This window comes from Desulfobulbus rhabdoformis (genome assembly GCF_016919065.1).
GTDB classification, from domain to species: domain Bacteria; phylum Desulfobacterota; class Desulfobulbia; order Desulfobulbales; family Desulfobulbaceae; genus Desulfobulbus; species Desulfobulbus rhabdoformis.
Window position 1 is genome coordinate 1 of record NZ_JAFFQA010000046.1, and the last position, 40,713, is coordinate 40,713.

The following is a 40,713-nucleotide window of genomic DNA, read 5'->3' on the forward strand; positions in this document are numbered from 1 at the left end:
CGGCGATCCGACCGTGGCAGACGCCATCCTGGACCGGTTGGTCCACACTGCTCACAAAATACAACTAAAAGGAGAATCAATGAGAAAAAAGAAGGCAAACTTGACCTGAATGGCGACAACAAGGTAATGGATTAATAACCGCGTCGCTTCGCTCCGATCACCCGACCGAGATCACTGGAACAGGTGGCCGGGATCGAATGGAATCAGTGACCGGCTTCGACTGGAATGACTGGCCGGATTCCCTGGAATACGCAAGCATCAAAAAATACAAGCTAAATCCCAGAAACAACTAGAAAATTTCTCGCAGTGAAGATGCCACAATCACAGGCAGCTCATAAAAACAAATAAAACATTTAATTACAAAAGGTTACACGCAACCCCATAGCCTCCGACATCTGCCACTTCTCAAAACATCAATTTTTCACATTCTCTATTTTGTCGATTTTAAAACATTTTTTGCCCATCAAGGACATTTTTGCATATAGCGGCAATTCCATCGGGTTCTGCCTGTCAGTCAATAGGTTTTTCCTGTGCCCCTGTTAAAGACCTCAGGAGAATGCATATCCAAATAATTTCATATGCCCAGTTCCAAAACAGACAAACAAGCCATTTGCGATTGACGGAAGGCGACAAAGACGACAGTTTTCCAGGAAAAAGGATATTTTGGGTCATTTTGCGACTGGTATTTTTCGTGTAACCGGCTTATCTTATGAAGCATTCTCATTTCAGCGATAGAGTAGAGTAATCAATCTTAGATTTTGGAGTAAAAGTCCCATGCATATCAAACAGGTGAAGGACGACATCTACCGTCTTTCCGTCAATATTGAGGATAAAGATTATCTCTTTGAGGGTATCTGGCCCATCCCCCACGGCATTTCCATCAACGGCTACCTGATCAAAGGCGAAAAAAACGTCATGATCGACCTGACCCAGGATATTTTTAATTTCCCGCAGGAGTTCACCAACCAGTTGGGTGGCGCAACCCTGAGCATTGAAGATATTGATATTCTGGTTGTGAATCACATGGAACCGGATCATTCGGGCTGGTTGCGCGAATTCTGCAAGAAAAACAGCAAGGCTGTGATCTACTGCACCAAGAAAGCGATTCCACTTTTGCAGGCCTTTGCCGATGTGGCTGCTGACCGTGCAATCGCTATTACTGATGGCCAGATCCTGGAAGTGGGTGATTACGAGCTGCAGTTCTTTGAGACGCCCAACATTCACTGGCCCGAAACCATGATGACCTATGAACGTAAGCGCAATATACTTTTTGCCTGCGATGCCTTTGGCTCATACGGCAGCATTGATGAGAACGCCATTTTCGATGACCAGCTCTCCTCCGAGAAACATAAATTCTTTGAAGAAGAGGCCCTGCGCTACTACGCCAATATCGTGGCGACCTTCTCCCCCTTTGTGCTGAAAGGGCTGACCAAACTCGGTGGCCTGGATATCAAGGTGATCTGCCCCTCGCACGGTATTATCTGGCGCGACGATCCCTCCGTTATCATTGAGCATTACAAACGCTACGCCGAGTATGCCAAAGGACCGGCCGAGCGCGAGGTGACCGTGGTCTGGAGTTCCATGTACGGCAACACCAAACAGGTGCTGAACATGGTGATCGAGACCATTCGCAAGCGCAATATTCCGGTGCATGTGTTCCAGGTCCCCGGTGACGAAATAGGCTACATCCTGGCAAGCGCCTGGAAATCAGCAGGTCTGATTTTTGGCATGCCCACCTATGAGTACAAAATGTTCCCGCCCATGGCCCATGTGGTTGAGGAGCTCCAGGTGAAAAAGGTCACGAATAAAAAAGTCTTCCGTTTCGGCTCCTACGGCTGGGTCGGTGGTGCACAGAAAGACTTTGAGAAGAAGACCGAAAAATCCGGCTGGGATAAACTGGGATCCTACGAGTGGCAGGGTGCCCCCACCGAAGAAGATCAGGCTGCCATGCAAAAAGCGCTTGAAGAGTTCTGCGATGCGCTGATTGAGTTTACCAAGTAAGTTCTGGCGCCTTACAGTGACAAAAAAAAAGGGTGTGTGAGAAGTTTCTCACACACCCTTTTTTTCGGCGTATACTTTTTCTTTTTCATGATCTAATAACGATATCTGCATGAAATGATAGTGAGATAATCATCATCGGCAGCGTAAACCAAGCGATTTGTATCATCAATCCTTCGAGACCAAAACCCAGATAGATTTTCTCTCAGTGGTTCAGGTTTCCCTATACCCTCGAATGGCTGCCTCATTGTGTCATTGATGAGTTTGTTGATTCTTTTCAGTGTTTTTTTGTCTTGTGTTTGCCAATAGATATAGTCCTTCCATGCTTCTCCGGTCCAGGCTAATTTTCTATCCATCTATTAAATCTCTTGCCTGAACCTTCCCATTTTTAAATTGTTGAATAGATTTTGTTAAATGTGCAGCATTGGCTGGCGACCTGAGGAGGTAAAAAGTCTCCATGAAACTATTAAAAGTTTCCAGCGACATGACAACCGCGTCCTCTGAATCACGACGTGTAATGATCGTATAATCAGCATCGTCTACCACCTGATTCAAAACAGTCTTTAAATTATTTCGAGCTTCGCTAAAATTGACAACTCTCATGATATTCTCCATACTTGTTCTCTTTATAGCACAAATATAACAACTGGCCTTAAACTTGTCCATTATTCTGTACAGGTATGCTAGTTTTTTGAAATCGAACGCCGTAATCAGCAACTGACAGGGCAATGCGGAATTTCAACGTACGAGCCTGTCCCACCCTGACAATCTGTTGGATTTAATTGTTGGGCTTGTTTGTTTAACACGCCTCTAATAAAGTCATTTTTGAAGCGAGTGTATGATTGTCGATCGCCTGGATAACGCTCCCGGAGATCCTTTTTTAGCTCTTCATAACGCTTTCGTAGATTTGGGTCATTTCGGAGGAGATCTCGGTACTGGAGATAGTTCCGCTATTGCTCGTCATCAAGTGCGACGACGTGAAGATGGATAGTTCGAATATTTGGTTCAGATTCCCATACAAAAAGATGTCCGCCATCGTCTGCTCCATCACCACGATAGAGATAGCCAATTTTTGTGAACCTCCCTATTAACTCTGGAATTATGTCTAGCGTGGCCACACCTACGGCGAGATCAAGAATGGGTTTTGCGGGCAGTTCGGGAACTGCCGTGCTGCCAATATGCTGTACATCTGCAATGAGTTCGCCGCCAGCATCGCGGATCTGAAAACAGACCTTGGCAGCCATATCGGCCCAATCCGGGTGATGGGCAACCAATTGTACAGTATGCCGTTTCAATCCAATCATCTTACTAGCCTACTCGCCGCTAATCAGCCGCTCGACTTTTTGCGTCGACCGAATTAGCTTTTCTAGAGCTTCAGCAATTCCCGATGTCCCTTCAGAGCCTGATTTTATGGGATGCGAGGGAATCAGGTTTCGTACCCTATTTGAGAACATGCTTGGTTGCAAAGCTGGCGATGGTCGCAATTTCAAACTTGGGGTTCTTTTGAGGAAGTTGGAGAATATACGCTCCAATACAGATTTGATTACACTGGAAAAGAGGAGAAAACAACGGAGATAATCGGGGAGGAAGAAACTGCTAGCTGAAAAGCATTGCAGAGCAAGGCTCCAGGGGCACAAAAAAAGTGCAGGGGCTGATTAGCGCGTGCCGCTGTTCAGCCCCACACTATTGCGGGTTCAGGCCAGCCGCTTTTCCTGGAAAAGGTGCTGACTGACTAAAGAAAGCAGAATCGCAAAGAGAATCGCGGCTGCCCCCAAAACCACATTGTAGTAGACCGGAGCCACCAGTGCGATCCGAATCATCAGCGTGGAGAGCGCGTAGCCCGAGTTACGAAACATCATCTTGGCTGAAGGATTAAAACACTGAGAGACCAGAACGATAAGGATATCAGTCAGAATAAGCTGCGTGTAAAAGTTATGAATAAAATCAGAGTGTTCAATACCGATTATACTCTGATAAACGGAATAGCTCCCCATACTGACAAAGCTGACAAGCAGTAACAATGAGATAGCCTTTTTAGACGCCACAAAGCTGTACAAGTCCATATGATGGCCATCATCTTCCACTGAGCGTTTCTGTACCTTGTAATAGACACCAAGCAGGGCAAAGATGAGCAGAGCGCCGAATCCACTGGAGAGAATGTGAAGGATTTTATCGATATTCCCCTCATACCCCAAAGGCTCTGGAAAATAAGAGAGCTCTTTAAACGCATTCCTAATCAAGATGAGCGATAGTATCTCAAACTGCTTACCGAGCGACCTGGAAAAGGAACAGGGCAGGACAAAAATCAGCGAGATAACCTCCAGCACCAGAATGACGGTAAAGGCCGCATGGACGGCATAAAAGTGATTTCCGGGAACCAGGGCAGCCAACTCCTGGGGCAGCAGCCCCTGGCGCTTGAGCTCTATGACAGCCAGACTGGAGACAAAGAGAAAAACCAGGAGCACGGAAATCTTGCGGTGCACTTTCTCGTGTTCGTAAATGGTCTGTAAGGGATCAAAAATATAGGTGATGCGTGCAAATAGATTGTTCATAACAGGACAGCTTGGGGAAAAATTTAACTCAACGTCAACAGGCTCGATACCGGCCGCTTTTACTGCGAACAGAAGCTTATTGCAAGTGGAAATTAAAATTAAATAATAATTTTTATCACATACTCCGCTTTCTATTCACCAACAATTATAGCATCCTCATTCCGATGAATCTGCTGCTTATTGACGCCATTGGTCCATTTTTCCGTATGCTGCCCAAAGGCCGTAAGAACTGGTCTAAAATTCCTTTTTCCTCCCTCTCCCTTGAACCCCAGGCAAGGCGGCGACAACACTTTGACCAGATTGCGGAGGATCTTCGTCTCTTTGCCAGGCGGGTGAAGCAGGCAGGGTACAACGCGGTCAGTCTTGACGATGTCCCGCATCTGGCTGATCACCCCTGGTATGAGCCTGAAATTCGTGAACGCATAGCCATCTTTCGACAAGAGTTCCGGCGGCTGTTTACCCTGCTCAAAACCGAAGGCCTGTCCCTTTACCTGACCATGGATGTGCTCACGCTTACCCCAAGGCTCAAGCGCAAGCTCTGTGGTGACGAGCGACGAATCAACACCTTTCTGCATGAACTGCTGCAGGGATTTCTCTCTGATTTCCCTGAGGTGAACGGCGTTATTCTGCGGATTGGCGAAAGTGATGGCCGGGACGTCAAGTACCAGTTTCGCAGTGAGCTGCATATTCGCACCCCTGACCAGCTCAATCGCCTTCTGGAAACCCTGTTGCCACTCTTTGAACGTGAAGAACGCCAACTCATCCTTCGCACCTGGACCGTTGGCGCCTACCCGGTGGGCGACTGCATCTGGCACCCTGACACCCTGGCCCGCAGCCTGGATGGCATCGCCAGTCCGGCCTTTATCCTCTCAATGAAATATGGGGAGTCGGATTTTTTCCGCTACCTGCCACTCAATCCCCACTTCTTCAACACCAGGGTACAAAAAATAATTGAGCTGCAGGCACGGCGCGAATACGAAGGTTGCGGAGAATATCCGTCCTTTATTGGTGGGGATTACGAAGCCTATGCCCGGGAGCTGGAGCAGGCGGAGAACATCGTCGGCATGTCGGTCTGGTGCCAGACAGGGGGTTGGGTTCCCTTTCGTCGTTTGGCCTATCTGGAGGAAGAGGCCCTGTGGACAGAGATCAACGCCTTTGTCAGTGTGCAGATCTTTGGCCATGGTCTAGGCGCCAAAGAGGCGGTGTCGCGGTTCTGTCTCTTCAAGGGCATACAACAAAATGACGCGCTCTGGGAGTTGTTACAGCTTTCCGAGGAGGTCGTCAAAGAACTGCTTTACATCCCGGAGTATGCGCAAAAACAATTCTTTTTTCGTCGAGTGCGTATTCCCCCTCTGCTTTCAGTCTATTGGAATACCATCTTTATCAACCACTCCATGCGCAAGTTAATGCGTCATTTTGTCAGCGATGGCAGGGCCTGCATTGCCCAGGGACAAGCTGCACTGCACAAGATCGAGCGCATGCGGCTGTTGGCCGGGGAGGCCGGACTGCCGGTTGCGGATATTGAGTACATGCAAGAGACCTTCGCCCTCTTGGCGCTGGCACGGGAATATTACTTCCTCCCCTACTCCGAGGAACTCCGTATCCGGCTGAAAAAGGCAAAGAAACGTTACAAAAAACGCTATCCTTCCGGAACACGTTCCCGCTACAAGGTCAAACTCAGCTTTAAGCCCTTTCGGCTGCGCAGGCGGTATTTAGGCTGGTTCCTGGCCCTGCTCCTGCGCAGGCAGCCCGGATACCGCTTGATCGACCACCTCCTGGTGCTGCACCTGCTTGGCATCAGCTACCGGCTCTTGCATGTCTCTCACCCCAAGCTCATTCCCAAATTTGCCCGCAAACGCGCCATGGGGCTGGAAACCATCTTCAAATAATGCTGAATCCCTGATGGCTGCTGTTTGTTCACCACTGCAGGGTAAAGCCTCAGGAACGGGGCTGAAAAAAACGCAGCCGATTGGCGTTGGTGACCACGGTGACCGAGGAAAGCGCCATGGCGGCACTGGCAAACATCGGTTCCAACTGCCAGCCCAACACGGGATACAACAGCCCCGCTGCCAGGGGAATGCCAATAACATTGTAGATAAAGGCACCAAAGAGATTCTGACGTATGTTACGCAGTGTTGCCGTTGAAATGGCAATGGCATCCGCAACCAGCATGAGCGAATCACCGGTCAGAGTGATATCCGCATGTTCAATGGCCACATCCGTACCACTTCCCAGGGCAAATCCCGTATCGGCCTGGGCCAAGGCCGGGGCATCGTTCACCCCATCTCCAACCATCCCCACTCGATATCCCTTGGCCTGCAACTCCTGAATAACGGCCAGTTTCTCCTCGGGCAGAATCTCACTGTGCACTTCCGCAATCCCCACCTCACGGGCCACCGCATTGGCGGTTGCCGCGTTATCCCCGCTGCACATGACAACGGTGATATTTTGCTTTTGGAGGGCTGCAATGGCCTTGACCGAGTCAGGACGAAGGGGATCACGCAGAATCAAGAGTCCCAGGACCTCTCCAGGGCGTCCAAGCCAGATCGGGGTCCCACCCTTATCAGCGGCCTCCGCCGCCTGCTGTGCCAGCTCTCCCGGCAGAGTTAGCCCCTGCTCCTGCATATAGTGATGGTTGCCTAAAAAGTAGCGCTGCTCCCCAAAGTCCGCCTCTACCCCCCGACCAGGGACAGCGGAAAAGTTCTCTGCTGCAAGCAACTCTCCCTCCCTTTCGTGCAAGGATTGAATCACCGCTTCGGCCAGGGGATGCTCGGACCCGCTCTCTAGACTTGCCGCCCACTGCACAACCTGATCCTCGCCTATCCCCACAGCCGGAATAATGTTCGTGACAGCGGGTTTCCCCTCCGTGAGAGTGCCGGTCTTATCGACTACCACATGCGAAAGCTTTGAGGCACTCTGCAGGCCATCAGAGTTGCGAATCAGCACATTACACTGGGCTGCCCGACTGGTCCCCACCATGATGGCAATGGGTGTTGCCAGTCCCAGCGCACAAGGACAGGCAATGACAAGGACTGCGATTGCTGCGGTCAGACCATGGGCAACGGGCAAGGTCTCCCCAAAAATCCACCAGGCGACAAAGGTGAGGCAACTAATCCCTATAACCACCGGTACAAAGATGCCAGCAATGGTATCCACCAGCCGACCAATGGGTGGCTTGCTCATCTGTGCCTTCTTGACCATGGCAATGATGCGTGCCAGGGTAGTATCCTCTCCGAGCCTTCTCACCGCAAGGACAAAGGCCCCGGAACGGTTCATGGTGCCTCCGGTGACCGGATCGCCCTCTTTACGATGCACAGCTATTGGCTCGCCCGTGAGCATGGACTCGTCGATCGTGGACTGCCCGGCAACAATCTCCCCATCAATGGGCACCTTCTCGCCCGGTCTCACCTGCACCCGGTCCCCAAGTCGCAAGAGAGAAACGGGTATCTCTACCTGAGCGGAATCCCGGACGACTCGTGCATTGCGGGCGCGCAATCCAACCAGAGCACCAATGGCCTCACTGGTGGTCCGTTTTGCCCGGGTCTCCAGAGCATGACCTAACTGCAAAAAGGCCAGAATCATCACCGAGGCGTCCAGATAAAGGTGGTCCGCTGCGCCGGGAATAAAATCGGGCTTGGCTATCACCAGCACGGAAGAGAGCCAGGCTGCCCCCGTGCCCATGGCCACCAGGGTATCCATATTGGCTGCGCCATGACGGGCCTGTTTCCAGGCACCGATAAAATAATTCCGGCCGCTGAAGACCATGGTTCCCAGGCAGACCAGGGCAAGCAGAGCCCAGAGCAGACGATTCTGCTGAAGATGGGGAAAGACGCCTCCCATATGTCCGGCCATGATGCCAAACCCCACAACCGCAGCCACGGCTGCCCGCTGCCAGGAACGACGAATTTCACGCCGGGTTTCTTCCGCCTGGGTCAGTCCGGGGTCGGTATAGATTTCCTCAACAGTGACCTGATAGCCGGCTTCAGACAGCAGCCTCACCACATCTGCCGGATGCAGACTGGTGCCCACTTGCAACCGTTCCTCCTCCTGTTCGATATGCGCCTGAGCATCTCTGCTCAGCAGAATCTCCTTGACCTGTGCCAGTTCTTCGGCATCCGGCCAGGGGCTGAATCTGAGGTAGAATTCCTCTCCTGCCTGCGTTTGGCGAAGACTCGCCTCATAGCCGGCATCAGTGATCGTTTGCACCACCGTCTCGGGATCGCCGCCCTGTACCTGAGCCAGATTTTCAATCAGATTCACTGATGCCAGAGAGACACCGGGCACCCTGCGAATGGCCTGCTCCACCCGGGTGACACAGGCAGCACAGTGCATCCCGGCCACCTCGATTTCATACCCCGCATTTTTGGGAGCGGGCTTTTGGGACACCAGCGTCGCACCATAACCGGCATCGACAACTGCCCTCACCACAGTTTCAGGCTCTCCACCGCGTACCCCGGCGCGTTTCTCCACCAGATTGACCTCTGCCGACTCCACGCCATCAACTCCGAGAATAGCCTTTTCCACTCGGGCAACACAACTGGCGCAGTGCATGTCTTCAACCTGTAGCTCATACTCTCTGCCAGCCGCTTGCGTTGCAGAACTCTTTTGATCCGTCACCTCAGCCAAAGGACAAGCCTCAGCAGTTTGCACCTGCTGCCTGGCCGGATACCCGGCATCAACCACCGCCTGTATAATCTGTTCAGGATCGCCGCCCTGGACTCTCAAGGTGCCCGCCTCAAGATCGACACGGGCATCCTGTACACCGGTAACCGAACCGGCCGCAGCCTCGACCCGCCCCTGACAGTGGACACAAGTCATATCGTCAACAATAAATGTATGGGATTCCTTATCAACAACTGGAGGAAAAGGGGTAAACGAAGTCATAGGTATCTGAATCGAAGAAGGGGAAACGTTTTGCACAGGCGACACCATCGTCTGCTCTGCTTTTTACGAGAAACTGTAAGCACGGTTCTCTTTTTAGGGAGTCTTAAAAAAAGATTCTGCATCCTTGAATATCTGTCGTCAAGGTATTTTCCCGATCAGGGATGTTCCCTCACGGACGAGACATCAGGCGAGATAGGGCTGAAAGAGGTGGCGGATTTCCTCAAGCTTGTCTTCGATCACAAAGGGCATGATACGGGCAAACATATCCAGGAGAATAATTGCATTGGCGGAGGAATCGCCTGTATTTGCGCCCCGCAGCCGATCAATGAGGGCCATATTGACGATTTGGAGGTCTCGGTAGATCTTTTCCAGACCTTCCAGGGAATAATCGACCGGCTGGCCTTCGCGAGCACGAAAATACTGGGCCAAAAGATACATTGAGGTGGAACGATAGATGGTTTCCTCCTCGCTTGCCAAGGGCAGGTGAAACCGGGCCATGGGTTTAAAAAAAGCGGTATGCGGGCAGCCACTCACCGCCATGACCACCCCCATAAAAGAGCTGAGTGCCCTCTGGGCCGTGGTCTGCTGAGAGACCACCCGCTCATCACTGGTCACCTCCAGGAAGATGGCATCATGCGAGAGAATAGAGGAAAAACGGTCCACCACCCCGGCAATTGTTCTGGCCAGGGGGCACCATCTATACTGATCCGTATTGAGTGTACAATGGTTGCAGCGACAGTGCTCGATCCGAATCCAATCAGGAAAGGATTCACAGGATTCCTCAACCAGTTCGGTCGTCTTGGCATCAATACGCAAACTGATCGATTCAAACAGGCCATCGCCTTTGAAGGTATAGATCAGTTGTATGCTTTCCATCCGTTCTCCTCTGATTGTTTTTCTGGGGGTGCGGCCCCAGATCCTTCTCCGTTTCCGTTTACAGGGGCAGGATATGTACCTCCTCCCGCAAGGGATAATTTCCCTCGATAAGTAATCCATGGCGGCCATCAATGGCTATTGGGGTGCCAAAGGTGATACGGGTGCCGTTGATGTCGGCATATTCCTCGGTCTCATTGACCTGCATGTCGCGGCAGCCCACCACACAGGTCTTTTCCAGGCGGGTCGCCATGACCGAGGCATGCGAAGTCTGCCCACCGCGCGAGGTGACCAACCCATCGGCCAGTGAGATTTCACGAATATCCTCAGGCACGGTATCACGCCGAATGAGGATAAGATGGGTGTCGGGTTCCTGCTTGCGCAAGAGGTTGATATTTCTTTCGGTAAAAACCGCCTTCCCCGACATGGCTGAACCGGAGACACCGATCCCCTTTGCAAGAATAGATTTATGGGCAAGATCGGAGTCGACAAAAACGGTGAGATGCTCCTTCTTCTTGATCGTGATCATATCACGGGTCTGCAGCATATAGAGCTGATCCGCCTCAGGTCCTTCAAAGGTAAACTCGATCTCCTGCGGATTCCATTCTTTATCGTAGACCAGCTCTCGGCTAATTTCCAGCAACCGCTTGTAAATCTGTGGAAAACGCAATTCAAGACTCTTGTTCTCATCACGCCCGTCGAGTTCTGCCTGCTCAACGGAGATGGGATGACTGGTCACAAGCCCGGAGACGATATCCTCTCCCTGGTCGCCGATGGCATAATCCCCCCAAAGCGCCACCCGCCGGACTTTACGATAAGGGTGCGCGGTAAACAAAACGCCGCTGCCTGCCTGCAGGCTCACGTTGCCAAAGACCATGGATTGGACAATAACCGCTGTTCCCCAGTCATCGGAGACGCCCATCAAGTGACGATACTCTTCCGCCTTTGGTGTATGCCAGGAGTCAAAAACCATATCCACAGCGCCCACCAACTGCTCCCAGGGATCCTCGGGTATACCGACCCCACGGCTCAACACCGCCTGCCGGTAGTCCAGCGCCAGCTCCCGCATCTGCTCCGGGGTAAAATCACGCTTGTAGTGGATATCGTGCCGTTCCTTGTGCACGTTCATCAGCTCCTGAAAATCCTCGCGCTCCATGCCGTTGGCCATACCCCAGGATTGCTGAAAACGCCGAAAATTATCCCAGGCAAAATAGTTGGCCGCAGGATGCTTGACCACAAACTCCTCCAGCAGATCGACGTTGGCCCCTACATTATGGATCGTCGACATCACGCCGGGCATGGAAATGGCTGCGCCACTGCGCACCGAGAGGAGCAAGGGCCGATCCGGTGAGCCAAAGACACGCCCGGTCAGTTGCTCAAGACCGGTCACCGCCGCCCGTACCCGCCGCATATACTCATCACGGGCTCGGTCGAATTTTCGAATGGCACGATAACAGCGAAAAACCTCGGTGGTGATGGTAAAAGCCGGAGGAACCGGCATCTTGTCTCGGGTGAGCAAGACCAGGTTAAACCCTTTGTTTCCCAGGTGAATCAGATCGTGGGTGCGCAGATTCTCGTCATGAAGGCTACTGATCGCCTTTTTGGGATTGTAGGTCATGAGCAGGTCCAGGGTGGACTCATCGAGAATATCCTTCTGCGCCTCCAGGGTAGCGATAACCTGGCCGATAAAATTATCCAGATGCTGCAGACCAAAGGTGGTGGAGATCAGGTCCCGAAAAAACATCTCTGAGATGCGCAGGACCGTTTCCGGCATATTCTTCTCATTCCAGGAGCTGTGATACTTGATCAGCAGGTTGTCCTTCCCCAGTTGAGGCACGATAATCGAGAGGTTATTCTGGTGAATATTGGTGTAGTAGGCATAGATGATATCTTTGACCCCCTCGGAGAGACCGCGCATGATATCCAAATGCTGGGTATAGGAGAAACGCCGGATGCCAATGGAGGTTGCCAGCAGGCTTATGTAGGTATCCAGCCGTCGGCTGGAGATGCCGTCCACCTGCAGCGCCCGGCTAAATAGGCGCAAACATTTCAGAATACGAATAAAGGTTGCCTGGGTAATAAAGTTGAGATTCACCGTGGCAAAGAGCTTTTCCAGATAGATATTGGCCAGACTCTCGAGGCGGAAGGTGAGTCCCAGAGCATCGAACTTGCGCTCTGAATACCGGCCATAGACCGAAGGAATATCCACGGCAATATGCCGTTTATAATAGATCTCTTCTTTGGGCTCGAATTTCTCCGGGCTCAAAATGACTCCCTGCAGATGCTCCAGCTCATCAAAGAGTGCCTCCAGGCAGCGAATGGGGTCATCTTCTTCCAGAACCTCCAACAGCTTGGCCAGCTCAGGGAAGCCATTGCCAATAGCATGGCGGAGCTGCAGGTGAATCTCGGGTAGGCTCAGGTTATACTTCTGATGGAGCAGCTTATACATGCGCACCAGCAGAGAAAACCGCCGCCGTTCCACTTCAGAGAGATCAGTCTGACGGTCCAAAAATTCCTGCCGCTCGTTTTCGGGCCAGTCAAGGATCTGCACCATGCGGTTAAAGCGCAACTCCTGTTTGATGCGCCCGGCCAGTTGATGCTGATCATCGACAAAGGGGCCGGTCGTTTGCACCTGTTGCAGCACCTCCTCGGGGAGGTAATCCCGCAGGTAGGCCTTGTCCAGGGTTATCCAGAAGGTGAAGATGGCCTCGATAAAACCGACGATCAAATTGCTGGACTCCACATGGGACTGTTTCCGGAGAAAATGAATGAGCACATCCTTTCGCTTATGGATCTCGTCAAGCTCGGTGGAGACATCGCGAAGCTCACCCTCGGCGCCAATCTCATTGAAAAAGACCGGCATCAACTTGGTAAACTGCTTGGCCAGGTTATAAATGGGGCCGATGGGATGGTTGAGCAGGTCGGTGATATCTCGCTGAAAGAGATCGGTGTCGCGAACGCAGGTTCCGGAGAGATGCAGGTTAATGATCAGAGCGGAGAACAGGGTCGAACACCATTTGGGTTCCTGGGCTATCAGGTGCAGCCAGACACGGATATTGGTGAGATGGGCAGGGTTGGCGATGGGCTGCCAGTCTTCATCCACGCCGCGGACGCTGGCGTACTGAAAACCAAAACGCACGGTCTCCCACAAAAAGGCCTCAACCAGACGTGAATTGCCCCGTTTGAAGACCTCGTTACCAATCACCTGAATACACTGCAGGGAGGTATGCGGGTAGCGCCGAACATTGGCCTTGAGCAGGTGAAAGGTGGTGACAAAAAACTGCTCGATCTCTTCAAAGCTTTGCTTACGAATGAGCTGGACCAGAGAGCGGTTGATCTCTCGCAGGGTCTCCTCATGAATAAGAGTGAGCCCCTTGGTCTCCATGGTGCGGAAAAGAAAAAGCAGCTTCCGATTTTCAATGAAATGGGCGGTCTGATCATCGAAGCTCTCCACCACGACCATCTTTGATGGGATTTCTTTATACAGCCGAACCAGATCCATATGATTGGGCAGGGTGAGAATCTTCTCCAATGCTCCCTGGTAGTCGCTCTCAAAATCTATCGAGGCAAGCATCTGCAGACATTCCTGAATGCGCGCATGCGAGATCCCCTGCAAGAGAGTTTTCCCTTTCCATTTATGACAATACTCCCCACATTTTTTTTCAAACCAGGGCAAGGGATCATCCTCGGAAAGCCAGTACTCGTAATTGCGAACGAGGATGGCGCGCATCAAAAGAGAAAGTGCCTGGACATCATAGGTGATCTCGGGCTGCTGCCTTCGTAAAGCGATAACCTTTTGCGCCATCTTCCGTACCGGGTGATGCCCCTGAACCATGGAGAGCATAACCTGGGGCTCACGCTCATCCAGGTCTGCAAGGCGAGAAAAAAATTCGGAAAAGGCTCCTTCAAAACGGAAGAGGGTCGGGCTGTCCATGGTGAGGATAAGCTTGTCGGCGTAGGCAAGCATGGCCTCCAGAATCCGCTGGAGAAGCCAGTCATTGCGGCTTGAGTCCTTGAGTGCGTCAAAAAAGATCGACATAAACAGGGAAAAAGCCTCCGGCCCCTGCTCATGGTCGCGGTAGTGGTTGCAGTTTTTGAGTACATAGGCCCGCAACTCGGGGATGATCAGCTTCCAGTTGCGGTAGGGATGCCCTATTTCATAGAGGAGTGCGTCAAGCTTGCCTAAAATCCCCTGAAAACGGCTAACCACATCCCGAAGCAACTCGTACGCGGGGTTAATAACAGCGGGTGCAGCGGTTTCACGCAGGTTTGCTTTGAGGGCATCAGAGACCAGGGGCAAGGGACAGGAGTCGTTGGACATGGGCGACCTCCTCCATGGAGAGAAAAAAGTAAGGCCTTTTGGGCACACTCCCGGCAGCACAGAAGAGAACAGGTTGTGGAGCGTGATAGACCGTGAGTATTGAGGATAGTTTGTATTGTAGTGTGGTTAGCTGCGAAAGTCAGCAGGAGATTTTTGCCGCCACGGTATATCAGCCCAGAAGAGAGTAAAGACTCTGATAGACCAGCGGTAAAAAAATGGCGGGTAGGAGATTTCCGACCCGAATTTTGACAATCCCAAGCATATTGAGCCCGATCGCCACGATCAACAACCCTCCGATCGAACTCATCTGAGTAACGGCTACGGGGGAAAGAAATGGTTTGAGCATACCCGCGGTAAGGGTCAGGCTGCCCTGATACACAACCACAGATATGCTGGAAAGGAGCACACCTATCCCCATGGTCGAAGCAAAAACCACCGAGATTACACCATCAATAATCGACTTGGCAAACAGGGTCTGATGTTGGCCGGTCAGACCGCTTTCCAGCGAGCCGACAATGGCCATGGAGCCCACACAGTAGACCAGACTCGCCGTGACAAAGCCCCGGGCCAGGGAGCGGGTATCGCCGGTTTTCGCGCCCACCTTTTTTTCAATCCACCGCCCCATGGCCTCCAGACGTCCTTCAATCTGAAGCCATTCGCCCATCAGGCCACCAACGACCATGGAAAGAATCACCACCAGAAGGTTTTCGGCAAGGAGCCCATTTTTCCAGCCAATGAGAATGACAGAGAGCCCTACCCCCTGGATGATGGTCTGTTTATACTGCTCTCCAATACCTTTGCTGCAAACTAGCCCCAATAGGCTCCCCAGGATAATAGCCAGTCCATTGACGATGGTTCCTAACATCAACTCACTCCGATTGACAGGAATCTTGCATCATAGGCTTTTGGGGCAAGGGGGTTGAGCGCCCATAGACCGCGTCACGAATTTCCAGCGGGAAACGGCCCGAGACCCCTTCAAGAGCGGTGTTGGTCAAGGCAACAACCACCAGCTTCTGCTCGGGATCAACAAACCAGGAGTGCCCCCAAACCCCACCCCAACTCCAGGTACCAGCAGACTGAGGGGTCTTGGCGCGTTCGGGGTCACGCAGGACAGCTCCGCCATAGCCAAAGCCCCAGCCTGGTCCAGCAAGGACATAAAACGTTCCCGTATGATTGGTCATGAGGGACTGAGCCACTGCTGGGGGGAGGAGGTTGCCTCCGCCAGTTCGAATAACTTCAAGCAGATGCGCCATATCTGAAGCGGTCCCGCTCATACCGCTTCCTGCCAAAGAAGACATGCTCCGATTAAGAATCCTTCCCGGTGAAAAAACGATACCATTGTTTTCACCAAAACGAACGATATGGGGCTCCCCCATGCGAACAGGAGGAGTACCATCGCCGTATGGTGTGGTGAGACGGGCGGGATCAATTGGGTAAAATCCGGTATCGCGCATACCGGCCGGTAAGGTTCCCCACTGGCGGACCGCGTCTTCTAACGACATGCCCGTTGCCTGCTTCAAAACGACCCCAAGTACATCAATCGCCAGGGAGTACCCCCAGCCTTTGCCGGGGATATAGGCCAAGCCAGCTGCACGTATTCGATTCAGCTCTTCCTCTTCAGCTGTAATTTTCGAACTTCCTGGTTCCGAGGTGATGCGTACACTCTGCTTTGCAAAATCCGAAGAAAGTCCAGCGGTATGGGTCAAGAGCTGATGCAGAGTTATGCAGGGCATCGAGCCATCTCGCAACTTGGGTTTGAAGTCCGGAATATATCGAGTCACCGGATCATTCAGACTCAGCTTGCCCGCTTCCACCAATCGCAGCAGGGCCACCGTGACAATAGGCTTGGAGAGCGAGGCAAAACGAAAAATATGGTCTTTACGCATCGGGATTCCTGCCTCCCGATCCGCATATCCTGCGGCCTGATGAAAGACAGTTTTGCCGTTTTCCAAAACAATCACTACAGCTCCCACTATACGTTGTGAGCTAACAGCCTGCTGGAGCACCCGGTCGATACGCAAGGCAAGGCGAGTGTCGTTTTCGTTCTCTCCGGCAACGGCAGGAGCTGGCGTGAACAACGCACACAAGACGAGTGTGATTCCCCAGAAAAAAATAAAATGTCTGAACATGGGATATGAACTCCGATACAGAGAACAAAGAAAAATCTGTTGGAACATTGAAAGCATCAACCTGCGACGGTTGAGTCCAGACTGGCTGGACGAACATTAATTATTTTGCAACCAATGAGCTGCAAAAATCTTGCATCAGACCAAGAATTGCGGGTCTAATACATAGGCTCCGACCTTGCCAACTCTTTTTGGGAGAAAAAATTATGCATTCCCCCTTCCCCAGTTTCACCCTGGATTTACCTGCCTGGGCAGCACACGAACTGACCCAACTCCCCTCACATATTCAAGCTGTCGAAGATCGCATGCGGGCGGTACTCAATTTTGCTCGCCTCAACACCGAACACCAGAGCGGTGGTCCCTTTGCCGCCGGTGTTTTTGAACGTGATTCTGGCAAACTCATAATCATCGGGGTAAATCGAGTTCTCCCGCTCAACTGCTCCTCAGCCCATGCAGAGATCACAGCCCTCACTCTGGCGCAACAGATGCTAGGCACCTATGACCTTGGTGGTCCGGAAATGCCAGCCCATCAGTTGGTGGTCAACTGGAGCCCCTGTGCGATGTGCTTTGGTGCGGTACTCTGGTCGGGTATTCGTTCCCTGGTGATTGCAGGGGCCGATCAGGAGATGATGGATATTACCGGATTTGATGAGGGACCATTACCGGAAAACTGGCGAGAGGAACTCCGCAAACGCGGGATTAGCTTTGAAGAAGGGGTGCTGCGCGAGGAGGCCTTAGACGGATTTAGAGCTTTTACGGCGACCAATCCCGAGGTTTATAATGGGCGGCAAGGAGACTAATCCCCTATTCAAAGCTGCGTGTATTGTTCGATGGGCAGTGGAGCAAGCGCGATCTTCTGCCGCAACCGCTCCAGGTTCTGCATGGCAATCATGGCATCCTTGCGCGGTGTTTTGCGGGTCCGCTTGAGAAATCCGTGAAGGAGCACCAGATCATTCTCTTCGTTTTTTGCAAAGAGCACTCGGGCAGACTCTTTGCCACAGTCCACCCGCAGTTTATAAATGGTGCCCTTATAGCCCCAAATACGGGGATTGAGGATCTTGAGACTGTTGCTGGAATAGACCTCGCCCAATTCAGCAAAGCCCTGCATCTTTTTACAGATTGCACTCGCAAGTTTCTCTGACACCTGATCCAGAAAGGATTCAAACTCTGTCTGTTTCGCGGGTGTTTGAATACCTAAAAGTTTCACTTGAGTCCTTGATGCATTTATAGGGAGCAGCTATTGAAGTTGGGGTTCGTCCCTCACCACCAACCTACCATACTCCTGGCGCGAGGGGTAGGTTGGTGGTGAGGGACGAACCCCAACAGAACATCAAACAAAAAAAAATCCCCCGCTGGCGATAACCAACGGGGGATTTTTCCTCGTCACAAGGAATAGGCACAAGGAGAAATATTACCCTAGAAGCAGGGAGTCTTCTACTGGGTAAAAAAAATATGACGAGGAACTCATGCAGCCTGAGCATAGGTAATGGGAGTCAACGGAACTTCCTCACCTAATTTTTCAGCCAGAATCTGCAGCACATCTTGAATGCGCCCCTGAAGAAGGGGCGTCAACTCCATGCCCGCATCCAAACTCTCGGGAACCACGGCAATAAAATGGACCCGCTGGGGGACTTTGCCACGAATTCGGCAGATATCGAGAATATCGAGCATGCCGATCTGATGGGGAGACATGCGGGTCTGAATATCACCGGAGCGCACATCCACATCGGTAAAATAGTGGACCGATCCGGGCTCATCCTCCAAATCGACCACATCAATCACCCAGAGCTCATCATGCTCTTCAATGAACGGGGCCAGCAGAATCCCGCCGGTACCGCCATCAATCACCTCGACATTTTTAGGCAGCTGGTAGTGCTCTTCCAGATACTGGATACAATGAATGCCAAAGCCTTCATCGCCTAAAAGCAGGTTACCCAGCCCCATGATGCCGATTGATTTTTCTTGCTGCTCCATAACTGTTTCCTCCTAGTTAGGAAGGCCCTCCTCGTTTCCTGCTGCCAGGGACGTGGAGGGCCGGACCAATGGAATTAGAGAACCTTCACAGAGGACAATTTCTTACCTTTGGGGTTCAGCATGTGCACCGCACAGGCCATACAGGGGTCAAAGGAGTGAATGGTACGCAGTACCTCGAGCGGTTTTTCCGGATCGGCAACCGGGTTGCCCACCAGACAGCGCTCGTAGTAACCGGGCTCGTCGTTGGTGCCACGGGGGCAGGCCAGCCAGGTAGAAGGCACAACGGCCTGATAGTTGCGGATCTTGCCGTTCTCGATAACGATCCAGTGCGACAGTGTTCCACGGGGTGCCTCGTGGATACCAACACCGCGCTGCTCGCCTTCGGGGAAAACGGGCTCGTTGAAAGTGCTGCAATCACCGGTCTCGATGTTGGTGATCAGCATGTTCCACTGCTCGGCCATGTTGTCCTGAACGACGGCGGCACGAATGGCGCGGGAGATATGACGGCCCATGGTAGAAGGCAGAATATCCATATCGTACGGGGTTTTACCGATGCCGGACATGGTCTCCAGCATCTGCTTGGTGTATTTAACCGCAGGTGCATGTTTGGCCAGATTCATTGCCAGGACAGAGGCCACCGGGCCAACCTCGGCCGGCTCGTTGATAAAGGAAGGTGATTTAACCCAGGAGTACTTGCCATCGAGATCGGCATCGCCGAATTTCGGCTCGGTGGACTCGACATAGGGATGCATGGTCCAGTCGCCTTGATAAAACGAATGTTTAACCGACTCTTTAACGTTGTCCTCAAAGTACGGGTCACGTGCGGAGCTAATCTGACGGAAAGAAGCCATGTCACCGGCCTTGATGTAACCACCGGGCATAGCGAACTTGAGTCCTTTCTCATCGATCGGCATCTCAGGAACGGAGAGGTAGTTGCCGTTGCCCTTACCGTAGGTGCACCACTCAGGATACATGGCACCGATGGTGGCCACATCCACCATGTAGACCTGCTCAACGAAGTCACGAACCTCATCCATCTGGGTCTTGAGGTAGTAGAGACGCTCCATGGTCAGGGTGGCCGGGCTGTCGAGATTGATGGGGTTGGCAACACCACCAACAGCCAGGTTCTGAATGTGTGGAGTTTTGGAACCAAGCACGGTCACAACCTTGTTGATCTTGCGCTGGTACTCCAGGGCCTGGAAGTAATGAACGGCTGCGATCAGGTTGACATCGGGGTGGAGCTGCATGGCCGGATGTCCCCAATACCCACTGGAGAACGGACCGAGCTGGCCGGACTCGATGAATTTTTTGAGTTTATCCTGCACCTGCTTGAACTCCTGGTAGCTGTTGTGCTTCCAGGGAGAGAGTTTCTGGGCAAGAGCGGCAGCATTGCGCGGATCAGCCTTGAGGGCGGCAGAGGCGATATCGATCCAGTCAACGGCGGAGAGTACATAGAAGTGGATGATGTTGTCTGCCAGACAGTGGGCACCAACGATCATGTTCCGGATGTACTGGGCATTGACCGGGATATCCATCTTCAGTGCATGCTCAACCGAACGAACGGATGCCATGGCGTGGACTGTGGTGCAGACACCACAGATACGCTGGGCGATCAACCAGGCCTCACGCGGATCCTTGCCTTTAAGGATGGTTTCAATACCGCGCCACATCGTACCGGTTGACCAGGCGTCTACCACCTGACCGTTATCCACTGCGCATTCAATGCGCAGATGCCCCTCAATACGGGTAATAGGATCAATGACAATTTGCTTGGACATAATATTCTAACTCCTTAATGGTTCGACTCAGCGGGTGCGTGCACACTGAAGACCGGAAAAATTTTGACAAAGAGGGTGTACATCGCGATCTCAAAGGCGATCAGTCCGTAGGTGATCATCTGCTCACCGACGGAAGGAAAGTATTTCCAGCCGTTGCCCGGATCAAACCCGATGATATAGGTATTGAAACGGTAGAGAGAGCCACCAACGAGAACACAGGTCGCTGCGATGAACAGCAGTCGCGGATTGTTCCGGTAATTCGGGTAGGCCAGGATAACCAGTCCGATGATCAACAGCAGGTTTTCCAAAAGGAACATGTTACCCAGGAAGGAACCGGAGAAGGCATCAACCATATGGCCGCGCATAAAAACGTTCTGGAAACGGATAACCAGATAAAAGCCGAGCACGTAGGTCATAATACGCGCGATCTTGGAGAGCATGGAGGTCTCATCGCCCAGTTCATACACACGAGAGGAGATGGTTGCCTCGAAGACCACCATGGAAAAGCCCATGATAATGGCGGTCAACAAAAAGAGCAGCGGCAGGGTCGAGGTGTGCCACAGGGGATTCAGTTTGTAGCCAGCCATCAGCATCATGGTTCCCAGGGACGACTGATGCATGGTCGGCAGCAATACGCCCAGCGCGATGATGGCAAAGATTACCTTATTGAGTTTCTTACCAAAGTTTTTCAGGCCCCATTTCTCGACAAAGGCAGGAGTAAACTCGAGCCAGAGCACAAAGATATAGGTACCGATGCACATGGCCACCTCAAACATGACCGAGTGAAAATTCATCTGCCAGGGCAGGTAGAGATTATAGGCGTTGAGGTAACGGCCGATATCGAGAAAGACTGAAACACCGGCCAGGGTATAACCAAACATGGAGGCCAGCAGCGCCGGACGCACCAGGGGATGATACTCCCCCTTGTTGATGATATAGACCAAGAGCGCCATAACATAACCGCCGCAGGCAAAGGCGGTACCGACAACAACGTCGTAGGCGATCCAGATACCCCAGGGGTAGCCGTCATTGAGATTGGTGACGGATCCGATTCCAAAAATCAGTCGTTTCACCGCAAAATAGGCGGCAATGACGACAATAAATATACAGAGACAGAACGTGGGCGTGAAAATGCGCCCGCCCAACGCTTTTGGTTCATGACTCATGCGTCTTCTCCTTGATCGTGCGTGGATGCAGACTGCTCAGCCTCTTCACTGTTTTTATTTTTCTTCGCCATGAAGATGAGGCCGGCGAGAACAACCAGCGGGTAGACCATACCTTTATAGATGGCGTACTGAATACCACTGGCCATGGAAACAAAGGATTCCTTGGGAAAGCTGGGCAGACCGAATTTCTCGAAGGGTACCGCAGACATATACATGACCTGGGTTCCACCGAGTTCATCCTGGCCGTAGACGTGACGCTCATATTTGGGCGCCTCGAATTCATGCCACTTCCCGGAATCAATCGAGGAGACCGGAAACTTGTAGCGTTTGCCCGGCTTCATCTGCAACCTTCTTCGTGTTTCCTCTCGCAGCTTGGCCACCGGCCCAAAAAGCGAGGCGCCGGTTGGGCAGACGGAACAGCAGGCAGAGATGCCGCCTTGAGCGATCAGGTGCGAGCAGAGCTGACACTTAACGATTTCCGGATAGAAATCATCCCACTCAAACTTCGGTATGTTGTAGGGACAGGCCACCTGACAGTACCGACAGCCAATGCAGGCATCTTTGTCGTAAGTGACAATACCGGTCTCTTTATCCTTGGCCAGGGCACTCACCGGACAGGCGGTCACACAGGAAGGATCGACACAGTGGAGGCACTGGCGCTTGATAAAGGCGTAGCCGTCTTCTTCCTGGTCTTTATGCTCACCGGTTCCGCTGGAATAGCGCTTGATAATATTAAGTGTGGAGGCGGAGAGATCCTGGGGTTTATCCCAGAGCTGTTGGTCGCCGTGCATCTCCGGCTTTTTATTGTTGGCCTCCTTACAAGCCGACATACAGGCATTACAGCCCACGCACAGGGTTGAATCGTAAAGAATACCCAGTGCATCCGGGGGAAGCGCCTCGACCATGCGGGCGTCAACCACCTTACCGTCAAGGGTCAGGAGCGCCAGGCCACCAGCAGCTCCTTTGAGAAAATCACGCCTTTTCATCTTCATGCTGAGACCCCTTCCCAAGTTTTGCAGCAAACACAGCCCCAGCACCGAGTGCGGCGCCCCCCAGACCAGCCATCAAGCCCACGGAACCGGGAGTTTTTGCATCAGGCCGCTCAACATTGATCGGCGCATGCTCGGCAGCCGGGGTCTGATGAAGGACCGGGCTGGTGGAAAATTGCGGCATGTTGAAGCCGACGCCTTTCTGGGCGCAGCCAAAACAGGGATGTCCGGTAGCAACGGGCCAGCAACCGGAACCGGCGTCGCCAAACTGAGAAGTGGAGCAATTGGCATAAGTAACCGGTCCCTTACATCCGAGGTAGTAGAGGCAGTATCCCTGACGATGGCCTTCATCACCAAAGGCACGGGCAAAACGACCGTTGTCAAAATGGGGACGACGCTCACAATGCTCATGAATAAGGCGGCCATAGGCGAATTTGGGCCGATTTTCGCTGTCCAGGGCGGGCAGCTTATTGAATGTCAGGTAATGGATGATGGTTGAAAGCAGGTTGTAGGGGTTGGGGGGGCAACCGGGAATAGAGACGACCGGTTTTTCTTTGAGGACCTGATCAACACCAACACACTGGGTCGGATTGGGATCCATGGCAGCGACGCCACCCCAGGAGGCACAGGAGCCGACCGCGATGACGGCCCCAGCCTTGGGTCCGATTTCACGGACAACATCAACAAAGTTTTTTCCACCGACACGGCAGTAAATACCGCCGTCTTTCAAAGGAACGGCACCCTCGATGACAAGGATAAACTTGCCGTAATTGGCCTCAACGGCATGCTCCAGAGCTTCTTCCGCCTGGTGACCGGCACCTGCAGACAGGGTCTCATGAAAGTCAAGGGAAACCAGGTCCAGCATCAATTTCTCAAGTGAGGGGTGCTCGGATCGCAGTAAGGACATGGAACAACCGGTACACTCTGAACCGTGCAGCCAGATAACCGGCGGTCTGTTCGGGCTGGTAATGGCATGGGCAATTTTAGGGGTCACAGCCTCTGGAAGGGCCAGACCTGCTGCCACAGCCGAACAAAATTTCATGAAATCCCTACGGGAGACTCCACCCAAACGTTGTTGAACTTGGTCGAACTCTTTCTGTTTCATACACTTTCTCCTGATTAGCGGCACGGTCGACACCGCAATTCACTGGGGTGCCCACTGCGATATTGCTTCCGAATTACTTACAGGTATGCTCAACGTCGGTTCCCGACGGGTTGCTGAGACACTCTGCAAGCGTCTTGCGCTCCTGCTTCGAGACGTCTGCCCCGAGTTTCACCATGGCGTCAATTGTCTCGAACCACTGCTTTTTACCCTTAGACACTTTCGCACAACTTGTTGAAGCGGAATGACACTGAATACACTTGGCATTGAGTATTTTTTTGCACGATTCATTCGACTGACACCCCGCAAGCGCCCACAGCAACACAACACCAATCAGTATCTTTTTCTCTGAGCACGAAGGCAACTGGCATGATTTGCTCGGAATAATCGTACTTTTCTTCATAAATGCGCCTACTTTCAAATTGCACTTTTCCCTCTGGTCGCAGAGCAAAGCATAGATCCACCTGGCCGAAAGCTCATAACACATTTCGCACATTTTACACATTATTTTTGCACTGAACGAATCACTCCTGCTGATCAATCGCATATATCAGACTGCTACCAACAGGGTCACCGCAGTCAAAAAAAGGACGCAAAGCATGCCCATACCCCCTTGTTTTTATCTGAAAAATTAAAAACAGAAAGGCACGCAACTCCGTAAATACAACAACGAGAAGACCATGTTTCCGACAACGAGAAGCGATCTAAAAAAAATATCTCCAGACAAAATGGTGATTTTGCACAACGCACAAACAGCACAGAATCCTTCTCCTAGCGTGTGAGCCTTGATTAAACAGGACGGAAAGAGAGCCCAACCTCACATCATTCTGTTTTAACGTCATTTTTAAACAAAAAAGCCTCTTCAAAGACTGCCACGAAATGGGTATCAAAAAATCTTAGGGAGAATCTCGACCAACAGAATGCCGTGCGTTTGCACAATAGAGAGGAGAGAAGAAAAAACAGACGTGCCTGCCTCAGCTGCTTCAACGAGCAAACACAAAAAGAGGAAAGAAAAAGCCCCAAAGACCAAAAAAGGCCTTTGGGGCAAAGGATTGGGGAGGTGAAGCTCCCCCAACTTATAGGAACGGCCTTAGTTTTCTTTAAAAAACTTCAGCAAGGCGTGCAGTGTGGTCAGGGGGTGCGGCGGACAGCCCGGTATATACAAATCAACCGGAATAATGCTGTTCAAGTCGCCCACCACCGCATCACTGCCGTAGAAAGGCCCACCGGAGATGGAGCAGCAACCACTGGCAATGACGATTTTTGGAGAAGGCACCGCATCATAGGTATCGAGCAGGGCCTGCTTCATATTCAAGGAAATGGGCCCGGTCACATGAATACCGTCTGCATGCCTGGGCGAGGCCACAAAATCAATACCAAAGCGAGAGAGATCAAAAAACGGCGTATTCAAAACGTTGGTATCGGCCTCGCAGCTGTTACAGCCTGCAGCCGAAACCTGGCGCAGCTGCAGGGAGCGACCAAAGAGCTTTTTAAACTCCTGCTTGGCATGAGCCGCAAGATCAGGCAAATTTCCCTGAGTGATCAGGTCTTCTCTGTTGGCGGCCCCCAGACCAAAATCCTCACTGAAACGGACAAATTTTCCTTCGCCGTCCACCTCGCAGTGGCCGCAAAAGGTACATTTACCGATATCAATGGTTTTTGCCTCGACATCAATGGCCTCCTGGGGGCAGATATCCGCACACTGCTGGACAATCTCCGTGGGGCAGTCCGGATCGACAATCGGCACCCCACGATAGCGGTGGTAGAGATTGATCGGCTCCTTGGGGTAGCTGGAGGTCTTACAGCCCTGTTCAATTCTATTCTGGATTACTTTGAGCATGTCGGCATCCTCCGAAATTACAGGTCAAATCCGCAATAGGATAGGTTATAGCTTTTATTACACAGCGGAAAATCAGAGATCCCCTGGTTCCGAAGTGACATGGCCAACCCGGTCCAGTTATGAAAGGAGGGATCCTTGATCTTATACCGATCAACCTTCCCCTCACTATCTGTCAGCACTGCGTGGGAGAGTTCACCGCGCCAGCCCTCATTCACTGTCACCACAAAGGCGTCCGCCGCCAGGTTCACTTGCCGTGCCTGCACAGCCTGCTCCTCCTCTTCCAGGGCCTCATGCTTGGCCAAGAGGAGATTGATCAATCCGAGTGAATGCATCACCTCTTCTCGCCGTACCCAGGCACGGCTGTTGACATCGCCATCGGTCACCTTGTTGGCGTTAGCGGGCAGATCCTGATAGCACTCGGTGGGGAAGGCTATTCGAGCATCATAGGCCAGCCCGCAGGCCCTTCCGGCATAGCCGACCAGCCCCAGATCCGTTGCCATCTCCTTGGTGACCGTGCCGGTATGCTCAAATCGGGCCACCACCGTATGGGCAGTAAAGAGCAGATCACAGACATGCTCAATCTCGGGTGTGATTTCTTCAAGCTTATCTCGGAGTAACTGCCGCTGCTCCTGGCCCATGATATGGGCAACCCCACCGGGACGCACCAGACCCTTGCCGAATCGATTGCCGCAGAGCACTTGGAGAAGATTCAAAAACTCGCCCCTGATCCGACCAAAATAGGAGGCAGGCGGGTTAAAGGCCACATCGCCACTCAGAGCACCAAGATCACCTATATGGTTGGCCAAACGCTCAAGCTCCAGGGCAATGCAACGGGTGATACTGGCCCCTGGCAACACCTGCATCCCTGCCAGAGCTTCAATCGCCTGGCAGAGGCAGAGGTTATGCCCAATTGCGGTATCACCGGCAATGGCCTCACAGATGATGGGCATGCGCTTCATCGGCATGGAGGGCAGCATCTGCTCAACCCCCCGGTGTTGGTAGCCCAGCTGAATCTCCAGGTGCAACACCTCTTCACCGGCACACTGAAAACGAAAATGGCCCGGTTCGATAATACCCGCATGCACCGGCCCGACGCCCACCTCGTGGATCGCCTCGCCATCCACCCGGAAATACTCGTAATTACCGGGAATATCCACGCTGTAGTCGTTGCCGAATACATCGTCGGCACCAGTCGCGTTGGCGTGATAGCGTACCATCTTCAGCCAGGGATGCCCCTCGGGGCGTACCCCGTACTGCTCGGCGATCTCCCGCTCAAAAAGGTGAAACTTCTCACTGGCTTTCGCGGTCAACGAGGGAAAACTCTCCCTCACCTCTGTACTGATGACATACAACTCAGTGTTGCGAAGCACTGCGAGTACCAGGGTTTTCTCCGCCTCCTGGTAGGCAAACATCTGCACCACAAAACCATCGTTTGCAACAAACTCGGTCAAGGCAGCGGAGAACTCCGCAAAGTCCACCCGTGGAATCGATGCCCGGGGCACGGCCTGACCGTTTGTAATTTTGAGCATCTTATCCATGGAAACCACCAATTGCTTGAATTGAATGAAGAATGGTTGTGTAGATGGATTCAGGCATCCATACACAGAGCGTCACCGAGGCGAGCAAAAGCACATAGGCAGGCGCAAGGCGAACAAATTTCTCCCCTGTTCCACTGGGTGCATCCCCCTCGTTAAACGACATGCCCATAACCACTCGACCGGCACCGGCAACCACCAGAACAAGAGCCAGCACAAAGATGGCCACACTGAGATACCAGTGGCCACGCACAGCGGCTACGATGATCAGAAACTCACTGACGAACAAACCAAAAGGGGGCAGACCGGCAATACCGACAAAGCCCGCCAGGAAGGAAACAAAGGTCTTGGGCATGGAGCGAATCAGCCCCTGGACCTGCTCAACCCGTTTGGTGCCAAAGGCCAGCAGGATATTTCCGGCGCTCAAGAAAAGGGAGGACTTGATCAACGAGTGATGGATCAGGTGAATAAAGGCGCCATAGAGCCCTACCCCACCGACACCCACACCAACGGCGATGATGCCCATATTCTCGATACTGGAGTAAGCCAGCATGCGTTTATAGTCGGACTGTTTATAGATGAAGATACCGCCGACAACCATGGAGGCGAGCCCGAAGACCACCAGCAGGTTCCCGGAAAATTCCCCCAAGCCCGCATTGACCATAAGGATATGGGCTTTGTAGATGCCCAGGAAGGCACAATTCAGCAGCGCACCGGAAAGCAACGCAGATGCAGGACTCGGAGCCTCGCTATGGGCATCGGGCAGCCAGGTATGCATGGGCGCAAGGCCCATCTTGGTGCCAAAGCCGATGACGATAAAGGAAAAGCCCACCTTGAGCCAGATTGGATCCAACTGGGTAGCCAGGCTGTTCAACAGGGCAAAGGAGAGCGGCTCGTGGAGCTCGACCATGTCCAGAGCCAGGGTCACAAAGAAGCTCCCCAGCAGAGCCAGGGCAATACCCACGGAGCAGATAAGCACGTACTTCCAGGTGGCCTCCAGGGCTCTTTGCGAACGGTGGACATAAATCAGCGGCGCACTGACCAGGGTGGTCGCCTCAATGGCGATCCAGAGGACAATGGGATGCTCGGCCACGGTCACCATGGACATGGTCCCCAGAAAGAAGAGCATGCAGCCACTGAAGACACGTTCCGCCCCCAGCTCAGACTCCTTTGCATAGGAGAAGGCGTAAATGGCGATGCAGGTAAAAATGAACGAGGTCACCATGAGAATGAGCAATCCTTCCGGTGAGGCTCCAAAAAAATGTTCAAAAAGAGGAGTCAGGCGGCCAGTCCAGCCCAATACCCCCAGGGTCAGGTGTCCTATCGCCGTAGCCAGAAGCAAAACCCTGCCAAGCACAGTTGGCAGGATAAAGGCAGCAATTCCAGCTGCAAAGGGCAGTAAAAATATCAGTTCTAGCATCGTCTCAATCCTTTAATTGTCCCAGGAGAGTCGTGTCGACGTCATCAAAGGCGTGGTTGATATTGGTGAGGATGATCCCCATGACCATGACAGCTACGAGCAGGTCCAGCAGTACTCCAAACTCAACAATGTACAGACTATGATGTTGACTCAGGGCGTTACCGATCAGATAGATGCCGTTTTCCAACATGAGATAGCCAATAACCTGAGTGATGGCTTTTTTACGTGCCAGCATCAGGAAAAGGCCGGTGGCCATGGTGGTGACCGCGCAGATAAGGATCAACGCACGCCCCTCGGGCAGGGAGAGATGCAGGGAGTTGGTCATAAACACAGCAGACAGAAGAAAGATCAATCCCATAAGAATTGAGGCATGGTAGCCGACAAAAGGCTCGATCTCCCGCTGAATACTCACCGATTTCACCGCCCGAATCAGCATCGCGGGAATGAGCACACCTTTAATTGCAAGCATGGCCACATAAAAGGCAACCGCTCCCAGACTGGCAAGCCCGTGCCCTTTGAGCAAGAGGGGAGTCAAAGAGACCAGCACTCCCTGCAGGGCCATGATACGCACCAGAGCCACCAGACGGGTTGAGCCCAGCGAAAGCAGCACCGTCAAGAGAATCAAGACGAGAATGACTTCAAGAAAATTGATCATTGCAAGACCCCCATGGTGAGTATGACGGCAAAGAAGCCAAGAACAAACGAGGTGAGAATAAACTTGGGCACAAGGTTCATTTTGAACCGAGCCATGATCGACTCAATTACCCCCACAGCAGTATAGACCAGCGCCAGAAGGATAAAGAAAAAGATAATGTTCAACAGGCTCAGCGGCAGAGAGAACGGACAGAGCAGCTGAATGATGAAGGCGGCATAGAAAAAGAGCTTATAAAAGGCGCCCAACTCGATCAGGGCCAGGTCCGGCCCGCTGTGATCCAGGATCATAACCTCATGGATCATGGTCAGCTCAAGATGGGTGGCAGGATCATCCACCGGCACTCGAGAGTTTTCTGTCAGAAGCACCATGAAGAGGGCCACAATCACCAGGACTATAAGTGCACCCGAGGCACCGGCCAGGGTGAGCGTATTGCCCTCGCTGAAAAAGCTGCTCATGGAGAGCGAGCCCGAGAGTCGGTAAAACAAAATGAGAATGGCAAAAAGCGTCAGCTCGGCCAGGGTCGAGAAAAAGACCTCGCGGGCACAGCCCATCCCCTCAAAGGGCGAGGCGGTATCCAGGGCGGCGACAACCGTAAAGAACCGGCCCATCCCCATGACATAGAGCATCAGGACCACATCCCCATGAAAGGAGAACAGGGACGCATTGCCGGCAAAGGGAAAAAAGAGCAAGGGCAAGACAGCAGCGGCAAAGGAGACCACCGGCCCAAGCTTAAAGACAAAGGTTGTGGAGGTGGAGTAGACCGAACCTTTTTGCAAAAGCTTCCACAACGTATAGTATTTAATGAGCAGTGGCGGCCCTTTTTTTCCGGCAAAAAAGGCCTTTACCTTGAGGATGATACCCGGATAAAGAGGCGCTGCAGCCAACGCCAGAAGCAATGAAAGAAATGATGCCATAGTAACCCCCTATATAATTTCTCAGCCTCTCTCAGATACACAAGAGCGCAATGAGGATAGCGATAATGATATAGCCAATGTAGAGCTGGATATGACCGTGCTGAATCCAGCGCAGTTTACTGAGCACAAACTGAACCGGAGTCACCAGACCGCTGTTCAAGGCCTGCTCGGCAACATCATCGACATGGGTCTCATAGGAGGGATTGGCAGGAAAAATTTTGCTGATACCGGTGTAGTGGGCAGAGAGGCGCACAACGGGCCGAAAAAACTCCACCATGGAGAGGGCATAGGAGGTACCGGTATACTGAATCCGGACAGTGCCCTGGGTAAATCCGCAGCCCCAGGTAGGACCACTGTCCACAACCTTATCCCGGTAAAGCAGCTTTCTGGACACCAGGGCGGCGAGAAAGAGCACAAAGAAAATGCGTGCGCCCAAGGCCATCTTGCCGGTGATCTCCAAAAGCTGTGCAGGATCGAGCTGCAGATTTGCCTGCATCACCCCATAGGCCCTGAACGCAGCCTGGACAAAGGGCTCAGGCCAGAGACCTATCACCAGACAACAGCAGGCCAAGAGCATCAGGGGCAGGGTCATGGTCCAGCCGGATTCCTGGGTTGCAGCGGTCCGCTCGGTGCGTGGCTCGCCCAAAAAGACGATGCCCACAATACGGGTAAAACAGGCGGCGGCCAGTCCACCAATCAGGGCCATGGCAAGGATGGCCAGCATGGCAAAGACATACTGCACCCCACCCAGCTGCAGGCCATAAAAGGCACCCACATAGATGAGGAACTCACTGACAAAACCATTAAAGGGAGGCAGTCCGGAGATGGCGACAGAACCCGTGAGAAAACTTTTTCCGGTCAGGGGCATACGCTTCATCAGCCCGCCCAGAAGATCAATCTTCCGGGTTCCGGCCTGCTTGGCCACCGCACCAGCCCCGAGAAAGAGCAGTGATTTGAAGATGGAGTGATTGAGTACATGAAGCAAGCCACCGGTAAAGCCAAAGATGGCCATGGGAAGATTACCCTCGGCAGCCCCGATCATCCCCACACCAAAACCAATGAGAATGATACCGATATTTTCCACACTACTGTAGGCCAAAAGCTTTTTGATATCCTGCTTGCCCAGGGCATACACAACGCCCAGCACACCGGAGATCATACCGAAGACAAGCACAATCTGACCGGCAAGCGGCGAAGAGATCTCAAGCAGGCCATAAAAGCGGGCAATTCCGTAAATTCCCATCTTGATCATCACGCCGGACATCACCGCCGAGGTATTGCTGGGCGCTGCGGGATGGGCATAAGGCAGCCAGATATGAATAGGAAAGATACCGGCCTTGGAACCAAAACCAAAGAGCATCAGGCAAAACATCCAGAGTTTCGCGGTTTCCGGCAGCTTGGCCAAGGCAGAGAAATCAAGCACCTGGGTAAAGGCAAAGCCCACGCCCATGCCTGAAAAAATACAGAGCGCGCCCAACTGGGTGAAGAGTAGATAGATATATCCGGCTTTCCGGGTGGCCTTCTCCTCGTATTCATGCAGGACCAGAAAAAAAGAGGAGATGGACATCATCTCCCAGGCAAGCACAAAGCTGATCATATTCCCGGCCAGGACAACCATGGCCATGGCCGCCACGAGCACATTGAATAAAAACAGATGCACTCCGATGCGCTGGCGTTCTTCTTTATGATCCATGTAATGAAAGACATAAAGAACAGCCAAGGGGCAGACACAGAGAATGGGAATGAGAAAAAAGGAAGAGAGAGCGTCCAGGGAAAACCTGAGCTCGAAGGGATGCAACCAGGCCACGGTGTAGGTGGCAGGTACTGAGAGTTGCATAAGCGGCCAGAGGCTATAAATACCCCAACCACATCCCAGGAGAGTCAATACAACGTAACAGGCCTTTATTGGCGTGAACAAGCGGTTGGCCAACAAAGGAAGTATTCCTGCAGCAAGCACAACTGCTAGCGAAAGCAAAAGCGTTTCCATCGGTCCTCGTAAACGGTTTGAATTACGACATTATGACGGTGTTCTCTTGGCAACTGCAAAGCTTAAGCAAGCGATACAGTTCCATGAGTTCCCCGCGCAAACCACTGCCTTATATTTTCATAATGACTCCATCCTCCTTCACCCCGGTGCACGCTCAACAAGAACGGTTGCCTGCATCGCTTTGCAGTTTTTTCTCTTAAAAAATTTTTGTTCTAATCCAGCAATGGCCCCAAGCGCTTCCCTCTCAGAAAGATTTGATCAGACGCTCTGAGCCGCGTATATCAATGCCCATTTACAACAGGGAACTGCTCTTCCATGGGTTCAAAACCATCAAGTTCTTTAGCTGATTGAAAAATCACCCCGTACCAGGGGCTGGAATCAATGCAGTAGCCAGGCAGGTCAACCTCGCAGGCACCACTCCGCTGTGCCACCATAAAGGACAACCAGCGAGCAGCCTCTTTTGCGGTATGAAACGGTCCAACAAAGACAAGCCCTTTCTGTGGCTCAAACGTTTTGCCGATGTATTGCTCTGCCATTTCAACGTGCTGTGTAATTCCTGCGCAAGATTTCATGACCACTCTCCTCAAATGAAGTGGAACATGGAAGCGTATGCTGTTGCACGCGCCATGCTCCGATTGCTACAACTCCTCCCAACCGCAACAATCTACTCCTCGATCCAGGTTGACCGAATCAATCAGTTCCTTCTTCAAAGGTAAACCCGTACCAGAGCAAGTCCTCACTCTCGCCCTGCTCCGGTGGAATCTCTCGACACCCTGCTATTTTGCTTTCAAGGAACTGCATCCAGTTCTGCGCCTCCTCCTTAGAGAGGAAAGGCCCCATTTCCGTCAGTGTTTCCTCTGTGCCTGCATAGGTTGTAAGCAGTTGCCGCATCCTTTTTCGATCTTGCGTGATACCGATAACAATCCTCACTGACACCTCTTCACGGAAATATAATGGTGGAACGGATCTCAAAACAGATATAGCAATTGGTATTCCTAAAATGGATTGGAGGTGCATTTTTTGTCAACGTGGCGACAGGTACGCACTCTTCAAAAAAGGGAGAAACCGTGTGAACGGATTGAAAATAAATGGAAAGTAGCCATATTAAAGCATTGAAGCCAGACCAAATTTTATACGTCCTTTTGAGCAAATAAAACAAGTTCTGCCTCCACGTTTTCGATTTTGAACAGGCAGTAGTGATGAGTTGGGGCAGGATGCCCCGGCAGGGAAAGAATAAACTATGAAATGGTTAGCCAACCCGGCAAAAAGGCTGGATCAGGAGAGCATTCGCCCTTCTCTGGCTCTTAAAAAAAGGAATCGGGGCAATGCGCCCCGGTGAGGCATATTGCCCCAAATCACCTCTCCCCATTACCAATTACCCCAAGCGCCTCAGGCTACAATAGGGAGGAATGAGCAACCACGTTGTTACACTTAAGCTCGAAGCAGAATCATATCCCATTGAATTTAAGTAAGTTTTGCAAAAACAAACTCATTGACGATACAGAAAAACTGGTTTTTGATAACTGCTGACTTTAGACACATAAGGAGTTTGAAGAAGGTACGTATAAGTTGGAAATATCGTAACTCCGAAAATCAGAGATTTACTGCTATGGTACAACCAGCATAACGGGCTCCGGTATCGTGAGGAAAAATTGGGGGTAATATGATTTTTGGTGGTGTTACCCGGAAGATGGGGAATACGGGCATGTCTTTATAAATATGCCATATATGTTTAATTTTACTATATGTTTCGAATATGCATAAGACTGGCCATAAGGTGAGAGGTCCGTTGAGGGATACTCATTTCAGTCTTCCGGATAATTACTGGTTAGCAATAGGATTTATAAAATGCACATTTTCATAGATACAAACATATTTTTCAATAACTGGTATTTAAGAAGTGCGCATTTTCAAATATTCTCCAATTACATAAAGAACACTGATGCACGTATTTTATTACCAAAAGTCATTTGTGAAGAGGTAGAAAATAAATATAGAACAGAGTTGAAAAATGTACGAGAGGAAGTTCAAAAGGCTGTAAGAAGTGCAAATAATTTTTGTTTTGAGTCTTTCAAGATAGATATCGATCAATTTCCAAACGATGAGTATAAATTTTTTGAAATAGCTAATAATGTTTTGAACAATGTTGATTTAATAGGCTATGAAAATGTCGATCAAAGAAAAATATTTTCAAATGCATTGAATGCTAAAAAACCATTTCGTGAAAAAGAAAAAGGATATCGTGATACTTTAATATGGCTCTCTCTGCTAGATTATATTAATAATAATATTATTGAAGACGAAATTGTTATTATTACAAATAATTCTAAAGATTTTTTTGAATCAAAAAATAATGAATTCTACTTACATCAAGATCTAATAGAAGACATTAAGAACTATGATATCAAAAATAATTTTACGGTTCGTAATTCTTTAAAAGCATTTATTGAATCTAACGTCAAAGAAAGTTTGCACTCTTTTCAGCACGATGATATTCAAGAAGTTGAAGAAAGATTTGGTGAAATATTTGAAGAGTTTCTTGAAACCCATTCCAGAAATTACATGAACGATTTATCTCTTAAAGAGTTTAGTGAAATATTCGAAGAAGCTGGATATTCCACAGAAATTCTTAAACTTGTAAAGGAATACTACTTTGAGATATTCGAAGGGTTAGAAGATCCAGAAGTTATAAGTTGTAACCGAATCGAAGAGGGGAGGCTGTATATTGAGTATTTGTATAATCTTAGGATTTGCACTATTCAATTGAGATTTTCTTTAGCCGATTATTACGAAAATCAAGGTCAATTGGAAAAAGAATTTTTTAATCCAGAATTTTTAGATGATGAAGTTATATTGTTTGCATTTCCCCGTTGCTATTACTCATCAAACTTCATTTTTGATATCGATAATGAAGCTGTTGAGGAATTTTCAATAGATAGCGTTTTTATGAAACAATGAAATAAAATATTTGCTAATCGGGTAGCCGGGGGAAACTCTCCCCCAGCCCCCACACCACCTAGCATGCGGGTCCGCACTAGGCGGTTCCCATGAGCTACCGGGCCGTAGCCGGGTAATGGATGTTTACCCATAGATCTTTGATAGAAAGCAAACCTTGAACTTTGAGCCATTTATTGGTCATTCCCGATTGGGTCGCCAAGGTGCGGGATAATCTCCAAGGGCCTTTCCTGCTCAATCCAACCAAGATGGCCGCATGCAAGAAGGTTCCGAGTTTCCTCAACTCACGAACCTTGGTACGACAGTAGCGCCACTGCTTCCAGTAGCACATGCGCACCCTGCGGCGCAGCCAATGGTCGAGTTCAGGTATCGGTCGATACCGCTCCGATATCCCGAAATATCCCATCCAGCCGCGCAGATACTCAGCCAGCTTGAACATTCGATACTCCATGGAGACACCCCAGCTCCGTCCGGTCAATTCCTTGATGCGCTGTTTGAAACGCACAAAAGCCTTGTCCGACCAACGGATCTTGGCACCCGTAAAGGAAAAACCGAGAAAGGTGATCTCGTTGACATGAGCCACCTTGCTCTTCTCCTGGTTGACTTTGAGCTTGAGTCTCTTTTCAAGAAAACGGGTGACACTGGCCATGACCCGCTCACCCGCCCGGCGACTCTTCACCAAAATGACGAAGTCATCGGCATAACGGGCGAAACGGTGACTGCGCCCCTCCAGCTCCTTGTCGAGTTCATCCAGGAGGATGTTGCTGAGCAGCGGTGAAAGTGGGCCACCCTGTGGAACCCCTTTACGGGTCTCGTGCAGGCGGCCACCTATCACCACTCCTGCTCGCAGATAGGTGCCGATCAGCTTCAAGACGCGCTTGTCACGCACCTTTCTACTGACCCGAGCCATAAGCACATCGTGCTCCACCGTGTCGAAAAACTTTGCCAGGTCGGCATCGACAGCCACGCGGTATCCCTCGCGGATGTGATGGCGCACCTGGTACACGGCATCGTGGGGCGACAGCCCCTTACGGAAGCCAAAGCTGGCCGCCGAAAAGCCAGGATCAAAGATCGGCACAAGCACCTGAGCGATGGCTTGCTGGATCAAGCGGTCAAGGACAGCGGGAATCCCCAGAGGACGCGTGCCCCCTGTTACCTTCGGGATCTCTACCCGCTTGACCGGCAATGGTTTGTAACTGTTTGCAAAGATGGATGAGCGGATCCCTGGCCAATGCTCCCAAGCATAGGCCATGAAGTCGTCTATGGGCATGTCATCCACACCCGGCGCTCCACGATTGGCCTTGACCCGTTTCCAGGCCTCACTCAGGTTGGCCCGGGAGAGAATCCGCTCCAACAGGTATTCATCGGGATCGGGTTTATCGTCAACGCGCCGATCAATTGCTCCCCCGGTCGGGTTCATCGCACTGGTCGAGCATGACGGGCCCTTTCCCTTCTCTGGGTTCGGTCCTTCGTCCGCTGGCAACGAACTACTATGACCTCGGCTGACTCCTGCCCGGGAACCAGGCATGTTACCATGCATGGCGCTTTCCAACGGGAGTTGGATCGCATACCGGACAGGTCTCCCCGGATAAGGACGTGATCTGTCACTATGCAGGTAAGCGACCACGGGAGACTCCGATCGCGGCATTTACCGTATCTCCTAAACCCGGGGTTTTGTCATGTTGTGCTGACTTGCCCAGAGACTCGGCCTTGTATGCCGTTTCTGTTCGTCGACTCATAGCTTTGCGCTCCAGCTTCCTCCAGACGAGCTCTCGCGAGATCGCCCTTGCTTTCGGCTAGTATTTATGCTCCTGTCATCACGACAGTAACAGGGTTTACATACAGGGGACTTGCACCCCATTAGATCACGCCCATGCCGGGCGTACACAAGTCGCTCAACCTGACCGCGTGAACGGGAGTCGTTTTCCGCGAAGGCTGTTGGTGCGGCAGGTTAGCTCAACGTTGGGCTATTCAAAATAGCTAATCTAATACAAAACAAAAAATGACGTTACTGAAATGAATGAAAATCAAGAAGAATTAGAATATTTACCATATATAGTCTTACCAAATCTTGATTATGATGCTCAACTTAGATTTATTAAAGAATTATTAGCCACTCACAAACAACAGATTGAAGTTACAGAAAAAAGTATTGAAGAGATTACACAATATTTAAAAAATAATTTTAAGGATCATAGTGCAGAATATTTAGAATATCTAAACGATGAGAGAGGCGAAAAAATTCATTCTTCAATTTACCAAAGTGCAACGCACAGCATGTCTGCTATTGGTATGCTGGCACCATTTATTGAATCACTCTTTTATCAAGTATTTTATGGTATTAAAGCAGTATTCTACGAAACATCGCAGCATCCAACTGATCATGTCCGTTGGAAATCTAATGAAACAGAAGTTTGGGATTGTCATTACACCTGGAAAAATGGCTCAAGAGATCAGAATCCGAACATTGTAGAAGGTATCATGCAATTATCTGATGCAGTAGGTCTGAAATCTTTCCTTCCATCTGATACTAAACTAATTTTGACAGTACTATTTTCTTACCGAAATAAAATGTTTCATTGTGGGCTAGAATGGCCAATCGAAGAACGAAAAAAATTTTACAGCAGAACTAAAAACGAAAGGTGGCCTGAAAGTTGGATAAGTTTTTCAACAATCGGCGATGAACCGTGGATTTTTTACCTTACGGATGAATTTATCCAAAAATGCATAGGATTAAGTGAAAATGTGATCTTGGGAATAGCGCAGTATGTCAAATATAAAATTCATGAAATCGAAGAATTAAACAAACTATAAAATATTATTTGCCCAATCGGGTAGCCGGGGGAATCTCTCCCCCAGCCCCCACACCACCTAGCATGCGGGTCCGCACTAGGCGGTTCCCATGAGCTACCGAGCCGTAGCCGGGTAATGAATGTTTACCCACAGATCTTTGATAGAAAGCAAACCTTGCTCCGCAAGCCATTGATTGGTCATCCCTGAATGGGTCGCCAAGGTGCGGGATAATCTCCATGGGCCTTTCCGGCTCAAACCGACCGAGATAGCCGTATACAGGAAGGTGCCGAGCTTGGTCAGTTCGCGAACCTTGGTGCGGCAATACCGCCACTGCTTCCAGTAGCACATGCGCACCCTGCGTCGCAGCCAGTGGTCCAGCTCGGGTATCGGTCGATATAGCTCCGATGTCCCGAAGTAGCCCATCCAGCCGCGCAGATACTCGGCCAGCTTAAACATTCGATACTCCATGGAAACGCCCCAACTCCGTCCGGTCAGTTCTTTGATGCGCTGCTTGAAACGCACAAAGGCCTTGTCCGACCAGCGAATCTTGGCGCCCGTAAAAGAAAAACCAAGGAAGGTGATCTCGTTGGTGTGAGCCACCTTGCTCTTCTCCTGGTTGACTTTGAGCTTGAGCTTCTTTTCCAGAAACCGGCTGACACTAGCCATAACCCGCTCACCTGCCCGCCGACTTTTCACCAAAATGACGAAGTCATCGGCGTAGCGGGCAAAAAAATGGCTTCGCCCTTCCAATTCCTTGTCAAGCTCATCCAAGAGGATGTTGCTGAGCAGCGGTGAAAGTGGACCGCCCTGCGGAACACCCTTGCGGGTCTCGTGAAGGCGGCCACCTATCACCACTCCCGCTCGCAGGTATGAGCCGATCAGCTTCAAGACGCGCTTGTCGCGCACCTTTTTGCCGACTCGAGCCATGAGCACATCGTGCTCCACCGTGTCGAAAAACTTCGCCAGGTCGCAATCTACTGCCACGCGGTATCCCTCGCGGATGTAATGACGGACCTGGTACACGGCATCGTGGGGTGACAGCCCCTTACGGAAGCCAAAGCTGGCCTCCGAAAAGCTGGGATCAAAGATCGGCACCAATACCTGAGCAATAGCTTGCTGAATCAGGCGGTCAAGGACAGCGGGAATCCCCAGGGGACGCGTGCCCCCGGTTGCCTTTGGGATCTCCACCCTCTTGACCGGTAGAGGTTTATAACTGTCTGCAAAGATGGAGGAACGGATCCCTGGCCAATGTTCCCAAGCATAAGCCATGAAGTCGTCTATGGGCATGGCATCCACACCCGGCGCTCCACGATTGGCCTTGACCCGTTTCCAGGCCTCACTCAGGTTGGCCCGGGAGAGAATCCGCTCCAACAGGTATTCATCGGGATTGGGTTTACCGTCAACGCGCCGACCAACTGCTCCCCCGGTCGGGTTCATCGCACTGGTCGAGCATGACGGGCCCTTTCCCTTCTCTGGGTTCGGTCCTTCGTCCGCTGGCAACGAACTACTATGACCTCGGCTGACTCCTGCCCGGGAACCAGACATGTTGCCATGCATGGCGCTTTCCAACGGGAGTTGGACCGCATACCGGACAGGCCTCCCCGGATAAGGACGTGATCTTTCATTATGCAGGTAAGCGACCACCGGGAGACTCCGATCGCGGCATTTACCGTATCTCCTAAACCCGGGGTTTTGTCATGTTGTGCTGACTTGCCCAGAGACTCGGCCTTGTATGCCGTTTCTGTTCGTCGACTCATAGCTTTGCGCTCCAGCTTCCTCCAGACGAGCTCTCGCGAGATCGCCCTTGCTTTCGGCTAGTATTTATGTTCCTGTCATCACGACAGTAACAGGGTTTACATACAGGGGACTTGCACCCCATTAGATCACGCCCATGCCGGGCGTACACAATTTTCTGCACCTGATCGGTGTTCCGCTGCGCTTCACACCAACAGGTGAGAAATACGTTGGGCATAGAAACAACCAACCATTGTCACTATATATCTTACAAATGTATTATAAAATAAATCAAAATATATAGAAATAAGGCCTCAGTCATAACTAAACAAATTTACATAGTACACAGACATAAGAGATGAAGAAGAAAAAATATTTTGCATTGCCAGACTCCGAAATATCAAAGCTATTTGATAAATTTTCATATCCAATTTCAAAATCAGCCTTAGATGAAACCCAAAAACGAACTGCAATTAGTATTTCAAAGATTTTATGGATACTTTTCGTTTCCAGCCGAGACTCAGAACAAAACGTTTATGAATGCTTAGATCAAATCGAAGGAATTGATCACGAGGCAAATTTAAGCATAGGTGCTGTATATTTTTACAAGATGAAGAAGGCTTTGAGCAGAGTTGAAATAATTAAACTTAGAAACCACTATAAGAACGAAAACAATTTAAATAAAATTCAAGAATGGCACATAGAATAATTATGGCCATAATAAAATACATTAATAGCCCAATCGGATAGCCGGGGGTTTTTCTCCCCCGGCCTCCACACCACCTGGCATGCAGGGCCGCACCAGGCGGTTCCCAAAGAGAGACGGGCCGCGGCCGGTCAATCGATAGCTTCAGTTCTTTGAAAAGACGGCAGTAACCGCGGCTATCTTGGAGAGCTTGATTCCCATGACGCGCCCATTGTGTTCGCTCGTCCGGTCGGGTTCAACGCGATATGGAGCTCATGAGGAAAGACATCCCCCTCTTCAAGTTTGGCCCTTCGACAGGGTAAGTCTTCCCGGCTCTCTATGCCGGGCTTGTTTCCAGCCACCACACTGCCATCAGTGGTGACGTCCTGTCTACTATGGCCTCTGCTGACTTCTGCTCCATCACGGAGACCG

At 51.2% G+C, this 40,713-nt stretch carries 32 protein-coding genes and 1 pseudogene; 7 read left to right on the plus strand and 26 right to left on the minus strand.

What is annotated here, in order from left to right; genetic code table 11:
* Together JWJ90_RS18605 and JWJ90_RS18610 are read left to right on the plus strand one after the other, a co-directional pair.
* Positions 1-109 (plus strand): ATP-binding protein (locus tag JWJ90_RS18605; RefSeq protein WP_240195040.1); only part of this gene is annotated, 109 nt, incomplete at its 5' end.
* Between the two features lie 665 nt (positions 110-774).
* On the plus strand, positions 775-2,001 hold the full coding sequence (locus JWJ90_RS18610) for an FprA family A-type flavoprotein (RefSeq protein WP_205228723.1): 1,227 nt from the start codon (positions 775-777) through the stop codon (positions 1,999-2,001).
* A 92-nt stretch (positions 2,002-2,093) separates the two neighbouring features.
* Here JWJ90_RS18610 and JWJ90_RS18615 read toward each other — a convergent pair whose 3' ends face one another.
* From JWJ90_RS18615 to JWJ90_RS18635, 4 genes and pseudogenes are all read right to left on the minus strand, one after another.
* Entirely contained in the window at positions 2,094-2,354 is a 261-nt protein-coding gene (locus JWJ90_RS18615; RefSeq protein ID WP_205228724.1) for a Txe/YoeB family addiction module toxin, read from the minus strand.
* The gene (locus JWJ90_RS18620) at positions 2,347-2,601 is read right to left on the minus strand and encodes a type II toxin-antitoxin system Phd/YefM family antitoxin (RefSeq protein ID WP_205228760.1); all 255 of its coding nucleotides are present in this window, start codon (positions 2,599-2,601) and stop codon (positions 2,347-2,349) included. Before JWJ90_RS18620 ends, JWJ90_RS18615 begins: the two co-directional genes overlap by 8 nt.
* A gap of 107 nt (positions 2,602-2,708) precedes the next feature.
* Positions 2,709-3,302: pseudogene (locus tag JWJ90_RS23320) on the minus strand (GrpB family protein).
* A gap of 390 nt (positions 3,303-3,692) precedes the next feature.
* The gene (locus tag JWJ90_RS18635) at positions 3,693-4,550 is read right to left on the minus strand and encodes a hypothetical protein (protein ID WP_205228726.1); all 858 of its coding nucleotides are present in this window, start codon (positions 4,548-4,550) and stop codon (positions 3,693-3,695) included.
* 164 nt (positions 4,551-4,714) lie between these two features.
* Here JWJ90_RS18635 and JWJ90_RS18640 point away from each other — a divergent pair, with 164 nt between their 5' ends.
* Positions 4,715-6,439 carry a hypothetical protein gene (locus JWJ90_RS18640; RefSeq protein ID WP_205228728.1) on the plus strand — a complete coding sequence of 575 codons (1,725 nt, stop codon included), beginning with the start codon at positions 4,715-4,717 and terminating at the stop codon, positions 6,437-6,439.
* A gap of 49 nt (positions 6,440-6,488) precedes the next feature.
* Here JWJ90_RS18640 and JWJ90_RS18645 read toward each other — a convergent pair whose 3' ends face one another.
* The 5 genes from JWJ90_RS18645 to JWJ90_RS18665 form a co-directional block, all read right to left on the minus strand.
* On the minus strand, positions 6,489-9,434 hold the full coding sequence (locus JWJ90_RS18645) for a heavy metal translocating P-type ATPase (RefSeq protein ID WP_205228729.1): 2,946 nt from the start codon (positions 9,432-9,434) through the stop codon (positions 6,489-6,491).
* A 183-nt stretch (positions 9,435-9,617) separates the two neighbouring features.
* A complete protein-coding gene (locus JWJ90_RS18650) occupies positions 9,618-10,310 on the minus strand; it encodes a DUF6901 family protein (RefSeq protein WP_205228730.1) in 693 nt (230 codons plus the stop codon).
* 58 nt (positions 10,311-10,368) lie between these two features.
* Positions 10,369-14,628 (minus strand): PEP/pyruvate-binding domain-containing protein, encoded by a 4,260-nt coding sequence (locus JWJ90_RS18655; RefSeq protein ID WP_205228732.1) that lies wholly within the window; start codon positions 14,626-14,628, stop codon positions 10,369-10,371.
* Positions 14,629-14,797: 169 nt separating this feature from the next.
* Entirely contained in the window at positions 14,798-15,493 is a 696-nt protein-coding gene (locus tag JWJ90_RS18660; protein WP_205228733.1) for a DUF554 domain-containing protein, read from the minus strand.
* 4 nt (positions 15,494-15,497) lie between these two features.
* Positions 15,498-16,757 (minus strand): serine hydrolase domain-containing protein, encoded by a 1,260-nt coding sequence (locus JWJ90_RS18665; RefSeq protein WP_205228734.1) that lies wholly within the window; start codon positions 16,755-16,757, stop codon positions 15,498-15,500.
* 203 nt (positions 16,758-16,960) lie between these two features.
* Between JWJ90_RS18665 and JWJ90_RS18670 the strand changes: the two genes are divergently transcribed.
* The gene (locus tag JWJ90_RS18670) at positions 16,961-17,554 is read left to right on the plus strand and encodes a nucleoside deaminase (RefSeq protein WP_205228736.1); all 594 of its coding nucleotides are present in this window, start codon (positions 16,961-16,963) and stop codon (positions 17,552-17,554) included.
* Between the two features lie 8 nt (positions 17,555-17,562).
* Here the strand turns inward: JWJ90_RS18670 and JWJ90_RS18675 are convergent, their stop codons facing one another.
* From JWJ90_RS18675 to JWJ90_RS18740, 14 genes are all read right to left on the minus strand, one after another.
* Positions 17,563-17,961, minus strand: a complete 399-nt coding sequence (locus tag JWJ90_RS18675; RefSeq protein ID WP_338032346.1) for a type II toxin-antitoxin system RelE/ParE family toxin — start codon at positions 17,959-17,961, stop codon at positions 17,563-17,565.
* A gap of 257 nt (positions 17,962-18,218) precedes the next feature.
* Positions 18,219-18,728 carry a HyaD/HybD family hydrogenase maturation endopeptidase gene (locus tag JWJ90_RS18680; RefSeq protein WP_205228737.1) on the minus strand — a complete coding sequence of 170 codons (510 nt, stop codon included), beginning with the start codon at positions 18,726-18,728 and terminating at the stop codon, positions 18,219-18,221.
* Between the two features lie 74 nt (positions 18,729-18,802).
* Positions 18,803-20,506: a nickel-dependent hydrogenase large subunit gene (locus tag JWJ90_RS18685; protein WP_205228738.1), complete on the minus strand. Its 1,704-nt coding sequence runs from the start codon at positions 20,504-20,506 to the stop codon at positions 18,803-18,805.
* A 14-nt stretch (positions 20,507-20,520) separates the two neighbouring features.
* Positions 20,521-21,672 carry a Ni/Fe-hydrogenase cytochrome b subunit gene (gene hybB / locus JWJ90_RS18690; RefSeq protein ID WP_205228739.1) on the minus strand — a complete coding sequence of 384 codons (1,152 nt, stop codon included), beginning with the start codon at positions 21,670-21,672 and terminating at the stop codon, positions 20,521-20,523.
* A complete protein-coding gene (hybA, locus tag JWJ90_RS18695) occupies positions 21,669-22,664 on the minus strand; it encodes a hydrogenase 2 operon protein HybA (RefSeq protein WP_205228741.1) in 996 nt (331 codons plus the stop codon). Before hybA ends, hybB begins: the two co-directional genes overlap by 4 nt.
* The gene (locus JWJ90_RS18700; RefSeq protein WP_205228742.1) at positions 22,645-23,766 is read right to left on the minus strand and encodes a hydrogenase small subunit; all 1,122 of its coding nucleotides are present in this window, start codon (positions 23,764-23,766) and stop codon (positions 22,645-22,647) included. The genes hybA and JWJ90_RS18700 overlap by 20 nt, the downstream gene beginning before the upstream one ends.
* 1,087 nt (positions 23,767-24,853) lie before the next feature.
* A complete protein-coding gene (locus tag JWJ90_RS18705) occupies positions 24,854-25,603 on the minus strand; it encodes an NADH-quinone oxidoreductase subunit B family protein (protein WP_205228743.1) in 750 nt (249 codons plus the stop codon).
* A 17-nt stretch (positions 25,604-25,620) separates the two neighbouring features.
* The gene (locus tag JWJ90_RS18710; RefSeq protein ID WP_205228745.1) at positions 25,621-27,141 is read right to left on the minus strand and encodes a hydrogenase large subunit; all 1,521 of its coding nucleotides are present in this window, start codon (positions 27,139-27,141) and stop codon (positions 25,621-25,623) included.
* Positions 27,134-28,558, minus strand: a complete 1,425-nt coding sequence (locus tag JWJ90_RS18715; protein WP_205228746.1) for a proton-conducting transporter transmembrane domain-containing protein — start codon at positions 28,556-28,558, stop codon at positions 27,134-27,136. Before JWJ90_RS18715 ends, JWJ90_RS18710 begins: the two co-directional genes overlap by 8 nt.
* A gap of 4 nt (positions 28,559-28,562) precedes the next feature.
* A complete protein-coding gene (locus JWJ90_RS18720) occupies positions 28,563-29,213 on the minus strand; it encodes a hydrogenase (RefSeq protein WP_205228747.1) in 651 nt (216 codons plus the stop codon).
* Positions 29,210-30,127, minus strand: coding sequence for a respiratory chain complex I subunit 1 family protein (locus tag JWJ90_RS18725; RefSeq protein WP_205228748.1), 918 nt, complete (start codon positions 30,125-30,127; stop codon positions 29,210-29,212). The genes JWJ90_RS18720 and JWJ90_RS18725 overlap by 4 nt, the downstream gene beginning before the upstream one ends.
* A gap of 31 nt (positions 30,128-30,158) precedes the next feature.
* The gene (locus JWJ90_RS18730; RefSeq protein WP_205228749.1) at positions 30,159-32,114 is read right to left on the minus strand and encodes a proton-conducting transporter transmembrane domain-containing protein; all 1,956 of its coding nucleotides are present in this window, start codon (positions 32,112-32,114) and stop codon (positions 30,159-30,161) included.
* A 281-nt stretch (positions 32,115-32,395) separates the two neighbouring features.
* Positions 32,396-32,686 (minus strand): hypothetical protein, encoded by a 291-nt coding sequence (locus tag JWJ90_RS18735; RefSeq protein ID WP_205228750.1) that lies wholly within the window; start codon positions 32,684-32,686, stop codon positions 32,396-32,398.
* A 118-nt stretch (positions 32,687-32,804) separates the two neighbouring features.
* Positions 32,805-33,044: a hypothetical protein gene (locus JWJ90_RS18740; protein WP_205228751.1), complete on the minus strand. Its 240-nt coding sequence runs from the start codon at positions 33,042-33,044 to the stop codon at positions 32,805-32,807.
* A 918-nt stretch (positions 33,045-33,962) separates the two neighbouring features.
* Here JWJ90_RS18740 and JWJ90_RS18745 point away from each other — a divergent pair.
* Positions 33,963-35,072 carry a PIN domain-containing protein gene (locus JWJ90_RS18745; RefSeq protein WP_205228752.1) on the plus strand — a complete coding sequence of 370 codons (1,110 nt, stop codon included), beginning with the start codon at positions 33,963-33,965 and terminating at the stop codon, positions 35,070-35,072.
* 94 nt (positions 35,073-35,166) lie between these two features.
* Here JWJ90_RS18745 and ltrA (JWJ90_RS18750) read toward each other — a convergent pair whose 3' ends face one another.
* The gene (gene ltrA, locus JWJ90_RS18750) at positions 35,167-36,489 is read right to left on the minus strand and encodes a group II intron reverse transcriptase/maturase (protein WP_420828923.1); all 1,323 of its coding nucleotides are present in this window, start codon (positions 36,487-36,489) and stop codon (positions 35,167-35,169) included.
* Between the two features lie 596 nt (positions 36,490-37,085).
* Between ltrA (JWJ90_RS18750) and JWJ90_RS18755 the strand changes: the two genes are divergently transcribed.
* Entirely contained in the window at positions 37,086-37,883 is a 798-nt protein-coding gene (locus JWJ90_RS18755) for a hypothetical protein (RefSeq protein WP_205228754.1), read from the plus strand.
* A 93-nt stretch (positions 37,884-37,976) separates the two neighbouring features.
* Here JWJ90_RS18755 and ltrA (JWJ90_RS18760) read toward each other — a convergent pair whose 3' ends face one another.
* Positions 37,977-39,299, minus strand: coding sequence for a group II intron reverse transcriptase/maturase (gene ltrA, locus JWJ90_RS18760; RefSeq protein WP_420828924.1), 1,323 nt, complete (start codon positions 39,297-39,299; stop codon positions 37,977-37,979).
* 655 nt (positions 39,300-39,954) lie between these two features.
* On the opposite strand from ltrA (JWJ90_RS18760), the gene JWJ90_RS18765 reads away from it, so the two are divergent.
* Positions 39,955-40,305 (plus strand): hypothetical protein, encoded by a 351-nt coding sequence (locus JWJ90_RS18765; protein ID WP_205228757.1) that lies wholly within the window; start codon positions 39,955-39,957, stop codon positions 40,303-40,305.
* 173 nt (positions 40,306-40,478) lie between these two features.
* Here JWJ90_RS18765 and JWJ90_RS18770 read toward each other — a convergent pair.
* Positions 40,479-40,713: hypothetical protein (locus JWJ90_RS18770; protein WP_205228759.1), on the minus strand; the 235-nt coding region annotated here is incomplete at its 5' end.

Excerpts from the sequence above, each read along its gene's own strand:
- JWJ90_RS18725 (WP_205228748.1), bottom strand. The coding sequence starts at position 30,127 with ATGGCATCATTTCTTTCATTGCTTCTGGCGTTGGCTGCAGCGCCTCTT.
- JWJ90_RS18640 (WP_205228728.1), top strand. The coding sequence starts at position 4,715 with ATGAATCTGCTGCTTATTGACGCCATTGGTCCATTTTTCCGTATGCTG.
- JWJ90_RS18765 (WP_205228757.1), top strand. The coding sequence starts at position 39,955 with ATGAAGAAGAAAAAATATTTTGCATTGCCAGACTCCGAAATATCAAAG.
- JWJ90_RS18635 (WP_205228726.1), bottom strand. The coding sequence starts at position 4,550 with ATGAACAATCTATTTGCACGCATCACCTATATTTTTGATCCCTTACAG.
- JWJ90_RS18720 (WP_205228747.1), bottom strand. The coding sequence starts at position 29,213 with ATGATCAATTTTCTTGAAGTCATTCTCGTCTTGATTCTCTTGACGGTG.
- hybB (WP_205228739.1), bottom strand. The coding sequence starts at position 21,672 with ATGAGTCATGAACCAAAAGCGTTGGGCGGGCGCATTTTCACGCCCACG.
- hybA (WP_205228741.1), bottom strand. The coding sequence starts at position 22,664 with ATGAAGATGAAAAGGCGTGATTTTCTCAAAGGAGCTGCTGGTGGCCTG.
- JWJ90_RS18700 (WP_205228742.1), bottom strand. The coding sequence starts at position 23,766 with ATGAAACAGAAAGAGTTCGACCAAGTTCAACAACGTTTGGGTGGAGTC.
- JWJ90_RS18730 (WP_205228749.1), bottom strand. The coding sequence starts at position 32,114 with ATGGAAACGCTTTTGCTTTCGCTAGCAGTTGTGCTTGCTGCAGGAATA.
- ltrA (WP_420828924.1), bottom strand. The coding sequence starts at position 39,299 with ATGAACCCGACCGGGGGAGCAGTTGGTCGGCGCGTTGACGGTAAACCC.
- JWJ90_RS18660 (WP_205228733.1), bottom strand. The coding sequence starts at position 15,493 with ATGTTAGGAACCATCGTCAATGGACTGGCTATTATCCTGGGGAGCCTA.
- ltrA (WP_420828923.1), bottom strand. The coding sequence starts at position 36,489 with ATGAACCCGACCGGGGGAGCAATTGATCGGCGCGTTGACGATAAACCC.
- JWJ90_RS18755 (WP_205228754.1), top strand. The coding sequence starts at position 37,086 with ATGAATGAAAATCAAGAAGAATTAGAATATTTACCATATATAGTCTTA.
- JWJ90_RS18745 (WP_205228752.1), top strand. The coding sequence starts at position 33,963 with ATGCACATTTTCATAGATACAAACATATTTTTCAATAACTGGTATTTA.
- JWJ90_RS18735 (WP_205228750.1), bottom strand. The coding sequence starts at position 32,686 with ATGAAATCTTGCGCAGGAATTACACAGCACGTTGAAATGGCAGAGCAA.
- JWJ90_RS18670 (WP_205228736.1), top strand. The coding sequence starts at position 16,961 with ATGCATTCCCCCTTCCCCAGTTTCACCCTGGATTTACCTGCCTGGGCA.
- JWJ90_RS18615 (WP_205228724.1), bottom strand. The coding sequence starts at position 2,354 with ATGGATAGAAAATTAGCCTGGACCGGAGAAGCATGGAAGGACTATATC.
- JWJ90_RS18610 (WP_205228723.1), top strand. The coding sequence starts at position 775 with ATGCATATCAAACAGGTGAAGGACGACATCTACCGTCTTTCCGTCAAT.
- JWJ90_RS18685 (WP_205228738.1), bottom strand. The coding sequence starts at position 20,506 with ATGTCCAAGCAAATTGTCATTGATCCTATTACCCGTATTGAGGGGCAT.
- JWJ90_RS18680 (WP_205228737.1), bottom strand. The coding sequence starts at position 18,728 with ATGGAGCAGCAAGAAAAATCAATCGGCATCATGGGGCTGGGTAACCTG.
- JWJ90_RS18645 (WP_205228729.1), bottom strand. The coding sequence starts at position 9,434 with ATGACTTCGTTTACCCCTTTTCCTCCAGTTGTTGATAAGGAATCCCAT.
- JWJ90_RS18650 (WP_205228730.1), bottom strand. The coding sequence starts at position 10,310 with ATGGAAAGCATACAACTGATCTATACCTTCAAAGGCGATGGCCTGTTT.
- JWJ90_RS18705 (WP_205228743.1), bottom strand. The coding sequence starts at position 25,603 with ATGCTCAAAGTAATCCAGAATAGAATTGAACAGGGCTGTAAGACCTCC.
- JWJ90_RS18655 (WP_205228732.1), bottom strand. The coding sequence starts at position 14,628 with ATGTCCAACGACTCCTGTCCCTTGCCCCTGGTCTCTGATGCCCTCAAA.
- JWJ90_RS18715 (WP_205228746.1), bottom strand. The coding sequence starts at position 28,558 with ATGCTAGAACTGATATTTTTACTGCCCTTTGCAGCTGGAATTGCTGCC.
- JWJ90_RS18710 (WP_205228745.1), bottom strand. The coding sequence starts at position 27,141 with ATGGATAAGATGCTCAAAATTACAAACGGTCAGGCCGTGCCCCGGGCA.
- JWJ90_RS18665 (WP_205228734.1), bottom strand. The coding sequence starts at position 16,757 with ATGTTCAGACATTTTATTTTTTTCTGGGGAATCACACTCGTCTTGTGT.
- JWJ90_RS18620 (WP_205228760.1), bottom strand. The coding sequence starts at position 2,601 with ATGAGAGTTGTCAATTTTAGCGAAGCTCGAAATAATTTAAAGACTGTT.